This is a genomic window from Marinomonas transparens (assembly GCF_016463975.1).
GTDB lineage: Bacteria > Pseudomonadota > Gammaproteobacteria > Pseudomonadales > Marinomonadaceae > Marinomonas > Marinomonas transparens.
The window spans coordinates 1-57,671 of the sequence record NZ_JAEMNX010000023.1 but is presented as its reverse complement, the minus strand read 5'-3'; the positions used below and the strand labels follow the sequence as shown (position 1 = coordinate 57,671).

The window sequence follows — 57,671 nt, the reverse complement described above, 5'->3', positions numbered from 1 at the left end:
TCATCTGAAATACAGTTTCAGATTGATGATTTGGCGTTCGGATTTGTAGAAAATCTTTTTGCTGTATCTCTCCATTAAGCAGATAGCCATTAGACAAATTAATGCCAGACATGTACATCTTGCCAACTTCACCCACATCACATGGTTGATAATTCTCGTCCAGAATAAAATATTCATTATTAGCCAATGATTTACCATAAGGGATTATCTCTTGATCATCATGATGAATCTCATGCCAGATACTCCAAATAGTGGTTTCTGTTGGCCCACCTAGAGAAAATAGTCGAGTGTTAGGCAATTGTTTTTTTAACAGGGCAATTAATGAAGGCTTAATATAGTCTCCACCTTGCGCAATTAGGCGTAATGACTTCAATTGCTCAGTTCGCCCTACCGTAAACAACATATCGACAATAGCAGGCACACTACTCCAAATAGTGACATGATTTGTGGCAACAAGCTTAGCCCATTCAAGAGCATTTTTATGCTGCTCAAAAGTAGGAATTACTAAAGTGGCGCCTATAGACATAGCGGCAAAAATATCAAACACCGACATATCATGATGAAAAGGGGTAACCGCCATAAAAACATCATCATTGGAAATATTCCAACGCGCTATTGTTTGCTGCAATACATTTGCTGTCGCTTGATTATTTAATACCACACATTTTGGCGTGCCCGTGCTACCAGAAGTATAAAGGTAGTAGGCTGGCGAGCGATCTAAAGGATATCCAAAGTGACGGCCATCAAGCGCTACCTCAATATTGTCTTCCAGTGCTTGCTGAATATGGATGGTAGGTATTTGCGGCAGCACATCTTCACTAACGACAGCATCTGCATGGCTATTTGATAATAAGTATTCCAGCCTTGCCGCTGGCGATTCCACATCTATGGGCAACCAAACTATCCCAGTCAGTGCACACGCTAATGTAGTATAGATATGCTCAGGACTCTTACGCAGACAAATGGCCACTACTGACCCAGCACGTAAACCTTGCTGCTTAAAGGCAGAAATGATTTTAGCAACATTGACACCAACATGGTGATAGCTAATATTTTTCCCATCAAAAACAAGTGCAATTTTATGAAGACTATTTTCAAATAAATTGTTTTTTATCTGCTCCAGATAATCATCCAAGACAACCTCTTGAAGCCTTACCCCTAACTGTTGACTACTGCTTGAATCTTTCTGACCTTCTTGAGTAAGATCATATTTTATTAATCGATGATCGATTCCCTTCATACCCCTGCCTACCCTTAATCTAAAACATATTCAACATGTCATCTACGCACTATCATCCGATTACGGCGTCAGGCTCATTGACCGAAGTCGATGTAGCCTGTTGACGTTCTTGTATCAAGGCCCACCAGTTTGATAATGTCGGATTACGAGCAACTTCCTCAAAGCTCACCTTGATACCATAAGTTTTAAGTTCGGAGGAAAGTTGCATGATACTGAGGGAATCCAAGCCATATACAATTAAATTTTCAGTTGGATCTAACTCTTCATCTTCTTCAATAAGCTGCTGTACTCGCGTATACAACCATTGTTGAGTAATGCTTTTCACCTCGGTTTCAACTAAAGAGTCTGTGTCAATGACTTTACCGCAGCGAGAAGACACATAAGTTAGCGCCAATTGGTGTTCTGCCGCTGAAAAGTCAGCAACAGCATCACCAACTAGAAAGGGCTGTATGTCCCCCATAAACGCGTCTACAGCCGTGACCATACAACCTATGTGTGCATACACACCGCCAACAATAAGCTGATCTCGATTCCAATCTTGCATACGCTCTCGCAGATCTGAACGAGCAAAAGCACTGTAGCGCCATTTGGTCAATACGATATCTTTATCATCTGGGGTAAGCGGATCAATAATAAGCTGCTGATCTGAAGTTGAGGCTGGCAAACCAGGCCCCCACATCGCATTAAGTAAGGCACGATCTTCATCTGATTGCTCATAGGGTTGAGCAGTATAAACAACTGGGACATTATGCTCATGCGCCCACTGACGTAATCGAACTAAGTTTTGTATGAGAGTAGGAATTAGCTCACCACTGGCATCATAAAAATTAATAAAATAGCGCTGCATGTCATGTATTAATAGCACCGCCCTTTTAGGATCTGGTTGCCAATCTACTTTGTTTGCAGGATAGCTAGAAGATTTAGGCATCGGGTAGTCTGAAATCGTTGCAATAGTCACATGTACTCACTTTTAATTTTCAGTTTATTCAAAATATTTAGAGGTTACGCAGTACTTTTTTATCAATTTTTCCAACGGCCGTTAGGGGCATGGATTCAATAAATTGAACACGATCAGGAATTTTATATTGAGCAATACCCAAACCTAATAAGTAGCGCCTAAGTGTTGATGATTTAAGATTAGAACCCCGAGAAACTATGAATGCGCAGCTCTTCTCACCAAGGCGAGGATCTACCACGGCGACTAGCGCCACATGAAGGACATCTGGATGTGAGAGAATAAGATTTTCAACCTCTTCAGAAGCAATTTTTTCTCCGCCACGATTAATTTGATCTTTCACTCGCCCCACCACCCGAATATTGCCATCAGATGTGCGCTGCACTAAATCCCCTGAATAGTAATACCCCTCTTTATCAAATGCTTGAGCGTTATGCTCAGGGCTTTGATAATAACCACAAAAAGTATAAGGGCCGCGAGTAATGAGCATTCCCGTTTCCCCCTCCAGAACCGGACTACCTTGCTCATCTATAATCATTAGCTCGTCGTCCACACTTATTGGACGTCCTTGGCTGGTAAAAACCTGCTCTTCAGAGTCATCTAAGCGCGTATAATTTACCAAGCCTTCGGCCATGCCAAATACTTGCTGCAATCGACAGCCAAATGTTTTTGGTACTTGACGTGCTAAGGATTCAGTGAAGTTTGCTCCACCTACCTGAATGAGTTGCAAAGTTTTCAGCTCCTCAACTTTAGGCGCCTGCTCTAGCCATGCAATAACAGCACTTGGCACTAATGCCGCCATGGTGACATTATGCTGCTTTATTATCGAAAAGCAGTTTAGCGGCTCAGGATCAGACGCCATAACGACACAACCCCCGACATAAAAAACACCAAGAGCACCAGGCGAACTCAGCATAAAATTATGGGCAGAAGGCAGTGCGCAAAGCAAACGAGTATCAGCCTGCAAATGACAAATGTCAGAACTCGCTCTCACACTGTAATAGTAGTCATTGTGAGTCCGTGGAATCAGTTTTGGTGTACCAGTACTGCCACCTGATAACTGGAAAAAAGCAACTTCATCAGCCGGCGCAGGTGAAAAACCCACCTCCTTAGAAGCTGCTGTTTCTATCCATTTAGATAATCCAAATTGGCTCGAATCATCACCAAGCTTCAATATAACTTGCGGACATATACCTGTAGATTGAAGGGTTTCAACGAAGCCATCATCACTAAATACATCATGCTCATTTGAAACAATTAAAAGCTTAGGTGTAATTTGACTACAAAAACTACGTAGTTCATGTTGCCGATGAGAATAAAGTGCATTGAGCGGGACAACACCAACTTTTAACAAAGCGAAGAAAACAATATAAAACTCTGCGGTGTTGGGAAGTTGAACTAATGCCGTATCGCCTTTGCCAATACCTTGCGCAGCGATGCGAGAAGCAAGGTTTGAAGACAAACCATCTAGTTCTGCGTAACTAAACTGACGCCCCCCACAAATAATCGCCGTTGCATTAGGACTGGTGTCACAAGATGCAGATAAAATTTGCGTTAAGGGCCGATCAATCCAATAGCCTTTTTCGCGATATTGCTGGGCCCTATCACTGGGCCAACGGCAAAACTCAATGAATTTTTCAGTCATTTTTAATATCCTTATAATGCTTCCGCTAGGCAATAAACAATATATGAGCACATAGCACTCTTAGGTGCTTTATAAAGCTCATAACAACACTCAATCTCATTAATGGTAATAATTATCCCTTAGATACTAGGAATCATTCTCATTTGATTGTAAGATGACGCATCTTCATTATTTTGTCAACTGAGTAAGCGCACAATGAGTGAATTGACATCGATGCAAGCAGCCTGTTGGTTTGGCCGTATAAGCGACGCTGATTTTTTAGGCGGTGTGGCAGCTCACCTTTATGCCGAATTTGATGGTTCATCTATTGATTTAAACAGGTTGGAATCAGCACTTCAGCGCGCTTATTCAGAGCACGCCATACTTAGACTGAATTTAAGCGTAGAAGGCGTTCCCCATATAGCACCATCAGTGCAAGCCCCCCTTCTAGAAATTGATGATTTGACCTTATTAAGTAATAAAGAACAGCAACAACACTTACTTGATAAGCGAGAGCAATGGACTCATCAACAACTCGATTTAGCCAATGGACAAACAGCAAGGTTTTCAGTAAGCCAGCTTAACAATGGTCATTTTCGACTACATGTTGATGCAGATATGATCGCTGTTGATCCTTCTAGTTTCTGCCTATTGATGGAGGACCTTGCTGTATTTTATGGGGACTCTGAAGCGATATTTGACCCAGCCCCCGCCTTTTTTGATTGGCACAATATCGCAAGATCAGATGCTGATTTAAAAAAACTGCGCAATAGAGATCGAATGTGGTGGAAGTCTCGACTACCTGATATTGCACCCGCGCCATCGCTCCCACTTAGTAACGTGACCTCAAAACACGCACAAAGCCATCGTCTAAGTGAAACACTCACCTCTAAGGAATGGCATGAATTACAAAGATTAGCCCGCAGCCAAAAGGTTACGTTTTCGAACTTAGTCTTAAGTCTATTTGCATTCACCCTTAGCCAGGCGACCCAAGATAAACGCTTTAGACTCAACGTGCCTGTGTTTTGGCGAGAACCGCTTGTAGTAGATACCAATAGATGCATTGGTGATTTTGCTAATTTTGTCATACTCAATGTAAATATCGAGGCGGCGAACAATCTGACCTCGCTATGTCATGACATAGCCAGTCAAATGATTGATTTACTTGAGCACTCTCATTATGCAGGTGTAAATATAATGAGAGACCTCTCACGCCATCATGGTGCTGCACAGATTGCCCCTGTGGTTTTCACTGCAGCCTTAGATTTGCCTAAAAATGAGCTGTTTTCTGAACATGTGCGACAAGCTTTTGGAAGCATGAATTGGACCGTCTCCCAAGGCCCTCAAGTTGCACTAGATGCTCAGGCCGTTCGTATGAATGATGGCATATTGATTAACTGGGACATTCGTTTGGATTCATTACCTCTAGATTGGATGAGTGAACTGTTTAATCGTTTTATGTCCAGACTAAAAGAAGTGAGTAAGAAGCCCGAGCTATTAGATGTGGATTTTGACAAAATACAATCATCTTCCTTTAACAAAAAGCCGACTAAAAAAGCCGTGCTTGAGAACACCTTATCGCCGATGCAACAAGCGTATTTATTAGGCCGTACTGCACAATTACCACTCGGCGGTGTCGCAATGCAGGAGTTCCGAGAATATCGTGGCAAGATGGACCCTATCGTGCTGCGAGAACGGTTAACCGCAATGGTCAAGCGTCATGAGAGTCTGCGCACCTATATTGATTCAAATAAACTACTTCAATTTGTCTCTGACGATATTGCGATTAATCTAAAAGACATTGATCTGAAGAACTTAACGACTCAGGCCGCATCAGCCTACATTGAGTCCTATCGAGATACTTATACCCATGCTCTATTTGATCTCGATTTTTCACCTTGGAATATCACCATATTTCATTTAGAAAACGATCGATTGTGTGTATTTGCGCGTTTTGATGCTTTGATTCTTGATGGGCGATCTATAGCAAGCTTAATGATTGAACTATTTGACATGGAACATGCTGGGCAGCAGTCAACCATGCCTAACCAACCATCGTCAGTGTCAGACCAACCTACCGAAAGCGAAGTTGAGACACGCAAAGCAGACATGGATTACTGGCAAAAAAAGTTGTCTGCTATCACCAAAGAACCTCAACTCCCTTGGAGTAAACCTTTACATCAACTGGGTATATCAAGGTATGAGCGTAAAAGCCTGACAGTCTCATCAACCAGTTTTCGCCAATGCTGTAAAGCCGGTGCCAAGCAAGGCCTTTTCAAAAACTCCGTCATCATGACGTTGATATTAGAGTTACTGGCCTATTGGTCTAATGACAAACACATATATGTTGCTGTGCCCGTGTTACCAATATATTCAGGCTCATTCTCTAACAACTCAACCTTCATCCCTGTAGAATGGCACGCAAATGTAGAAAATTTAAGTCAGCAGGCAAATAGTCTACAAGTCGATATTCTAGAAGGACTGCAACACCTTTGCTTTTCTGGTGTGGATTTGGCGCGAATGTTATTTGAAAAATGCGGTTCAGGGCCAGCATTACCTATCGTCGTAACCAACGGCCTATCTTGGCCTACCCTATCTGATGCCAGCCCAATGACACTGGAGAATGGACTGACGCAAACACCCCAAGTGGCTATTGATATTCGCTTTTCTACTCAGCAAAATGGCGTGCTTGTTTTTGATGTTGATTATGCCTGTGATGCAATAGATGCAAGTGCAATACATACTTTTCTTACTGCTATCGAAGCGGCTATTGATCAGATTACGAGATCAAACCTATTCTCTTTTGACGCAGCAGAATGCTTTTCAATTGATTCAAACCAAAATCAACCAGGCCTTAACCTTCAAGATTACAGCAATAGTCCTTTGTTTTGTGGTGAGCAATTACTAAACATTTATTTGGAAACAATTAATCCCTCTGAAGATAAACCCACAAGTAAGGACATGGATTTTATTAGTATGGGGCTTCGCCCACATCATGTGAAAACGGTTTTGGATCGTTTATATGACACTTATTCAATTAGATTATCACCCGCCAAAATTTTTCAATGTCGCAATATAGCTGATGTAGAAAAGCTTTTAAAAACAGAGCAGCTAGTGAGGCAATCATCAGCTTAATAGACAACATAGAGATATCGCTTCGAACAAGCATTAACGCAATGAAATACACACAACCATAATACATTTTTCAAAGAGAGCTACTACGTAATTAGTTTATCGCGCATCAATTTTTTTGAAGAACAATGACTATATTGGAGACTTATTTAAGTATGGATACACAAACAACGGACATTACAGCTATTGGTATCGGCCCATTTAACTTAGGGCTAGCGGCATTACTGTCTAACAAAACAGATATAAAATCAGCCTTTTTAGAGCGCAAACCTGAGTTTCATTGGCATAAAGGGCTGTTGTTATCTGGAACTACATTACAAGTTCCATTTTTTGCTGACTTAGTCACTATGGCCGATCCTTGCCATCCGTTAAGCTACTTAAATTATTTACATCAACATGATCGATTACATCAGTTTTATTATTATGAAAATTTCTTAATACCCCGAATTGAGTATAACCACTACTGTCGCTGGGCCGTCGAGCAATTACCAAGCTGCCATTTTGGCGAGAATGTCATGCACGTCTCCTATGACAAAAATCATGATAATTTCATCATTGATAGCGAACTGGACACGGGACAGAAAAAACAATATATCAGTCAAAACCTTGCTATTGGTGTTGGCACTAGACCTAATTACCCTAAATGGCTAAAAGATTGTAATCATCCTTTAGTTAAGCACGCAGCTGAATTTTCTCATCTACAAGAGAAGTTACAGCAATGTCAAAAAGTCACCGTCGTTGGCTCAGGACAGAGTGCTGCTGAATGCGTGTTAGCTCTCTTTAGGTCTCTTACTGCCGAACAAGTTGAAAGCGGTGCTTCAATTCGTTGGATTACTCAATCTGCGGGCTATCACCCCATGGAGTATTCGAAGCTTGGTCAAGAATGCTTCACACCCTCTTATATGGATTACTTTCAAAGCATCCCAAGAGATAAGCGACGTGAAATTGCTGCCGATCAGGGCTTATTATTCAAAGGCATCAGCTTTTCAACTATTGCTGATATCTACGACCTTCTATATGAGCGCTCAATTGGTGGTCAAAAACCAGGGCTGTTATTAAACCCCAATTGCAAAGTTGTCTCTATTGAAGAGAACGACCAATCGGGTTGGCTACAGATAAAATGCTTACACACACAATTAGATCAAACCTTCATTTTAGAAACGGATGCCGTTATTGCTGCAGTAGGTTATGTTCACGATTGGCCACAATGGTTAGAGCAATTTAAAGGCTCTATTTTAGCAACCGATGACAATAATGACTTTATTGTACAACAAGATTTTACCGCACAAAGGTGTGATCAAGGTTCAGGAAAGATTTTTATACAAAATGCAGAAATCTTTCAACAAGGTGTCGGCTCCCCAGACTTAGGCATTGGTGCTACTCGAAACTCGGTCATTATTAACCAATTAGCTAAACGAGAAATATATCGAACGCCAAAATCCTCCTCATTTCAACAATATGGCATTCCTGAGGGAGCAATCCTAGATAAGCAAAGTGGTTAAGGACAGCGTAATCAAATTGGAAAAAGAGACCGATTTAACTTTTTCTGGTTAGTACATTAGTAAAATATATGGGATGGATTCTTTCTTCAGGTTACTCAGTTAAACCCTCCCAAGTCGATATTGGCAAAATTGAAACTTTAGTCATCCCGCATTAACCCGCAGTCTGGCTAAAGTCATGATTGTTAGAAGTTTTAACGTTGTACATAACACGACTAGCCGCTCTTTTATAACAAGAGTTCTGATTGTTATGTTTAAAATTTTACCTTCAAGTGAAGCATATTTCTCATGATGTTACGGTTATCTGGTTTATTTGCCATGCTATGCATCGCCTCTCTTATGATTGGCGCTCAGCAACTAGTCTGGTCTGATGTATTCGATTCTTCTAAAAGTGCATGGTTAACCTTAACGGCAAGCCGCATACCACGCTTAGTTGCATTAGTACTAACAGGAGTAGGCCTATCTGTTAGTGGTGTCATCCTACAGCACATTGTCCGTAACAAATTTGTTGAACCCGCTACCTCTGGTGGTTTAGATGCGGCAAAACTTGGGGTTTTGGTTGCGTTGACCATGCTCCCGGGGGCCAGCACGAGTAGTAAAATGCTATTCGCTATGGCTTTCTGTTTTGCTGCAAGCCTGCTTTTTATTGCCATCATTAGCCGTATTCAATTTAAAAATACGGTACTGATCCCTGTTCTAGGATTGATGTATGGCAGCGTACTGAGTGCAATAGCAGAGTTCTATGCCTATAAAAATAACATTCTGCAAAGTATGCAAGGTTGGTTGTTAGGCGACTTTTCAAGAGTCGTTCAGGGTCATTACGAGCTTATTTATATTATCTTGCCCATCATCATACTAGCCTACCTTTATGCCCACCGCTTTACAGTACTTGGTATGGGCGAGGAGATGTCTACCAGTTTGGGGCTAGGTTATGCTTCAACAGCCGCATTAGGGCTCATACTGGTTGCCGTAACCGTGGCAGCATCGGTAATCACTATCGGAGCCATCCCCTTTGTGGGCCTCGTGATACCCAATTTAGTCGCGCTAAAATACGGTGAAAACTTATCACGAACCTTACCTATCGTTGCCTTAGGTGGCGCTTGCCTATTGCTGCTTTGTGATATTTTTGGACGCTTAATCCTTTACCCCTTCGAAGTCCCTATTGGCCTTACCGCAGGTGGCGTAGGCGGCGTAATGTTCCTTATATTGATCATGAGGGGCGCTAGATGAACACTACTGTAAAAATTTGGATCACCTCAATACTCATCCTAGTATTAGCGCTTACCTTCTTATTGATAGGGTCAGGGTTAGATTTTGACTATTTAATTCCCAAGCGTTTACTGCGCCTAACCACGATTGTACTAGGGAGTATTTGCTTAGCCTTTTCAGCCATTTTATTCCAAACCATTGTGGGAAATCGTATTTTAGCCCCTTCTGTGATGGGCTATGAGGCTGTCTATTTATTATGGCAAGTACTCTTGCTCTCCATTCTAGGTGCCCATGGGCTAGCTATGCTGAGCGTCAATGGCAACTTCCTAATATCCATCGCCCTAATGCTTGTGTATTCATGGGCACTTCATTACTGGCTTTTACCCCGCTGTAAAAATGACGTCTATATGCTGCTGCTGTTTGGCTTAGTGTTGACCATGGTGCTCGGCACAGCCACACAATATATCCAACTTAGTATTAGCCCTGGTGAGTTCTCAATCTTTCAAGGACTGAGTTATACCTCATTCAACAGATCTAACCCTGAAACACTACTCTATGGTGTCCTAACCGTCGCCGTCGTGCTGTGGATTGGGCGCAAGACATTGCCAGTGTTAGATGTGCTGTCACTCGGTCGCGAACAGTCCATGTCTCTTGGGGTAAACCATCCACAATACGTCCGCTTATACCTCGCTTTAATTGCCATACTCGTTGCTGTTTCCACCAGTTTAATCGGCCCTACCGCCTTTATGGGAGTGTTCATTGCCAACATAGCGTACGCACTTGCGGGCAGTAATAAGCACAAAGTCATATTACCTATAGGGTGTGCCGTTTCTATCATCATATTTTTAGTGGCCCAGCTCTTTGTCGAGCATGTATTCAACTATAAAACCAGCGTTAGCATTCTTGTTAATCTTGTGTGTGGTATCTACTTCCTCACACTGATTGCTCGTACTAGAGGGACCTCATGATTACCGTTCATAACCTCCATAAAGACTATGGAAAAAAGTCTGTACTTACCAATGTCAGCCTAGCGTTTCCAAAGGGCTGCATAACCTCATTAATTGGGCCTAATGGCGCCGGAAAATCCACGCTATTAATGATGATGGCAAAATTGTTGGAACCCAGTAGTGGCCATGTATCCTTTGATGGTCAAAACATAAGTGATATCCGTACTGCCGAATACGCTCATCATGTTGCCACACTGCGTCAATCGCCAGGTTTTAATCTTCGCCTGACGGTAGAAGAGCTGATCTCCTTTGGACGCTTCCCCTATAGCCGTGGCTCCTTAACGAAACAGGATAGCCAAATCATTGATGAGGCCATTGATTTTTTGGCCTTAGAAGATTTGCGTCATGCTTATTTAGATGAATTAAGTGGCGGCCAACGACAAATGGCCTTCTTGGCCATGACCATTGCTCAACAAACCGATGTTTTGCTACTAGACGAACCCCTAAATAATCTTGATATGAAACATGCCGTGCAAATAATGCAAGCCTTACGTCGTCTATGTGATGAACAGAAACGAACCGTCATTTTAGTTATTCACGATATTAATTTTGCAGCCAATTATTCTGATCATATCGTCGCCCTAAAAAATGGCGCTCTTAGCTTTAGTGGGCCAGCAGAACAAGTCGTGACAGAAACAAACTTAGGAAACCTATACGAACTTAATTTTGAAATTATTCGTAGCAAACGTGGTTGTTTATGCAACTACTTCAATTAAAAGGAGAAATATATGAGCTTAAATAAAGTAGGCTGGGCTTGTGCTCTCGCCATTTTAGTGGCTACCACATTGCAAGGCTGTGAAGAAAAAACGCTTGAAAACCAGCAAGTTTCACAAACTCTTGAAACGCCGATCACCATTAAACATGAGCTTGGAACGACAGTCATTGATAAACGACCACAGAGGGTTGCCGCACTTGATATGAACGAGGTGGATTTTTTAGATCAGCTAGGTATTCCAATTGCTGGCATGGTGAAAGACTATGTTCCACATTACCTTACCCAGTATAAAAATGATCCAAACGTACAGGATTTAGGCGCTATCGTTCAGCCCAATATGGAACGTGTGCATACACTAAAACCGGACCTCATTCTAATGACACCACTTCATAATGCTATTTATAAAGAACTAGCAGAAATAGCACCGACCCTACACTTTGATGTGAATTTCAGAAATAGTCAGAGCCAACATGTCGTTACCGTAGAAAATCACCTATTAACGCTAGGAAAAATTTTTGATAAAGAAGAATTAGCTCAAAAAAAAGTGGCGCAGTTAGAGAGTAAAATTAACGAAGTGCGAAATATTACAAAAGACCGCTCTGAAAAGGCGCTTATCGTTCTGCATAACAACGGGGCTTTTAGAAATTTCGGGCAGCAATCACGCTATGGCTTTATCTTTAATGATTTTGGCGTGAAACCTGCCAATACAATGACAGAAACCACGCTACATGGTCAGCCTATTTCCAGTGAATTTATCCAACAAGCGGACCCCGATATTATTTATATTGTAGACCGTACAGCCGTTATGGAACGTCGTTCTGTTATAAATTCTGATGACGTTAGCAACCCACTGCTTCGCCAGACAAAAGCATGGAAAAATGGCCGTGTCATTTTTGTTGATGCGGATGCTTGGTACATTGCAGCGGCAAGTCCAACGTCAATAAAAATCATGCTTGACGATGTTAGGAAAGGCTATCAAAGCAATTTTTAGTCACCATTTAATACCAGAAACACAAGTAAATAATAACTTAATTAAAAACCAACAAGGGTGTTTTTAATCCATAAATACTAACGATTATTGTTAGTGCTTATGCTTTTACTACTACCTTTAAATGTAATCTTTAATCAAAACAATAGGATGTTTATTATGTACCCACTTCAATACCCAAATGATAAAAGTAATAGCGAACAGGAGAACATACAAAAAAGTCTACCTTTTGCACGTAACACTCTAATGTCAGCAAAAAATACACTCTCTTTAGGTATGACTATTGGAGCAGTATTTGTATACAGCTCCTCTACTTATGCACAGGAAGCGAGTGACGAAAAGACGGCTGCTCTTCCAGAAATTACGGTAGAGGGCGCGCGTGAAGAAAATCCAATTTATTCCGCTACTGATGGACAAATTCTGGAAACAAATCACGCTGGATTTTTGGGTAATAAAGATGCTTTAGACACCCCGTTTAGCGCTATTAGCTATACAGATAAATTTATCGAAGACCAACAAGCCACAGATATTACTGACATCATAAGCGCCACTGACGCTTCTATTCATAGCAACAATATCAGTGGAGAAAGTCGTGAAAGCTATTCTATCCGAGGTTTTACCTCAGACAGTAACGATGTCACTGTCAATGGCTTAACCGGTATGGCGCCTCATTTCCGCAGTGCCACGGAAATGTATGAGCGTGTTGAAGTATTAAAAGGCCCATCCGCCATGCTCAATGGTATGGCACCCAATGGCTCTTTGGGTGGTTCCATTAATCTAACAACCAAACGAGCAGGTAATGACCCACTAACACGATTAACGACCCAATATGTATCAGACTCACAGCTGGGCGGACATTTAGATGTGGGCCGTCGCTATGGTGAAAATGAACAATTTGGCGTCCGAATTAACGGCGCTTACCTTAGTGGTGACGGCACCATAGACTCTCAAGAAAAAGAGTCAGAATTAGGTTCAATAGCACTAGATTGGCGCGGAGAGCGAGTTCGACTATCTGCTGACTTTTATCGTACTGAAGAACAGGTCAATGCTCCAACTCGGGGGGTAAATATTGCTACAGGTATTGATATTCCAAGCCCGCCAAATACAAATACTTTATTGAACCCAAGCTGGGCTTACTATAATTCAGAAACGAAAGGGATAATAACCCGCGGGGAATTTGATATAAATGAGCAACTGACCGCTTATGCTTCTATAGGAATGACTAAATGGGATTATGCAGGGCTCAGTGCGGATCGAGCAACAATATCTAATTCAAATGGAGACATAAATAACCCCCTTGGGTATGTGGACGATGATAGGAAAAAAGTTTCTATGGAAATGGGACTCAACGGCCATTTCCAAACAGGAAATGTAAACCATCAAATAGCGGCAAATCTAACCCGCTATGAAGAAGAAGCCAATCAATACGGTACGAGGTTTGCTAGCACATTTTCTACTAATATTTATAATCCAGTATGGGGCGCAGCGCCTGATTTAGACTTAAATGCCCCCTTACTCACGACAACAGAAACCACACTGTCAAGCTATGGACTAGCGGATACATTATCTTTCATGGATGATAAATATCAACTGACTTTAGGGGCACGCTATCAAGAGGTCAAAACTGAACAAACGGGGGGACTATTATCAACAGGTGCATTATACGATGAAAATGCTATAACACCATCTGCGGCACTACTGGTTAAATTGACCGATAGCGTGTCTGCCTATGCTAATTACATAGAAGGGCTAAGTAAAGGGGCGACAGCACCAACAAGTGCAGACAATGCCGGTGAAATATTCTCCCCTTACAAGACTAAGCAAAAGGAAATTGGTCTAAAGCTAGATAATGGTGACTTTGTTCATACTGTTAGTCTTTATGAAATTGAAAAACCTGATAGCTATACTGACACCGACACTAATATCTTTGGATATTATGGAGAGCAACGTAACAGAGGTGCTGAATGGAGCTTTTTTGGCTCACCCGTTGAAAATGTGCGCCTAATGGGTGGTGTGACCCATATTAACGCTGAAATAACAGCGGCGAGCGATAGCAATACTGAAGGCAATCAGGCTGCTGGTGTTCCAAAATGGCAGGCTAAGCTCGGAGCAGAATGGGATATGCCTCATATTCAGAATCTGACGGTAATCGCTAAGGCCAATGCTGTCTCTAAACAATATCTACAGAATGACAATGTGCGATCCTTACCGGGCTACACCATATACGGGTTAGGAGCGCGCTACTCGACGACTGTTAATACAATGCCTTTAACCATTCGAGCCAATATCGATAACTTAATGGACAAAGCGACTTGGTCAGCAGCAAGTTATAATGATCTAGGCCTTGTTGAAGGCCGTACGCTAACGCTTTCAGCAGCGATGGAATTTTAACGACAGAAAAACGCCTAGGTTCTAAAATGAAATAGGCGTTTTGCATTTTCCAGTAACCAGTCATTTCAATAAGACACCTACACTAGGTAAAAAAAGGCGAATCCGTGAGGATTCGCCTTTTCTAGTAATGCATGATTGTCAGGTCGCAAAAAAAGAACAGTGTCTCTACCAATAAGCCCAAGTCAGTAAATTTCCGTTTTGCTCTATAAAACCAGCTTTTATTAAAAACCCGCTTTGCACTTGATCACTTAAATCTCGTTTTATTTGCAAGCTGAATTGGTTTTGGCTGTCGCTTTCAGCACCAATGAGCTCTGCATCGAGGAAATCAAAGAACTCTCCAACAATGGGATAAAGTGCTTTGTAGAGACTTTCCTTTAATGAAAATAAGAGCAAGGTCGCTAAAGGCTTTTCTATAGACCCCCCTTCATTAAGGTCACTCAACAGCTGAAATTCCGACGCTATTCCTATCATGTCAGAAGCATCTAACTGGTTGGCGCTGGCGATTAACTCTATGTCTATGCCAATACCTTTGACAATGCTTTGTGACTTAGAAAGTAACACGGCAACAGCTTGGCTATCAGTATGAGAAAGGCTGCCAGTATAGTCGCTCGGCCAAACAGGTGAGCCACCTGCAGCTTTGACAATAGGGACAGTTGGCACCTTCAAACACACCTGTGCATCACGTACCGCCAGTCGCCCTGCTAAGAAGGTCTCTTTGCGTTTACTTCGCCACTTTTCGTAACCCGTGGGCTTGACGATACTCGCTTCGCTTTCGGAGCCTATCAAGCTCCCCGCTTTAAAAATAAAGTGACTGACATTTAAAAATCCAAGCCCAGTAAGGTGTATTTGAGTTCGATGATAACTATTCATTGAATCCATATCCCTATAAAAAAGCTCGGTATGATGGTCATACCGAGCTTTTTTTATACTTTAAAGTGTTTTGTTGTGCTAGCAATTAGGCATTTAAGGTTGCCCCGCCGTCTGCCACCACATCCTGCATGGTAATATGGTTCGACATAGAAGACGCAAAGAACAATACCGTTTGCGCAATATCGCTCGGTTGCGCAATTTTACCAAGGGGAATACCCAGTTTATATTGCTCAGGAAAACCCTTTATGGTGTTTTGCTCTGCTTCGTCACTGGTCCATAACAAGCGTTGCATTGGCGTGTCTGTAGAACCAGGGCAAACCACATTACAACGCACGCCATAGGACGCCAGTTCTAACGCAGCAGTATGGCTTAACGCTGACAAAGCGGCTTTCGATGCACAATACGCAGCCATGTTTTGTCGCGGCACCTTGGCGGCATTCGAGCTAATAGTCACTATCGCACCATGCTGCTGGCTTTTGAAGCTCGGCATGGTGTGTTTGATCATCAAAAACGCCCCACCCGCATTCACATTAAAACAATGTTTAAAATCTTCAAGGCTGGTTTCTTCAACGCTGCCTAAACGCAATATGCCCGCACCATTTACCAGCACATCCAATACCGGAAAATTAGTAAACGTTTGCTGTACCGCTTGCTTCACCGATTTTTCGTTGCTGATATCTAAAACAACACAATCAAAACCATAGGCACTTTCATCAAACATCAGATCAAAGCCGATGACTTTTGCACCCAATTCGGTGAACTGATTCGCCACCTCTAAACCAATACCTCTACCAGCACCAGTTACCCAAACGGTTTTACCTGAAAAATCGAGAGGATTAATCATGCTGCTGTCACTTTTTGATATTGAATACGTGCATTCGTAAGAAGTACATTGTCGATCAGGTCCTCCAATGGGCGATCCGTCCAGTAACCTTTTTCACGATAAGTTTTCGCAAAGGCTTCTGGCCACGGTGTATAGGCAATACTCATATCACGCCTTCCTTTATTCCAAATGCATTAATCATAGTGCGCATTTTTGCGCTGGTTTCTAACCATTCACTTTCCGGCGTTGAATCGGGAACCACACCGGCGCCAGCAAACAGTTTTACCTTATTAGCAGACACTTCCGCACAGCGTATGGCAATCGCCCACTCTCCATTACCTTGGGCATCACACCAGCCAACAAGACCACTAAAAAAGCCTCGTTGATGAGGCTCTAGCGTCTCAATATGATCTTTAGCAAGTAAGGTTGGCGTACCACACATAGCAGGAGTTGGATGCATACTCTTGATGAAATCAAAAATAGAGAATTCATTATCAGCCGCCAGCGTCGCCTCAATGTGGGTGGATAAATGCCACATGGTTGGCGTCGAGATAAGACTTGGCTCGGCCTCTATCTTCATACTTTCTACTAATGGCATCAATGAAGATCGAATGGACTCAACCACCAAGCGATGTTCATACTGATCTTTTACTGACTGAGCAAGCGTCTCCGCGGCTTGTCGATCAGCCTCGGCATTTTGTAGTCGCTTGGCTGATCCGGCTAGTGGATTAGAAAATATTTTGTTTGCTTGTTTTCTAATAAGTAATTCTGGGCTGGCGCCAATCAAGACGCTGTTTTCAAGCGGCATACTAAAATGATAAGCCTTAGGGTTCTGCCCCATAATATTGGCGAGTAAACGAGGAATATCGACTGTTTTATCCAGAGTGAGGTCCAATATTTTAGACAATACTACTTTTTTTAGACTCTCATTTTTAAAAGTAGCAAGCGCCTGTTCAATCATTCCTAAGAAGGGCTTATAGCTTGGCGTGAAACTTTGCTCTGCCACCTGATGGGAGAAATCCTTATCAACAAATGGAGACAAGCTAGAAGCAAATGGTGTCACCCGTTCCGACAATTCTGGTGCAATGAGCGCTACGGGTTGATTCATATCAAACGGAATCGCGCCAACCAGAATAGGATTAGGGTTTCCTTTGCTTGTCTCTTGTTTAAAGAGGTTCTGTACTTCTTGATTGAAATTTGGAGAAAGAATCGGCAACGAAAGACGCTGACTAAGACCACGCGCACGCACAAGGTTAACATTCGAATTAAACAAAAACATGTCCGTTTTAGACTGACCAGATGCCGAAGAAGCAGCATAGTCTGGAAAGGTAATATCCATACACACCTCACTTAACGATAATGATTATCAATACCATATTTTAATAGATGATAATCAATTGCATTAACGTTGGCTAGTGGATTGTTATAATTTCCTTAGAATAGTAAATAACATACGGCCATAAAAGCACACTCCTTTAATTATGGTTATCAACTGCATCTTTCATATCAATAAATCTCTTGCTAATTTTTTCCCCGTCAGTATGATGCCAAACAAAAATCATTCTTAATTGAAAAAGGTTGTTTAAATGAACTTTCGTACTCTTCTTACCCTAGTAGGCTTAACTATTTTCACTGGGGCCACACAAGCAAAAGTGGAAGTTATTAATGACGTGTTAGGAAGACAAGTCGACGTTGATGTACCAGCTAAACGCGTTATTTTGGGCTTCTATGCCGAAGACTATATGGCCATTGGCACTGAAAAAGCCTTCGATAATGTCGTTGGTTTATCGCTAGATACTTGGAAGGGCTGGCGTCCTGCAAGCTGGGATCTTTATACAAACTACCGCCCTTCTCTAAAAAACATTCCTGATGTGGGTGAAGTAGAAGCGCAAACTTTCTCTATCGAAAAAGTCTTAAGCCTAAAACCAAGTGTGATTCTATTAGCCGATTGGCAGTTTAAAGGCCTTGGTATGGATGTCGACCGTTTAGAAGACGCAGGCATTCCTATTATAGTGGTTGACTACAATGCGCAAACACTAGAACGCCATATAAAAAGCACTCACATTATTGGCCAGCTAACAGGGCAAGAAAAACGTGCTGAGCAAATCGCCTCTGAATACCAGCAAACCATTGAATCGACTCGACAACGTATAAAAGAAGCTAACTTGCCTAAGCCACGTACCTATATAGAGTTTGGTAATAAAGGCCCAAGCCAATACAGCTTCACCTATGGCAAAAACATGTGGGGCGCTATGGTAACCGCCATGGGCGGCGACAACATTGCCGCCCCTTTCGTTGAATGGTGGGGGCCGATGAACCCTGAACAAGTATTGGCCTCTAAGCCTGAAGTGGTTTTCCTATCCGGTACGGAATCTGGCGTAAAAGGCGAAGCACTTCCTATGGGCCAAGGCATTGACCGAAAACTCGCGCTGTCTCGCTTACGTGGTTTCGAAACTCGTGCTGGATGGCAACAAATGCCAGCCGTAGAAAATGGCCGAGTACATGGTATTTACCAAGGCGCATCCCGTTCCATTTTGGACGCGCCTATGGCTCAGTTCCTAGCGAAGGCCATGTACCCAAGCTTGTTCAAAGACGTTAATCCAGAGCAAGAGTATTTAAACTTCTATAAAAAATACCTACCCGTTACACCAACAGGTACTTTTACCGTCAACATCACTGAGTAATATATTACTCAACGGATCCACTACCCATGCAATCAGACTTAATGGCTGATGCGATTTCAACCCAACGGCGCAGTGAAAAGCGCCGTTGGTCTGTTATCAGCATTCTACTTGTTGTTCTTGCTTCCTCCTTTGTGCTGGACATTGCCACCGGCCCTTCTTTGCTCAATGTAAAAGAAGTCACTAATGCCCTACTTAACCTACTCGGTTTCCCTGTCGAGGTTGACCCCACGACCAAAGTCATCGTGACTAGTCTGCGTTTGCCCATCGCCATTATGGCCGTTGTCGTAGGGGGAGTACTAGGGGTAGGCGGTGCAGAAATGCAAACCTTGTTGAATAATTCCATGGCGAGTCCTTATACCTTAGGCATGGCGGCGGCGGCAGGGTTTGGTGCCGCACTCATGTTGTATTTCGGCTCCTTGGGAATCGATACAAATATTGCCGTGCCATTAGGCGCTTTTGTTTGCTGTATGTTGGCAGCCACATTTTTGTTTGCCCTTGCTACCATGCGACACATCAGTTCTGGCCAACTTATTCTGGCAGGTATCGCGCTATTGTTTCTGTTCCAGTCACTTTTGTCATTAGTACAATTTGTCTCTTCACCTGAATTAAGTCAGCAAATTCTCTTCTGGTTATTTGGCAGTTTATCAAAGGCCTCTTGGTCAAACCTGTCGATCATCATCGGCGTCACAGCAATCTGCATGTTTTTCTTAATTCGAGACGCTTGGAAACTGACCGCGTTACGACTCGGTGAAGAAAGAGCAAAAAGCTTGGGGGTGAATGTCTCTCAGCTACGTTTAAGAACCTTGTTTATCGTTGCTATCATGACAGCCACCGTCACCAGTTTCGTTGGCATTATTGGTTTTGTCGGTATCGTCGCGCCCAATATCGCTAAAATGTTAGTGGGAGAAGACCAGCGCTTTTTCTTGCCTTTGTCTTTTATCATCGGCGCCTTTCTGCTCTCTAGTGCGTCGGTATTATCCAAAGTCATCGTACCCGGTGCGCTCTTCCCTATCGGCATTGTCACCGCAATCATTGGCGTACCTTTCTTTTTCTGGCTGATTTTAGGAAAGAGGCGCTAAAGCATGTTACAAGTTAATAAACTCAATGTTGCGTTAGATAGCCTAGTACTTGCCAAAGACATGTCTTTTTCCCTAGAAGCAGGCAAAGTAAACGTCATCATTGGCCCCAATGGCACAGGTAAAAGCACCCTACTGAAAACCTTATTTGGTGATATTCAAGCCAAGTCTGGTGATATTTTATTTGCTGGTGACGCGTTACAGCGCAAGCAACTTTCTCACTGGCGAAAGCAATTTGGTTATATGCCACAAGACATTCGTTTGGATGTTGAGTTAAGCGTCTTAGAGGTGGTGTTATTAGGACAATTGAATTCCCTCGGTTTACGCTTAGACGATTCCTTGATCAAAGAAGCACTAAGCGCCCTCGATAAAATCGGCTTACTGCACCTTGCTAACCGTGACGTTAACAAGCTCAGTGGTGGTCAATGTCAGATGATTTTGTTTGCTCAAGCCCTGATGAGAAAGCCTAAAATCCTCATGTTAGATGAGCCAGTGAGCGCTTTGGATTTGCATTTCCAGCATGTGTTACTGGACCACCTAGACACTCAAACTAAACAGCAAGGTTGGGTAACCCTCATGGTCTTACACGACCTCAATTTAGCCGCCCAATACGCTGATAACTTGTTGGTCTTAAAAGATGGCGATGTGGTCGCCAGTGGCCACCCAAACAACATTCTCACCTCGTCACTGGTAAAAGAAGTTTACAAGGTGGATGCTCAAATCACCAAAGATAGCTCAGGCATTCCATTCATTCGCACAGTCCGAAAAAACAACAGTGCTCCATTATCACCAACACCTAAGCATTCAAGCAAAGAGGTAGAAAGCCTTGTTTAAAGGAATGGCATCCATTGCATTGCTCTTAGCCTGTACATCAAGTTTCGCCAAAGACTGGCAGGTGCAAATGCTCAACTATGGAAATGAAGGCAGCATGACGTTCGAACCTTCGTTTATACAAGCTCAAATAGGCGATAGTGTGACCTTTGTGCCGACTCACAGCGGCCACAATGCTCAATCTTATGTGGTGCCAAAAGGCGATCAGCAATGGAAATCGCCTATCGATAAAGCCTACACTGTGCTACTCAATAATGAAGGTGTGCATTTTTATTACTGCCCACCTCATCTTATGATGGGCATGATAGGGATGATCCAAGTTGGCAATGCACTCAACATGGAAACCCTTAACAAAAAATCGAAACGACTGCGTTCAAAAGTGGCATTAAAGCCCGAACGTGTTGATGCTCTTCTTCAACAAGTCACGCTTCCATAAAGGCATTCTTTACTAGACCATGTTTTCTCATCGCTTAATGAAAAATTGGCTGTTCTTGTCTCCGGCTGGCCGAGTATTAGTGATTAATGGCTTTACCTTTAATCTCGGCTTCTACATGTTGCTACCCTATCTTGCCGACCACCTTCAGCATGATTTGGGCATAAGCGGGTGGTATGTTGGCTTGATCATAGGCCTGCGCGTATTAAGTCAACAGGGGCTTTTTTTAGTCGGCGGCACCCTTGGGGATAGGCTCGGTTATAAACAGCTCATATTACTTGGTTGTGCCGTTCGCATTGCTGGCTTTGCCTTGCTAGGCATAGGAGAAAGCATTCCTGCTCTCATTCTCGGAGCGTTTTTATCTGGCTTTGCGGGGGCGCTTTTTACCCCCAGTAGCCAAGCCTATTTAGCCTCTGAATACCCAGAACAAAGATCCCGAGACAAGGTCTTTGCCTTGCAAAGCCTCACCTCAGAAGCGGGTATGTTACTCGGCCCTCTCGTTGGATTAGCACTCATTTATGTGGATTTTCTCTGGGTCGGTGTCTTTTCCTCAGGTATTTTTGCCGCGCTTCTGCTTATCCAATGGCGTTACTTGCCTGAACTCGCCTCACAGCAAACCGACTTATCAGCCGCTTCTGCAACTAACATTGTCATCCCCTTTTGGCGACAATGGGCAAGGATGCTGACCCATAAAGCCTTTATGTATTTTGTGCTTTGCTCTTCGGTTTATCATCTCTTGTTCCACCAGCTGTATATTGCCATTCCTCACGAAGTAAGAAACGTCACTCAGGATGTAAGCATCATCACTTGGGTGTTTGCCACTTCTTCTATTATGGGCGTCTTAATGCAAATGCCGATTAGCCGTTTTGTCGAAGCACGGCTAGGCACGGCACTGGGTATGGGTCTGGGAATGAGCATCATGGGCATGGGTTATCTATGGCTGACGTTATCCTTTTCCTCCCTTCCCGCGTTGCCTTTTATGCTTTGTGCAGCTTTTTTTAGTATTGGATCTATGTTGGTTTTTCCACTTCTGGGAGCCTATGTCCCTAAATTTTGCTCTGCTAAGGAACTAGGCAGCCATTATGGTTTGTACTCTTGCATCGGCGGCTTGTATGCGTTTCTCGGTAACATAAGCACAGGCTGGTTGTTGTCATCGACTAACGTGTCACACGTTTGGATATGGGCGGGGCTAGCATGTTGTGGTTTACTTGCTGGAATATTCTTGTTTCAGCAAGTAAACAATCATAAATCAGTAACGAACCTTCACTCGAGTAACTAAATAAATACCGCTACAGACTAATATTAGAGCGATTAAATATTTCCATTCCAAAATGGTTTCGCCTAAAAACAAGGCCGATAGCATGGTGCCAAAAACAGGAATTAAAAAATTAAAAATAGTGATCATGCCGACTGGATTGTATTTCAGCAATAAACTCCATAGGGCAAACGCAATAGACGACAACAGCGCCAAATACATCAACAATAATACAGAGCTAGTATCAAAATGCCCCGGCTGACCACCAAAAGCAAAACCTGCAACCAGTAGTGCTACACCACCAATACTCAACTGCCAAGCCGTCATCTGCATGGCATCCATATGTTGCGACACCTTCTTACCGTAAATGGAGCCTGCTGCCAAAATAAAGGCCGCCATCACAATCGCGCCTTCGCCTTTTAGAGCAAAATCGATGGTCAGTAATGAGTCACTAAAATTGACAATGAACACACCCGCAAAACCAACGATACAACCCAGTATTTTACGCTGGTTCAATTTGTCGTTCTGATAAATACAGTGCGCCAAAATAACGCTAAAGAAAGTCCCAGTGGCATTCATAATCGATGCTTTTACACCTGTAGCGAACGCGATTCCAATATAGAAAAATACATATTGTAGACTGGTCTGGGTGATGCCTAATATTGTCAATTGACGCACATTTTTCCAACTCATCGCTATATTGGGTCGACCGATCAAACGCATCAATACCAGCAAGAAAATACCCGCCAACAGGAAACGCATGCCAGCAAACACCATCATCGAAGGCACATCATCAGAAGGAATTTCTAATAAACGATAACCTGTCTTAATCGCAGGATAAGAGCTTCCCCACAGTAGGGTACATAAAATAGCGAGGCTAAAAACCGTAGAACGACGGGTAAACCACTCTGAAGAGACATTAGACACAACAAATCCTTAGAAAAATAACGACCAACTAAAAGCGAAGCGATTATATCTACTTTTCTCAATCATTTGTCCATTACCTAAAAGAACCTCATAGTTTAACTACCGAATGCCTTAAAAATACCCCCTTTCCTACTTTTATAAGGATAAACAATAAGTTTACCCTCTCGATTCACACACTAAACTTGACGAATAAAAAAAGCCCTACAAATGTAGAGCTTTCTTTTCTAGCCTAAAGACTGAGTAGCGTCGTCGCCTTAATATTGCGCCTTTTTCATGGTAAAAAAGCCATAACCTGCCACCACCAAAAAGCATATCGCAGGCACCACATAAGAAACCACTTCACCATAAACGTCAATAACGGCCCCCTGTACTAAGGGCATAATCGCGCCACCAAGAATTGCCATCACCAAGCCCGCGGAGCCAAATTTGGTGTCTTGACCTAAACCATTCAAAGCAATGCCGTATATAGTTGGGAACATCAATGACAAACAAGCCGACACAGCAACAATAGCCCAAATACCGGAAAGACCTGGTACAAGAGCCGCGTATAAACACAGTAAGCTGCCCATCAAGGCCAATATGGCTAACAACACAGCGGGACGAAAAAAGCCCATCAACCACGTCATCACAAAGCGCGATACCAAAAAGATAATCAAGCTATATTGCAGGTAATCGGAAGCATTTACCTCGCTCCCACCCAAGGTTTTCTGCACATATTGAATGGTGAAAGTCCAAGTACAAGTTTGTGCAGCCACATTAAAAAACTGCGCGACAACCCCCCAACGATACTGACCTTTTGCTATTAAGCGTCGAAAAATAGCCACAAAGTCAATCTCCGGAACCGGTTTAACACCTGTCACCCCAGCATCCACCTGTGACTTAGGCAAACGCATTAAAAAGATCAGCAACCAAATAATCACCAGAACAAAAGCCATGCCCACATAGGGCGTCATTACAGCTTTCAATTCCATGGTTTGAATACTTCTTAACATGTCTGGCGCCATGCTTGCTCTTTGCTCCGCTGTTGCGGGATTCAAATTAGGCAAAATCAAGGTCGCGGCTAAAAATACACCAAGATTAGTCCCCACAGGGTTAAAAGCTTGCGCCAGATTCAAACGACGTGTGCCACTGCTTTCTGGCCCCATGGTCATGACAAAAGGGTTGGCAGAGGTTTCTAAAATAGACAAGCCCGCGGCTAGAATAAATAAGGCGACTAAGAAAAAGCCATAGGTCATGGAAACACTCGCAGGGTAAAAGGTAAACGCCCCTAAAATGGCCAAGCCAAGTCCGGTTAATACTCCTGCCTTATAAGAGTATCGAGCATTAATAAATGCCGCTGGTAACGCCAAGCAAAAATACGCACCATAATAGGCAAACTGTACTAGGGCCGACTCTAAGGTGCTCATAGTAAAAATTTTACTGAATACTTTTACAAGCGGGTCCGTCATATTAGCGGCAACGCCCCAGGCCGCAAAACAGGTAATGAGCAGCACAAAAGCCAATCTCATATTTGGGTAGACGAACGAAGAGGACATAGTTTTTTGGGAGGCTGTATTTTGATTTTTCATAAAGCAGACAACATCTTTCTTACAATGGGCCAACTCGGATGCTGAATTTAGCAACACCCTATCGTCAGCCAGTTAAAACAGATCAAATACGCCCCACATTATTCGTCCAATAGAACACAAATAACCGAGCGTCATGGGATCAACACTAGATACGAAGCGCGCAATGCTACCACCATTTTTACAAAAAATGGTCGCGAATTACCCTCCAAAAGCGCGTTTCTGTATAAAGATTAACCACACATTGACGAATTAACTTTTCTTGCCTATTTCATTAACCAAATTGAAATATTTAAGATATTCCCGCCCTTCCCCAGCCAAAACAAAGCTTACCTAAAAAGTGATACCATCCGCATAAAAAAACCCGCCGTAGCGGGTATGAATATCGCCATCAAGGTGTTAGATAAGGTGCAAATAAGTCCTTTTGCTCCAGCAGCAACGACGACTCAGTAATCATTTCCACGTTGCGGTTCTTTCACAACGATCCATCTCATAACCATCTCCAACGCTTTAGACCAAAAAGCAAATCAACCTAACAAAGCAACACCTTCCACTTCCAATAGGCTTTTGGCATCGGTACGTTCCATTATTTTTACCAAAGCCGATTGAATCACTTCATCTTCACGTACATCATTTTCCCCAGAGAAGCGTTGCTCTTGGGGCTCGGCGTCTTCATCTAAGGTGAAGGTCACCACCACTTCGGTCGCCTTATCTGCCGTTTCACCATAGTAAGCGAAGGATAACTGCGGAAAACCTTTAAAACCCATTTTAACTTTCTTAGCGATACGCTTTTTCGCTTTATCTAAATTCATGTTTTTTCCTAAAATAAATGAAGTGTCAGTACTCAATACTTTTAAAAATTAAGAAATTCTTGGTAGGGTAAGCAAATCAAGTTGCCAACCACCAGCGCCAAAATAACAGCCAGTGTCGTTTGCATACCCAATCGGCGATATTTTATGGTCTGAGACAAAATACCTTTACTATGAAGCAAGCGAGCGACGACAAAAACAACGCCAAATAGATTCACTAACCAAAAGTTGCCGCCATTAAATTCAAAGCTAAAAAGTAAAATCATGACAAGAGGAGTGGTTTCCACTGCATTAGCATGCGCAGACCTTGCTATTAGCAACTCATCGACACCACCATCACCTAATATCACTTTATGTTTATAGCGCGCTTTCACCACTTGAATCACCAACCAACAGATCCAAATCGCTAATATTGAGGCATATAAAGCTGTAATCATTTTTCCTTCCTATTTATCGTTATCATATTTGTTCAATGGTCTCAGAAAGGTCACCCCTTAGACACCGAAATAAGGCCCGACACTGTGAATTTGTTAGCAAATGCAAATTATATAACTTGAGAAATCCCCCCATGGCCCTAAAACCCCTTTATATTGTAATGAAATACGATAAAAATTAGATCTTTCAGGATAAACAATGCAAGTGTCGTTTCATACATTGCCCAACCCAAGATAGACAAGTTATGCTTGGTCTTTCGCTGATAGACCAATATAGATTCGGATTAATTTAATGCTTATTAAACAATGTAGTTTGTTGCTACTAGCCACTGCTGCACTTCAAACCCAAGCCGCCTCAGTCTGGAAGGTGAGCTCAGATCAGCATACACTTTATATCGGTGGCACCATCCATACTCTCAGTCCAGAAGATTATCCGCTGCCAACACAATATGAAGAAGCTTACCAAGCTGCTGATAAAGTCGTTTTCGAAACCGATATTATTACCCTTCACTCTCGAGCCTTTCGGCAAAAGATGATGATGAAACTCTCTTACTCAGACGGCACGACAGTCAAGCAAGTACTTAATCCAAATACCTACTCCGCACTTGAGCAATATTTACGAGAACGCAATATCCCTGCGGTTGCCATACAACATTTAAAACCCAGCTCTATTGCCCTTTCTTTAGGATTAATAGAGCTCAAACGCTTAGGTTTTACCAGTGAAGGAGTCGATGAGTTTTATTCCAATAAAGCCCTTCAGGATAACAAAGAGCAAACTTGGCTAGAAGAGCCTGACGCACAAATACAAATGCTCGCAGACCTGAATTCCCAAGATGAAAGCGCCATGATTGACTATGCGTTACAAGATATTAGAGAACTACCAGAAACCATGGTCTCACTACGTAAGAACTGGCGCGAAGGAAACATAGAAGCCATGGCAGAAGTCGGCATAAAAGATTTTAGCGTCGATTACCCTGAAATTTATCAAGCACTTTTAGTTGACCGAAATAACAACTGGATGCCTCATATTAAAAGCATGTTAGATGATAAAACGGTTGAATTCATTATGGTTGGTACTATGCACCTAGCAGGCCCAGACAGCATTTTGACTCAACTCACCGCAAGTGGCTACAAAATCGAAAAACTTTAACCCTCCTGCTCTATAAGATTTGTTAATAAACGTAAGCGAGAGAAGATACTATTATTAACAAATCTTATCGCTCGATAATTTGATGTTACCTAGCGACTAGTCTATCCATTATGAAGACTTCTTTTTAATGGAATAGATTAATGGATCATTCTCAGCCCACTGAGAGTACAAATCTTTTTGATAACCAGCACCCGGTCGATAGAGTGTTTTTTTTACACCAATTAATCGATTACTTACCCATGGGGGCCATGGTCGTCGATACTCACGCCAATATTATCTTAGTCAATGATGAACTCGCCCACATACTAGGTTATTCAGCCGCAGAATTAAGCGGTATGGAAATAGAGTCATTACTTCCGACTGAATTCCAAGCGAATCACAAAAACCTCATGTACCAATTCTTTAAGAACCCCAGAAAACGTCAAATGGGCGTGGGAAAAGAGCTTTACGCCAAGCGTAAAGATGGTTCACAAATTCCGATAGAAATTGGCTTAAACCCTGTGCAAGGGCAGGAGCAACCTCTTGTGTTAGCAACACTCATAGACCTAACACCAAGATTGCGTGCAAACAAAATGTTTCAGCATTCTATCCAATCGGCTCCAAATGGCGTTTTGGCCATTGATTCAAAAGGCATAATCCGTCTAGCGAACCACTCACTTTGCGTCTGCTTTGGCTATAGTGAAGACGAATTATTAGACCAACCAATGGAAGTATTACTGCCAGAACGCTACCGACACAAGCATCACAGTTTACGTCATTCTTTTCATCAAGACCCCAGTGTGCGCATGATGGGAGTAGGCCGAGATCTGACAGCACTGCATAAGGATGGGCGAGAGTTTCCCGTGGAAATTGGCCTAAGCCCCTTTGAAGATGAAAATAACCAAGACATGGTGCTGGTCTCTCTATTGGACATTACTGAACGTAAGCGCATGGAAATAGAGTTACGTGAAAACAACACCAGACTAGAGGAATTCACCTATGTGGCTTCCCATGATCTGCGCTCGCCATTGCGAGGTATTGCTGACTTACTAGAATGGATTAAAGAAGACCTAGGCGATGAAACCTTACCTGATGTATTAAACAATATTAATCGTATCGATATTCGCATTCAGCGTATGGAACAGTTGATTGAAAACCTATTAGCCTATGCAAAAGCAGGTCAAGCAACGACAAATACGCAAGTTGTGGATATAAACCACCTGCTGGATAACGTTGTAGAATTGTTATCTATTCCAGACGGCATCACCCTGCAAAGAGACATCCAATTAAAAACGCTTGTCTCTTCATGGACACCACTTGAAACTGTCATTCGTAACCTAATCAGCAATGCCATCAAACACCACGACAGCGACCAAGGAACAATATTAATCCGCTGTTGTGCCGAGAATAACCTCTGCCACTTTTCCATTTGCGATGATGGCCCAGGTATTCCAGAAGCTGCCTATGAGCGTATCTTTCGACTATTTCAAACCGCCACGTCCAATGAACGAGGCAGCACTGGGACTGGCATTGGCCTTTCCATTAGTCGACGCTTAGCAGAAAGCCATGGAGGTCGCATCAGTGTTGAATCTAATCATCATCAAAGAGGAGTCACCTTTCATGTTTGGTGGCCGCGTTTTTTAAGAAAGGATACTCATGATTAAAAATTTAACCGTATTACTAGTAGAAGATGATGACGTCGCTGCTGAATCCGTCATGCGTAGCCTTAAGAAAGCCGCACCAGATATTGGTCTTATCTGGGCTGAAAATGGTCAAATCGCCATTGATATTCTGAATCATCAACACCCAGATAAAGTACTACGCGCTCCCTACTTGGTGTTATTAGATTTAAACATGCCAGTAATGAATGGTTTCGAGTTCCTAGAAGCCGTTCGCAATGATAACAAGCTAAAAAACACCGTCATTTTTATTTTAAGTACCTCCAATGAAGACAATGACCGCTCCCGCGCTTATCACAACAACGTCGCTGGCTACATGGTCAAATCTGCAGTTGGGCCGCAGTTTGCAAAATTAGCCAGTTTATTAAATACCTATAGAAATGCCGTTGAGCTAACTAACTAGCTTAGGAGAAGTAATGGTTATCAAGGAAGTTCTACAAGACACCCCATTAAAATTACTCATTGTTGACGATGACGATGTTGATCGTGAGCGTATACGGCGCATGCTACGTAAAGCGAAGATTAACGCCAGTATTTCTGAAGCCTCTTCAATCGAAGACTCAATGACCTACCTCAACAAAGATGAGTATGACTGCGTCATCATAGATTATCGTCTAGGAGCAATTTCAGGGCTCTCCTTACTCAATATGATACGCACAAAACTTGGCAGCCATTGCGCCGTTATCATGATAACTGGCCTAGGAAGCGAAAACGTAGCAGCGGAAGCAATGCGACTAGGAGCGAGTGACTATTTACAAAAGAACCAATTAAATGATGTGCAACTAGTACGTGCTATTTTAAGCTCCGTTCACCGCGCAGAGCTCGAGAAAAAACTCCATGATATGGCCCATTATGACAACTTAACAGGGCTAGCAAGTCGCCCCCTTTTACTGAAAAAATTACAACAAAGCATTACCCATTCTGAAGTCGCTGCGGTTGCTTTTCTTGATCTAGATAACTTCAAACCCATCAATGATAATTATGGTCATGATACTGGGGATTTAGTGCTAGTCACCATTGCTAACAGGCTAAAAAAAATCATTCGTAGAGGTGATACTCTAGCTCGCCTTGGTGGTGATGAGTTTGTGCTTTTGCTGAAAAACATGTCAAACACAGACGAATGTAATTATTTTCTTAACCGTATTATTCGACAGATCAATGCCCCTATCGAACTCACAGAATATGATAGCTTAGTGCAGGTCTCAGCCAGTGTCGGTGTTGCTATGGTGGGTAACACCAGCTTAGATGCCGACACCATACTACGTCGTGCCGACCAAACCATGTATCAAGCAAAAGGCCTAGGCAGTAATAATGTACTCTTTTTTGATCCAGAAGAAGAACAGCGCCAACATCAGCGCAGAGCCTTATTACAGGAAGCAGAAAGAGGTATCTTCCATAATGAATTTGTGCTCCATTACCAACCTCAAGTAGACATGATAAACCACCAGTTGATCGGCGTTGAAGCCCTCATACGCTGGAATCACCCAACTCTGGGGTTACTCTATCCTGCGGAGTTTTCTTCTGCATTAGAACACGCAAACATCGGTATATTAATCGGGGAATGGGTATTACAAGAAGCTCTTAAACAAAACTGCCTATGGCAAGATATGAACCTAACCGTTAGTGTCAACATTGCCCCAGCTCACTTACTTAGCAAAGGCTTTGTAGAGCGCCTCGATCTATTGCTACAACATACTCCCAACATAGACCCCAAACGACTCGAGTTAGAAGTCCTAGAAACGGTTTCGATTCACGATATTAATAATGCTGTCGAGATATTAAAAGGTTGTCGTGAATTGGGCGTGAGCGTGGCTCTAGATGACTTTGGTACCGGTTACGCATCACTCAGCTATTTAAAAAAACTGCCATTGAACACCTTAAAAATAGATCGTAGTTTTGTCAAAAATATTCTATCTAATCAGGAAGATCGCTCTATTGTTACCTGTGTTGTCGCCCTAAGTCAGGCCTTTAGCTACAATTTAATCGCAGAAGGGATCGAGTCCATGGATCACGAGCAAGCTTTAATCGATATGGGTTGTCATATTGGGCAAGGCTATTTCATTGCAAAACCGATGAGTGCAGAGCAAATGACCCAGTGGGCCAATGAATATAACCAACAAGTTTATGCCTACTAAAGGCCTATAAATAACTTAAAAAGTCTCATTTTCAGAACGGACATTAACAACAGGTGCGCCATCAAAGCCAACAGAAATGCTGAAAACAATAGGTCGACAACAAACCTGACAGTCTTCAATGTACTCTTGGCTTTCTTCCAACACCTCAACCATCACCTTAATAGATTCACCACAGTAAGGGCAATCAATATCAGCTTCGATTAAATTATCCATGGCTTTCCACTCCCTTTATACCCATCCATGTTTGCAATATGGCTGTTAAAACATTCACTGAGATCTTAATAAGCACCTAAAAAAGGTATTTGGCTAAGCTGCATTAATTTATATAAAGCAGTAAAGAGAAAATGGTTTATGTATTATTTATCTAAAGCACGATACTGCAATATGAGACTGATAATCTCGTGATCACTGGTAGTAGAGGCAAGGGACTCATCCATTGAACGTCTTTGCGGCAAACGTATGTCGAATCGACGTTGCAATACACTGGCCACTTCTGAGTCTGAATTAGGATCAAGATCTTGACCTACGAAAATGCATATTCTATTAAGGATAAACTCCTTTTTACTATTGCTTATCATGTACTTCCTATCTTGTTTTGCTTTATCTAAGAAAATGATTCAATCACCCGATGTTGCGGATTACCTTTGGCAAAGGTCACCACATTCTCAAAAGCGATTTTGAAATACAGCTCATAGCTGTCTTTTTCGACGTAGCCAAGATGGGGAGTACAGAGTACATTGGCCAAAGAGAGTAATGCTTCATTCTCCTCAGTTATGGGCTCAAACGCAAATACATCTATCGCGGCCCGTTTGCTTGGGTTTTCTGCCATTTCAAGTGCCAAAGCCCCCGTCTCTATCAGTTCTGCACGGCTGGTATTCACCAACAAGGAATCGGCTTTCATTAGCGATAAATCCGCTTTAGTGACACAGCCCTTTGTCGCCTCGTTCAAGCGTAAATGAAGAGAGATAATATCAGCATCACGAAAGAAAGCCGCCTTAGATGGAGCCGCGTCAAAGCCATCTTGCTGAGCTTTTAACCTTGATGACTCACTCCCCCAAACAACCACCTTCATATCAAATACCTTAGCGTATTGAGCGATCCGCTGGCCAATTTTGCCATACCCCCAAATACCTAACGTCAAACCATTCAATACACGCCCTAATCCTAATTCACCAGATTGTTGCCATTGGCCTTGGCCGAGGTGAGAAACATACTCTGGAATGTGTCGCGAAGCCGCCATAATAAGCCCCCAGCAAAGCTCGGACGGTGCTATAGGTGAACCAATACCTTCGGCCACGGCTACCCCATATCGATGACATAAAGCAGGATCAAGATGATTACTCACTTTGCCCGTTTGGCTAATCAACTTTAGATTCGGAAGTTTAGCCAACAGCGGTTCGGTTATTTGGGTACGTTCGCGGATCAATACCAAGACATCAAAGTCAACCAAGTGAGCGGCCAACTCATCAACATTATTATAGGTTTCATTAAAAATATGGACATCATGACCATGCAAAATAGAAAAACTTGCCAAGCTTTTCACAACATCTTGATAATCATCTAATATGGCGACTTTCATTATTCATTTCCCTAATGCTAATAACGGCTCAGTAATATAAATCACTTACGCTTCCAGATCCTTGCAACCGCTCTATCCGACCCCAATAAGCCGACAATTTCACAAACCAGACCCGTTAAAAAAAATACCAGAATAGGGATAATACCTGCGGGTTCAGCCATTTTAATGGCTGAAAATAACGATACTGAAGCCACGACCAAACACAAAACACCGAGCACAATCAGAATCTTACGGTGGGAGGGTCTATAAGCATATTCGTCTTCATCCGATTCGAACACATTGAGCACAGGGGAACAGAGCTTTCTTAAAAACGCTTTCATAAAAACCTTGTTGTTATTAAACAATATATAAATAGTATCTATAAAAATAGATAAGTATTAATTGAACCCTATAAAGCAACAAGGGGCAAATGGATTTCCACCAACAAACCGCCTAACGGGCTGCGAACAGCATGGATACGACCATTATGTTGACGAATGGCGTTTTCCGTAATCGCTAGCCCAAGTCCGGTACCTCCGCTGTTTCTATCCCGTGCAGTAGAGACCCGATAGAAGGGCCGGAATATAGACGTCAATTCTTCTTCCGCAACCCCTTCACCGTTATCCTCAACTTGAATATGCAGCTGATCCGCTTCTGCTGTCATAGTGACACAAGCCTTATCTTTACCATAATAAATGGCATTGCGAATAATATTTTCTAGCGCACTGATTAGCAGCTGAGGATGACAAGCGATATGCCGTTCTGGAATCGAGGTGAAAACCAAAGATTTCCCCATTTGCTCTGCTTCAAATTGAGTATCTTCTAATAAGGTCTCCCATAAACTCGTTAAAGATTGAATCTCTCTCTTCTGATGACTGTCCACCTGCATACGAGAGAGTTCTAATAAATGCGCAATCATCAGCTCCAAGCGTTGGGCTTCCGTATCAATACGGGCTAATTCCTGACTTTCTCCTTGTTTTCGAGTCGCTAATGCCTGCGCCATTCTCAGTCGAGTAAGTGGAGAACGTAATTCATGAGAAATATCCGATAGTAAACGTTGTTGCCTAGACATCATTTGATTCACTGCCTCAACCATCTGATTAAAGCTCGCCCCTGCTTGGCGAAACTCAGACGTGCCTCTTTCAAGCATAGGGTCAATTTCAAACTCCCCTCTTGCAACACGCTGAGCGGCTTTTTCTAAAAGGCGAGCCGGTTGGCTCAATACCCAAGAAAGTCGTAGTAATAACGGTGTACTCACCAACATAACTAGCAATAAAAGCTGAATAGGATGATCAAGTAATTGCAAGAAAAAAGGCGGTAATTCATTCGATTTCATACCAACATAGAGTAAATAATCCGCGTTTGCTAAGTGAATGGGAAATGGCCCTGCGAGAATAAAACGACCATATAATCTCTGTAAAGGCTGATGTGGGTCTTCTACGTTGCTAACAAAATTACGCACGGCTTTGTGGGCATAATCTCTACCGGTAGAAGGGGTAAGAATATTGCCATCAAGATCGGTAATGAAAAAGCGCGGTTTATTGCTACTTGGCTCACTGAGTCTATCACCATGTGGCATGGCTCTGGAGGGACGTACAAGTCGCTTTAGAATTTTATCTAAATCCTTTTGCGTGGCAAAACGACGTTCAATCTGCTGCTTCATTACCATGATTTTCTGGTAATGTTCCGTTGAAACCTCTCGAGTATTTCGCGGATCTAAATGCGGTAAGGCCATAACAGCTAATAGCACTAAAAGCATGGTCAACCAGAAAACCGCAAAAATCCGACCATATAAGTTAGTAATTTTAGGTAATTTTATCATTCCCCGACCACCAACATATAACCACGACCCCGTAAGGTTTTAATGCGCGCTTTACCATTCGGCCAATCTGGTAACTTCTTGCGCAGATTCGACACATGCATATCAACCGCCCGATCAAAAGCAGCAAGACGTTTACCTAATACATCAAGACTCAATACTTCCTTCGTCAGCACCTGACCTGGATGCACAACAAAATGCTGTAACAGAGCAAACTCGGTACTGGTCAAATCCAGTATTTGTCCACCACAATAGGCTTCTAACTTACCGGGATAAAGTTGGATATCGAGGTATTCAATGCCATTATTACTCACTGGTTCCTGGCTCTCTTTATTGTTTTGCGCCGAGGTTTGCGAGCGTCGTAGAATGGCCCGAATTCTCGCTAATAGTTCACGCTCACTAAAGGGTTTGGGCAAATAATCATCCGCCCCTAATTCCAACCCAACCACCCTGTCTATTTCTTCACCTTTTGCTGTCAACATGAGTACCGGAATGGCCCACTGCTCACGTAACTGCTTTAAGGTCTCAAAGCCATTTAACTTTGGCATCATGACATCAAGTAAAATCAAATCCACACCATCATCGACTACGGTCAAACCAGCCTCACCATCATGAGCAACAGACACAGTGAAATTCTCAAAGGCGAGCACCTCTTTGAGTAAATCGGTCAATTCCATATCGTCGTCAATAATCAATATATGTGGCATCTGTCATTCCTAATACAAGTTGTTCGTTATGGCTCATTAAAAGCATTTTACTGTGGAATTGACAAAGCGGTGAGGCCTTTACCTTACTTTACTTTGAGCATACGCCAATTTACTCATCAACCTATATTCTACATCCATGCCCTGTGAGAGCAGAGCGTTTCATTAAAAAGAAATATGAGCGCCCAATAATTAAACACGAATAAGGAATAACCCATGAAAATGATCAAAAAAGTTGTTTTAGCTGTTGTTGTATTACCTATCGCCATTGGTACAGCCAGTGCCTTTGCTTTTGGAGGAAACGGTCATCATAAAGGCCCACAAGATGAATTCAGAATGGGCTTTGACCGCAGTATCATGCACGACCTTGATCTAACCCGTGAGCAAAAAGATCAACTTAAATCGCTTCGTAAAGCAAGCAAAAGCGACAGGAAAACCAGCTTCAAAGGTAACTTTCAAGCAAACCAAGCTAAGCGTCAATCTCTTCGCCAAAAAATGAACGAACTATTACTTGCTGATGACTTTGACTCGGCAAAAGCGACGGAACTGACAAAAGAAATGACAGAAATAAAAATGACGCGACAAGTGGCCATGTTAGAAAAACAACATGAAATGCTTAGCATTTTAACTCCCGAGCAAAAAGTAAAATTTACTGAGCTACAAAAAGAACGTACTGACAAGTGGGCAGAAAAAATGCAGCGTCGTATGGACAAGCACAACGACTAATAACGAGTGACAAAGTTCGCTTGTGAATCAATACAAAAAAGGCGCTTTCTAATCATAGAAAGCGCCTTATTCGTGATAAAAATAAAGAAAGTCTACCTGTCTCTCCCTGAAAAAGCTGAGAAAACTATTTCGTTAATTTGAGAATCTCCTTAAATTCTGCTGCCTGACTATCACCAAGTAATTCATACAAGCACATTTCTAAACTGGTCGTTGTAACGCCTTTTCCAGCTAACTTAGTTATCGCCAAATCTTTATTAAGAAGCGTGCGAGAAGAAACACAATCCTCAACCAATTCAACCTGATAACCCAAACTTAGAAGATCTAACGCCGTTTGATAGACACAAATATGCGTTTCAATACCGCAAAGCAACCAAGCCTCTACAGACGAAGCCTTTACCGCCTGAACAAACTCCGCTGAGCCACCAGCACTAAAAGTATGCTTCGTTATGGGTTGATGTTGGTCTAGAACCTCTTTTAACTGCGACACTGTGCTGCCTATTTTATCGGGAGTCTGCTCCAGCCATAAAATGGGTAAATTAAGCGCTTTCGCACCGTTAACTAACTTGACGGAATTCGCGATCACCAGCTCACTCTCATAAACAATGTCTGCCAATCGACCTTGAATATCAATAACAATTAAACCTGTTTTTTGTTTATCTAACATAATTCGTCCTACTCTTATAACTGCTCATATACTTACCATAATCCCGCAACAAAAAGCTTATAGAACATGAGATGAATGCATTCAAATATAGATCAAAAGCCCTGAAAGCAGTAACATTTAGGCAACTCGACACATAGGGAATGGAATGAAGTACTTCACCTCGGTAAAATTCGCAACATTATTGGCACTCTCTACAAGCACCCATGCTTCTGATTACACCTATATTGACTATGCCCTTGGCGCCACAGACCCAGAGTCCACATCAGCAAGCGGTGAATACTCTTCCCTATCTGGTTCCTTTGAGATGCAAAACCGCGCCTTCATTGCCTTTCAATCTAACAATTACGAAGACGACAGAAGATACGATATCGATATAACTGCATTAGGCATTGGTGCTTACGTAGACTCTGGCATCAGAACAGACCTATACGGCCTAGTACAACTCGTCAAAACAGACTTAGGGAATCATGAAGACACAGGCTTTCGCATCACCATTGGCCTACGTTCTAGCATATCAAGCAATATCGAACTAGCGGTTAAAATCAAACACGAAGATGTCTATAGAGACACCAGCAAAAGTTATGCTGCGGAATTGAGATACTACCTAACACCCGATTTCTCGGCTGGGGCAAGTTACGAAACAGCGGATATTAATGGCTCAGAAATGAATACCTTGTACGGATCTTTGCGTCTTAACTTCTAGAGGCCTTTCTTCAATTAGCCCCAACCATTGAGAAAAAAAATCAGCGATACGAGTGTTACATTCACCAGCAAAGTTAACCAGAATACCACTCGGAATCGCACCTTCTTGGTTTTATGACGAAACACCCTTTGCCCTAAAAGTGCACCGGGCCAGCCACCAACCAAAGACAATAAATGTAACCTCGACTCCCTCACCCTACTTTTCTGTCGTTTCGCAGCCCACTTGTCCATACCATAAACACAGAAAGTAATGAAACTTAGCAAGCCATAAGCCACGAGTAAAAAAAGGTGATCAATAGACATAACCATGCTTTCGTTTTCAAAAACGGTATTTTCTCTTTTCTATAAAGGAAAGACTAGGAGAGAATCATTGATTCCCCATAACGATGCTCCTTTGCCTTCTTTAAGGAAGGTCTGAATAAGTCTACTAAGACTCAGTCTTTCCGAGAAATCGTCAAATAAGGCGCGACTCTGATGTAATGTAGGTACCTTTCAAAGAGTCGCAACGCAGTGTGGCCTGTCCCTCAATGAAAAGCTCTGAAAGACCCGAATGCCTACACGGATGTAGGTAATTAGGGCAATGCAGGAGCAATTGCCGCGACAAGAGGACTTGTTCAGACCTTCCTTAATTAAGCTCCTGTTTAATATCGAAGTTCGATACAATGCTGCAACACAAACAAAACAGGGTGAATCACTTGTCATTCAAACAAAAACTCGAAACAGCACACGCTGAGCTTGAAGCAAAGAAGGTCTGGCGCTCTAATTACCATCCCCCCATGTTCAGCCTACTCAGGGTACTCGGTATAAAAGTGCCACCTCCACATTATGTAGGCTTTCACATTAATGCCCTCATCGCCTTCGCTTACCTCATGCCTATCATGCTAGCAGTATTAACCTTCAGCGCATCGGGTAATGCAGACGGGCCAACATTCAAAGAGTCTTTTGATAAAGCGCTACTATGGGGCTTTGTCTACGCTATTTTCATGGCGTGTTTCTATAAAATCCGCACTGCAAAACTGCAACTTACCCCATGGAAAGACCTGAAATAAAAACATAAAAAATGGGCTGAAACGGCAAAATTTCAGCCCATCTTTATTTAACTCAACCAAGCATCCATTAAACGATTTTTGTTAACCAATTATGCTTGTCTTCCGCTTTACCCCATTGAATATCATTCAATGCTTGGCGCAACTTGTCAGCGATTGGCCCCGGCTTACCCGTGCCAACCTTGTACTCTTTGTCCTTATGGATAAAGGTACCAACCGAGGTTAATACCGCCGCCGTACCAGACAATACCGCTTCTACTTCTGGTTTAGCGGCACGCTCGATCAACTCAGCAACGGTTAAATCACGTTCCGTGACCGTCATTCCCATATCAGCGGCTAGAGTCAAAATAGAAGACCGAGTAACGCCGTGCAAGAAACTGGAATCCAACCCTTTAGTAAGAATCTCGTTACCATCAATCAACAAAAAATTCGCCGCGCCTGTTTCTTGAACGTCACCATTTGGACAGAACAAGACTTGATCGGCTTGAACCTCTGCTTTCGCTTTCGTAATCGGCCCCAATGCACTCGCATAGTTGCCACCACTTTTGATCATCCCCATATGAGGCGCACAACGCATCCCCGTTTCATCTAACAGAAGGCGTAATGCTTTTGCACCACCTGTAAAGTAATCACCTACAGGCGACAACAAGACAAACAACATAGAAGTGTCTGATGGTGCAGCGGCTTTGCCAACAGCCGCCTCAGTACCAATATGCGTCGGACGAAGGTACATAGAACCCGGTGGCACTGGTACTTCTGTTGCAAACTGTGCAACCGAATCGACAATCATCTTAGCCACTTGAACTTCATCGATTTCAGGCAAATACAAAAAGCGGCTACTCTGTGCCAAGCGCTTAATATTCTGATCCATGCGAAATACATGTACGCTACCGTCTTCATGACGAAACGCTTTCAAACCTTCAAAACAAGTACTGGAATAATGCAATACATGAGCCGCAGGATGCATTGAAATACTGTCAGATGACACCAACTCTGCATCACTCCATTTGTTATTCTCGAATCTTGCCAACGCCATTTTAGGCATAAACTCAGTACCAAAAGCCGCCATTACTGTTTCCTATATAATTTAAGTGATTACGATTAATACCAGAGATGAAAGCTGGTACATCAGGGCTTTTCTCTTTAGTCACAGCCCAATCGCATGATATTAAAGCAGAAAGCGGCTGCAAGAAAGTAAATCGTCAAGATCAACAAGATAGAAAGGCTATTTGCCATATTTTGTTGCTTTCAGAAAAGAGTCAAATGTTAAAACAAAGAAAGAGGCCGAAGCCCCTTTCTATGGCACCTAAACCATGTGGCAAAACTACACTTTAAAAAAACTCACCAGTTGGCCCATGGACTGAGTTTGAATAGACAAGGTGTCAATTTGGCTTTTTATCGCACCAAGGTTTTCACTGTTTCCATCTGATAGACCTTTAATTTTGATAATATTCCTATCGACTTCTTCAGCCACTAAGGATTGTTCTTCCGCCCCAACCGCCACTTGGTTGTTGGTATCAACAATCACTTTAATTGAATTCACAATTTGATTTAGCGAATCGCTCGATTCAGCGGTCAAAGAAACAACCAGTTCACCTTTCTCATTGGAAGACATCATCTCATGCACAACACTCTTCGCGCCTTGTTGAATGGATTCAATAATCGAATTAATCTCAGTAATCGAATCTTGTGTTTTCTGCGCCAATGTACGAACTTCATCCGCCACTACCGCAAAACCACGTCCTTGCTCTCCCGCTCGTGCCGCCTCAATAGCCGCATTCAAGGCCAAAAGATTCGTTTGATCCGCGATACCACGAATAACCACCAAAATACCTTCTATATTTGCACTATTGGCACTCAGGTCATCCACAACAGACGTCGCATGCCTAAGCGTATCAGACAGTTCTGACATGGCTTTTTCTGTTTGAGAAACAACCTTTTGCGATACAGACACACCTGTTTCGGCGTCATGACTGGTTGCCGAAGCACCTTGTGCACTTTGTGTAATTTGCAATGCCGCAGCCGCTAATTCATTCACCGCAGTAGCGACCATTTCCGTTTCACTTTGTTGCTGCTGTACAGAATCCGAGGTCTTGTCTACCGATAAAGAAATCTGGCTACTGGATTGTTCTAGCTCTCTCGTGGTCATTATGACCTGATTAATCACATTACGCAGCGACACGACAATCTCACTCAATGCTTTATTCAATTGGCTAAATTCATCATGTCCCAACGACTCTAACCTAGTCGCTAAATCTCCTTTCGCAATGCCTTCCGCAAAGTCGATAGAAGTATTAAGAGATCGCATAATACTTTTCGTTAACCAGCGACCTAACAGCAAACAAATAACGAAGGCTGTAAAAATTAGCCCCATGGTCACCTTATTCACAAACTCCGTATGTTGTTTGGCCACCAATACCTCCGCATCGACCAGTGCAGAAGTATCATCAGAAGCCCTATGCGCCGCTTTGATCATTTCAAGTTTAGTCGTTTCCAATAGCGCATTCTTTTCTACCACATGTTCAAAAAGGTCATGGTAAATTAAAATCTCACTATCCATTTTATTAAATAAAGTACTGTCCCTAGTCTTATATAGAGCTTCTAGCTTTTCTTTTTCTTTATAAACCTCAGAAATAGAGTCAACAATTAATTCTCTCAACTCTACCGTTTTATCTTTATTATATTGCCAAAAATATACATCAACGCTATTAAAAGCATTATTTAAATCATCAAGATTAAGAAGCAGCTGATAATCATTATTAGAATAAGCTCCCCCTTTAAATAAATCTTTTTTTTCATCTCTTATACTATTTCGAATATCATCAGAAACCCTCACAAAAGATTTTATTTCTTCAGAGATATCTTCATTGATGGATACGTATTTTTTAAAATAATCTAAGAATATACCTACATTATCCTTGATGACATCGATATATTTAAGACTACTAGGCAAAGACATTGAAGCCTTTGCCTCATCTAAATATTGAAAAACCAACTGTATATTATCTGAAACTTGGCCAATCGTTTTTGGATTTTCTAAAATAATATAATTCGCTTCTGCAAGCCTCGCTTTATACAAAGCCTCATCAGCAAAAATAACACTCAGTAATATTTCACTTTGATCAGATTGAGACCGTATTGGGTAGAACCCTAATATAAGGGTAATACACAGTACCGAACCAAAAATCACATAAAGCTTTTTCTTAACGCTCAATTTCATCTTCACAAAACGCCCTCAAAAAAAACATCCTGTAATTAAAAAAATGACAATGGAATATACATATTTCCATTGCATATAATAAATACAGTAAACTTATGACACTTTTATGATGAAAAATCATTGCCGCACTAAAAATAGACATCAAAAATCTAGCAAGAAAAACAAAACGCGATTTCTAAAAAAACAAGAAAGAACGATATACAACGTACTATTTTTTAAGAAATAAGTGACTTGATATAACTAGCTTTGAGGCGGGAGCAGTCTATTCATTTTCTTCGATATTACAAGACAAAAGGTAAAAGGAAGCCTAGGGCAATGGAATGGACTCCCCCACCATCGGTATCTATGTACCAAGGTTAGTTATTGAGACCACTAATCTAAAGGAAGTCCTTCCCATTTCCCTAGTGTTGGGTTCTATTTTTCATCTGATCCCAAACACCTAGGTTTCTTCTCCTTTTGTCTTTCAAGGGGAAGAACCAAGCCCTAAAGCTCGATGACTCTCGCCATCTCACCCAGTGGACTCTCCACATGGCTAACCAACACTAAGATCTTCGGTTTATAGGCATTCTGCAAGGCATCACAAATATGCGCTATGGTGGCTTTGTCTAGGCCGTCAAAGGGTTCGTCTAATAATAAGACGGATGATCTTCTCAATAACAAACGCGCCAAGGCTAGGCGTTTGCGTTGACCACCAGAAAGGTCTCGGCCCTGTGCCCCTAATAAGGTATGCAGGCCATCTGCTAAGCCGCTTACCCAATCCCCTAAAGCAACGGCATCTAGTACGGCCCAGAGTTCGTCGTCTGTGGCGTTTTCCTTGCCCAATAGTAAGTTTGCAGCGATGCTTTGCTGGAATACATAGGGAGTCTGGGGCAGGTAGTTCAGTTGCGCTTGGTAGGCTTCATTGGCGTATAAACTTTGCGGTTGAGCATTCACATGAGCCACGCCTGAAGCTAAGCAATCTCCTGCTAGAGAAGCCAATAAGGTCGATTTCCCAGAGCCGCTCGCGCCCCGTAACCAGACAATATCTCCAGCTTCAAGGGTAAAAGAAACTTGCGTATTGCCCATACCACTTGAAGCATGAAAACCACGCCAATCGATGAGTTCAATAGATTCAATAAAGTCTACTGTCGATACGGACTGTTCTGCGGCCTGCTGATGCAATTGGTTTAAGCGACGCAAACCCACTTGCGATTGCCCTTGTGCCACAAAGGATTGGGACAATGGTAAGACCAGCTCATTGATCGCCAACAAAGATAGAACCAAAGCGACGACCCAAGTCCCCTGCACGCCGTCCGCTAACACCCCATAACCAGCGCTGGCTTGTGCATCTCCCTCAACCATGAGTAGATAAAAACAACAGATTAATAAGCCAATGGTGACGAGGTAAGCCAGTAAACGCCCTAGGCTGATGGCTTGCTGAATACGCACTTCCATCCGATATTGGCGTTCATCCAGTTGCTTCAAACGCTGCGCGTAATCCTGCCAATGACCACGAATGGTGAGTGTGATTAGGGCGGAGAATACGCTGACAAAACGACCACGTCGATGGACGCCTAAAATCTGTCCAACATGTACCGCACGGCTGGCAAAACACCCACATACATAAGGCACAACGACGAGATGGAATAAGCCCGCAATCAGCATAGGCATCAGCAATGTTGGGGAAATACAATAGGCTAAAATGATCACTGCCCCATAGCCAAACAGAGCATATACCCAAGGCAAGAAGACCACTAAAGGCCAGCGAATGATTTGATCAAGGTCGCTGACGAGGCGTTGCAGTAAATCCCCTCGGCTTTGTTTGTGCAGGTTGGCTGGGTCTTGGGCCACGCGCTGATCCCATACCCAAAGACGTAAAATTCGTAATAGACCAAGTAGATGATGATGGGAACTTACTTGCTCACCATAGCGACCCGCAGTGCGCAAAATCGCCATAAAACGCACAATGGCGCCGGGGGTTAAATAGTTAAACACCAGCCCAAGCCCCATGGCGGTTGCTAATCCCGCAGCCGAAATAAACCAACCGGAAATCCCCAACAAGGCCACCCCAGCCAAACTGGCGGCAATCCCTAAAATGACCGGAATCACAAAGCCCCATGGGTTCGCCAGCAATAGGCTTTTTAAAGAGAGTTTGGCTTTAGAAATCTTGCTCATGCAAACCTCCTTGGCTCAATTGCCAATGTTTATCGGCCCATTTAATCGGGTGCGTATCATGGCTCACCACCAGCAAGGTTTTGCCCTGAGAGGCTTGATTGAGTGTTGCTAACACCGCCTGCGCTGTTTCTTCATCCAGACCAGAACAAGGCTCGTCCAATAACCAAATGTCGGCTTTCGATAATAGAGCGCGGGCGATGGACAAACGCTGCATTTGTCCACCTGACAAGCCAACGCCCATCTCGGTCACTTTCGTTTCCAAGCCATTGGGCAAGGCACGTACAAAGTCATCACATTGGCTTTTTGCCAAAGCATCTTGTAACTCGTCTTCATTCGGCGCTTCTGTGCCTTCAAGGCCCAAGAGCAAATTACGACGAATGCTGCCATTTACCCATTCTGGTGTTTGCGGTAACCACGCTAGGCGCTTACGCCAAGAGGCTAAATTGGTGCTAGAAAAAACCTGTCCATTGATAAGACACCGGCCTTGGTAATGGCCTTCAAAACCTAATAGCAGATGCAATAAACTGGATTTCCCCACACCGGATTGACCACTTAGCCAAACGCGTTCGCCTTCTGCCAAGGCTGCGGTAATGGGGGCTAACCTAGAACGGCCTGATTCCTGCCAACTTAATTGATCAAAGCGCAATAATGCCGCCTGATGAGAGAAAGCCGTTAAGTCCGATGTGTTGGTTTGACTTGATGTATTCGTTTGACTCGATGCGTTCGTTTGAAAGGTAGAAGCATCCTCAACCTGCGTATTCAATATTTGTAATAAATCGGTCGCCGCCGCTTCGGCTTTTTGCTTGGCGTGATAATCGTTACCCAATTGACGTAATGGTAAATAGAATTCTGGCGCGAGCAGTAAGAGGTACATGGCTTGCGTCAAGGTAACGGGCGCTTCCCCTTTTTGCCAAGGTAAGGCTTCCAATAAACCAAGGCCGAGGTACAAAGCAATCATGGCAATAGAAAGGGAGGCAAACAGCTCAAGGGTTGCCGTGGACAAAAAAGCCAACCGCAACACGCCCATAGTGGTCTTTTGATACGCACTGGCGGTATCAGATAGCCGCATCTTGGCCTGTTTGGTTCGACCAAGGCGCTTTAATTCGGCCAAACCCTGACTCAAATCCATAAACTGATTAGACAGCATGGCCAACACATTAAACTGTCGGCGATTCGCCTGAGCCGCTTTATGACCCACGAAAATCATAAAAACAATCACCAGAGGCGCGGTCATCATAAAAACAAAAAAGGCGACCCAAGATACCGGAGCCACTGACAGCAAGATAACAAGAGGGATAAGGGTCACCATAAACACCTGAGGTTTATAGCGACTAAAGAAATCATCCAGCGCGTCTACTTGTTCGTAAACACGGGTAGAAAGCGCCGCATCTTCTTCAATTCTCAAGCGTGATGGCCCAAGCTGAGTAAGGTGCGACACCAGTTTATTGCGCAAGCCATAACGAATATTACGGCTAGCTTGGGCACTGACTCGCTCTCGACCAAAACTCGCCAAGGCGCGAACCAGTAATGCGAATAACCCTATCAATAACACAGGCAAGGAAAAAGTCTGCTGCAATACCATGTCTGAAAAGACATGGGCCAACGCCCAAGCTTGAGCCACTAATGATATTGCAAACAGTACCCCAAAACCCTGTACGAGACGATATTGTGGCGATTGTTGTTTTGCTAACCCATCCAGAAAGATAACTTCTGGCGTTTTAACGCGCCCTTTACGACGTGTCTTCTCCACTTTCTCATGTCTCGACATCAGGCTTATTATTCCTCTTCACCTTCGTAGCCGTTAAAGTCCAGCCAAACCGCGTTAATAATACCAAAAGAGCAAGCGAGCAAAATGCCCAAAATCCAAGCGAAATACCACATATCTGATCCTCCAAGATGAGACTCAACAAGCCTCATCTCTCTATTAAGAAATGACTAATAAAGTGAATGTTTATTGCTTTCTATGTGCTCTTTGCTCAAGCGACCATACATCACAAAGTAACTCCATAATGTGTAGCCCAAAACAATCGGCACAAAGATACAGGCCACCACAAACATGATCATCATGGTGTTTTCACTGGATGTCGCGTCCCACATGGTCAAACTCATGCCCGGAAAGCTAGAGGAAGGCATCAAGAATGGGAACATAGATCCCCCCGCTGTGGCGATAATCCCCGCAATACCAAGAGAAGAACTCAAGAAAGCCAAAGCCCCTTTCTTCATCACTCCGGCTAACGCCGCACACAGCATGCCCGCAATGCCCACTAGAGGCGCCAACATTAATGCCGGCACCTTGTCGTAGTTCGCTAACCAAGCACCAGGTTGAACTTCCACTGTTTTCATTAACGGTGTGATGGCTTTATTACCTTCAATCGCACTGGTAATCACATAGCCATCAATACCATAAACCAGCCATACGCCTGCCATAATAAAGAACACCGCTGCTAAGGTTCCGGTTACTGTGGTCGCCACGCAGGCTTTACGGTGCAAGTTACCCTCGGTTTTCATTTGCAACCAAGCGCCGCCTTGAGTCATCAGCATCATCAAGCTCACTAAACCACAAAGAATCGCAAAGGGATTAAGCAAGGCAAAGAAAGACCCTGTGTAAGTGACACGCATGTAATGATCAAATTCGAACGGAACACCTTGCAACAGGTTGCCAAAGGCCACACCGAAAATAATAGGTGGTACGGCAGAACCAAATACAATGCCCCAGTCCCAGCTGGTGCGCCAAGTTGAGTTTTCTAATTTAGAACGGTAATCGAAGCCAATTGGACGGAAAAACAAGGCCGCCAATACCAGCATCATCGCAAAGTAAAAGCCAGAAAAAGACGTTGCGTACACCACAGGCCAAGCGGCAAATAACGCACCACCGGCGGTAATAAACCAAACCTGGTTGCCGTCCCAATGGGGCGCAATGGAGTTAATCATCACACGGCGCTCTGAATCGTCCCCACCGATCACTTTTAGCAAGCTACCAACGCCCATATCAAAACCGTCGGTGACGGCAAAGCCAATCAGCAATACGCCGACCAATACCCACCAAATGACTTTTAATAATTCATAATCCATCTTAAACCTCCTGCGCTTTTAGCTGGTCAGTTTCTTTTTCTAACGCGTAGCGACCTGTATGTAGGCTAGAAGGCCCCTGCTTCGCAAAGCGAATCATCAAGTACATTTCCGCAATTAAGAAAGTGGTATACAGCAAAGTGAAACCGATAATCGTGGTCCAAATTTCCCCTGCGGTTAGACTAGAAACCGCCACATGAATCGGTAGAATTTCACCTATGGCCCAAGGTTGACGACCATATTCGGCAACAAACCAACCTGTCTCACAGGCGATCCAAGGCAAAGGCAAACACAGAACGATGAATTTCAGAAACAGAGGGTTATTACCAATGCGACGGCGCGCATTCTGATAGAAGGCCACAGCGAAGATAAACAGCATGATAAAGCCACAAGCCACCATGATGCGGAAGGAGAAGAATAAAGGCGCAACACGAGGGATGGAATACTCGACTGCCATATCTATATCTTCTGGCGTCACGCGATTAATATCATCATTAAACGCCGTGACCAACAAACCATAACCAAGATCGCCTTTCACCTTCTCAAAGTTCTCTTTCACTAACGGATCAGCAGAACCGTCCCGCAGTTGTTCAAGCAATTGGTTCGCATAAATGCCGTTAATAATGCGCTGGCGGTTATGCTCTTTCAGCTCTTTGATGCCAGTCACTTCTTCGCTTAATGAACGTGTGGCAATAATCCCCATCAATCCTGGAATTTTCAGCGCAAACTCGGTTTCTTCAAGCTCTTGGTTCGGGAAGCCAATTAAAGTAAAGTCCGCTGGTGCCTCTTGGGTTTCCCATTCCGCTTCTACGGCGGCGAGTTTTACTTTTTGCACTTCGCCTAGTTCGTAACCGGATTCATCCCCCAAGATGATGACGCTTAAAACAGACGCCAAACCAAAGGCCGACGCTATAGCGAAGGAACGACGAGCAAAGGCAAGATCACGGCCTTTTATAAGGTAGTAACTCGATACCGCCAAGACAAACATGGCACCTGTCACATAACCCGCTGAAACAGTATGTACAAATTTCACCTGAGCCACAGGGTTAAGCAATAAAGCACCAAAATCGACCAATTCCATGCGCATGGTTTCGTAGTTGAAGTCGGAACCGACTGGGTTTTGCATCCAACCGTTAGCGATCAAAATCCACAAGGCGGATAAGTTAGAGCCCAGTGCAACTCCCCAAGTCACCATCAGATGCTTCACTTTACTGAGCCTTTCCCAACCAAAGAAAAACAAACCCACTAGGGTCGATTCAAGGAAGAAAGCCATCAAACCTTCGATCGCCAAAGGCGCACCAAAAATATCGCCGACATAATGTGAATAGTAAGACCAGTTGGTTCCGAATTGGAACTCCATAGTCAGACCGGTTGTCACGCCTAGCGCAAAGTTAATACCAAACAATTTACCCCAGAACTTCACCATGTCTTTGTAAACTTGCTTACCCGTGATCACATAAACCGATTCCATGATCGCCAGTAAAAAAGCCATCCCCAATGTTAAAGGGACAAACAAAAAGTGGTATAGAGCAGTTAGAGCAAACTGAAACCGCGATAGTTCCACTACAGCTTCGTTAATCATATGACTTCAACCCATTAATTTGATTGAGAAAAAAGACGTTCCCAGTCACTTCCGCATATGGAGTGCTCTTATTGTGTAACGTCCACCGCAGCCTCAGACATCTAAGGCTTACTATAAGAAGAGATTATGGGTGAGGTTGAAATCTGAAACATTGCGTTAGATCAAGATAAAGAGAGTGAAGGAAATAACGGCACGAGTTTTATTCCTTAAGAAAAATGTTGATAGAAACTCCGCCAAAAACGTCGCAAAAAAACCAGCCGCTACCGTATCGAGTAGGACTGGTTTTATGAGTAGAACTGACTTTTATTGCGTTGCGACTCTTTGAAAGGTACCTACATTCCTGCAGAGTCACGCCTTATTTGACGATTTCTCTGAAAGACTGAGACGTTATGGACTTAGTCGTACCTTCCTTGGACTGCCTCCCTATCAACATTTTATGCAGTGTTCGATCTTGCTGAACGAAATGATGGTAAAATGCAGCTCCAGCATGCCCTAAAATAAGCAGCCAAACCAACCACTTCCCAAGTATCTCTTTATGAATAAAGTCGATAGGCTTTTCAAACTCTTTAAAGGTCATGCCCAAATAGTCCCCAACAAGGTAACTAAATAGCTTGGTATCAGCGAACTTAGGAAGATCGAATAGAAAAAAATACTCCGTGCCAACCCCCGTTCCTAAATAGCCTGTAAAAGTCATTACCACTATCATCACATACAGGGTGTAGTGACCTAGGTGAGAAACAAGATGCATGAATTTTGAACCTGGTTCCGGGTCTGGCACTCGGTTCATGATGCGCCAGATAATTCTGAGAATCACCAAGACAGCAATTGTCACCCCTATAGAAAGGTGAAGCTGAAGAGCGATCCAGTTTTCTGGCGTTTTACTCTAGGTAAACCAATGTCGATAATAGACAGTAACATAAGCACCTAAAAATAAAATCGCGGTGCCCCAATGAAACCATTTCGCGATCAAGCCGTAATTGTCCTTAGTATTTCTTAATTCCATTTAATCCTCCTGATTAACTTGGCTTTTACACGCCATTCAGAAGACTCCTCCAAAGCAATCTGTGCTCAGTCTTCCTCTTCCTTGAATGGTGCGATCAAACCACTTCCATTTAACACACCAATACAATGGATACAGCCTAAAACACACTGCCACCCAAACCATTAGATTCATATATTGTGCCAAGTTCCCAGACTGGTGAATAAAATCAAACATTGTTTTAGATCAAAGCTTACTGACAAGGCCCTTCCATCAATCGGTTACGAACATTACATTAGAAATACCTAATATTTTTAAAGAAGGCCAAACGATGAAGAACTATAAAGAAATCAACAAAGAGCAAAATACCTTTGCCCGTGAATATCGAAAGTCGTCCCCCGCCATACTTGACGGCTTTATGGCGATGCACAAAGCAGCCATACAGGATGGTGCACTTACGATTAAATCCAAAGAAATGATGGCGCTGAGTATTGGCATCGCATTGCGCTGCGATGGCTGTATTGCTTCTCACGCAAAAGCCGCTCTTCGGGCTGGTGCCACAAGAGAAGAACTGATCGAAACCATTGATGTTGCCATCATGATGGGCGGCGGTCCCTCGGTCGTTTACGGCACACAGGCCCTAAGTGCTGTGGATGAGTTCTTAGGGGCATAGTTTTAGGCCTATTAAGAAGTAGGGATAGTTTGATAAGCTACTCCTACTTCTGACAATCGTAGAAATAGGCTCAAAAATGGAGTTAGATCATCTATTTATCGCGGTTCAACACCCAAAACAAGCCGATGTTTTTGAACAATTAGGCTTTACCGAAGCCTCAGCCAATCAGCATCTCGGTCAGGGCACAGCGAACCGCCGCTTCTTTTTCAACAATGCCTTCATCGAATTCCTATATTTAACGAACAAAGACGAAGCCTGCAGTGAACTAACCACTCCAACCTTGTTATTTGAACGCTTAACCTCTGACGCCACTAATGTCTCGCCATTTGGTATTTGTTTTCGCCCTAGTCAAGCGCAAGAAAAGCTTAGCTTTACAGCATGGGATTATCACCCTAGCTACTTGCCAGCCAATTATTCGGTGCAAATATCTTATGCACCAATCAGCGAACCTATGTGGTTTTATCTCGCCTTTTCTAAACGGCCAGACCAAACACCTGAGGAACGGGCTCAACCTTTGCTACATAGTTGTGGCGTAAAAAACCTAACCCACACCAAACTCATTTGCTCATCCATAACATCCGACGCTGCACAGCAAGCTAACGCCCTGCAAGAATTATCATTAAAGCAGGGAGACACGCCATTACTTGAATTAACTTTTGACCATAATCAACAGAATAAAACATTAGATTGCCGCCCAACTCTTCCTCTCATCATAAAATGCTAAAATAGCATGCTACTTTTGCAGTGAGTGATAAGAATCACCTACTGCTTTTCGCAACAAAAACTGGGCACATGCAAACACAGCATAAAATTACGCGAACTCTTTAGCGTAATTTTCCTCTTTCAGCACCTCGTCTTCCTAAACGTCCTTTCAAAACTCTCAAAACTCTCAAAACTCTCAAAGCTCTCAAAAAAACCAACAAACCTCTCATTAATCTCAATCTATCTTACTGTATTTTATGAATTTTATAGCTAAATACACATTTATAATGAAAGGTAAGGATTTGGTAGGTTTTATAAGCTAGCATGAAAAAAAGCCAATAAGTTAACTAGGAGTTAATGATGAAAACCACCTCTTCCACTACCATAAGGCGATGCATCATCACCACGTTTGCAATAGCATTATCAACAGCTTCTCTGGCATCTGATTTCGTCAGCTTACAACAAGCGCTCCCCACACAAGTTGATGCACTTTCCATTGCTCCCGTATTCGATTTTGATTCGGACTCTTGCCTGCCCGCTGCAGGGATTAGCCAAACGGGAGATAGAAACGGCGGACAAAAACCGACAGGCTCACTCACTGGCGCTTGTCGTTCACCAAACTTTTTAGAACAGTCTAATACCCTGCATCGATATGCCTGTAAACATGCCAATGGCATAAACTACTGCGGGCACTTTTACGCCCTGTACTTCGAAAAGGACCAGCTGCTAGCTGGAATAGAAAGTGGCCATCGCCATGACTGGGAATATGTCGCTGTGTGGACTGAAGATGGCACCGTCACCCATGGTAGCTACAGTGCCCATGGCGACCTAACAACTCAACCCGCTGCGGAGCTAAGTTTTGAAGAGGGTCACCTGCAAATCGTTTACCATAAAGAAGGCGTCGGTAGCCATGCCCTACGCTTTGCAAAAACGGCAGAGCAAGCAGAAAACCCTTATGGACGGTTTGTTACACCAACCATCATAAGCTGGTATGAATTTGCGGGAGAGGGATGGAACAACCTGGTCATGCGTACTTTACTAGACGGTTATGATTATGGATCTGCTAACCTGCCCACCCGTGAAAGCTCTTTCTTAGGTAACCTAAATGAATTCAAACCCGCCACCTACCCAGACTTCAGCGCAGCCGACGTACTGACATCTAATACGGGTGTAAACGAATCCTTCACCCAATACGTCAACCGATCTTCTGGTCTATGCATGGACATCACGGATATAAAAATGCAAAACGGCACCAACGTCATGCAATGGGACTGTAATGGTGGCAAGTGGCAACGCTGGTATTTAGAGGCAAGTAGCGGACTTATCCATAGCCAGCAAGACCCGAGATTCTGCCTAGATAACAGCAGCGTCTATGGAAACGGTGCCAATATCATGATTTGGCAGTGTCATGGTGGAGACTCGCAGCGCTTTGTGACAAACAACGATGGTTCAATCGGTATCGAGGTCGATAGCAATCAAGTAATAGATGGTGCCGGCCCAAGCCCGAGCGATAATATCGCTACGTGGTGGAACTGGGGCGGAGCGAATCAATATTGGAATTTAATCCCGTAACAACCACTAAATGATAGGAATACAGCGCATATAAAGCCGCTGTATTCCTTACTCTAAAGGTTTTCGACCTCACCCTTTTCATCGCTCTGCGGCAAAGTAGCCTCCTATCAAGACAACCAAACCAACCCTTCATAGGGTTTCTCTTTTAATGACACTAACCGAGTCGATAGCGAACCCGCATGAAGTTCTAATTTATGGCCATCTGGGTCGTTCAAATAAAGGGAGTCTCCTTCGCTGGTATTTTCCTGCCATACGGTCACGGTTTTAAAAGCCTCTTTCTGACGAACAGACTGAATCGTCTCAAGATCATAACTAAAAGCATAGTGAGTGTAATCTTGGTTTAGCCTCGCTTCCCCTAGGCTCTTTCCTTCAACCACAGGCACCTTTACAAGAGACAAGCAAAGCCAACAATCGCGATAGGATAAATAAGCACCACTATTCCAGCGCACTTCCCCTTGAAAGCCTAATAAATCACAGTAAAAAGACAGGGATCTATCTAGGTCTGCCACGCTCAAGGTGAGGTGATTAAAACCATGCTCAAACACACTGTGATGGAAGTAATTGTCTGGTAAGGCTTTTACCATGGCGTGAATTTTTGTGGCTTTTTCAAAGTGGTTTAGTTGATGTTCCACAATCCACCAGCGCGCAACATCAGCTAATAAAGCAGGGTCATTGTTTTTATTAGCAAAAAAGGCGTAAAAGGACACTTGAACGCCCTCACCTTTTTGTTTGATTTTTTCGCTACATACTCGAAGAATCTTTTCTTTAATCGACACTTTCATTCTGAAATTTCTCTTTTTCTCTTTATTAGCGCTCAAATCATGTATTAGTCAACTTTCATTGACTAAGCCTCTATTCGACTAAAGTCTGACTTCTTATTGAGGAAGCGCCTGTTAAATTAGCAAGGCGTATAACAATAATTATAAGGAGATCTACCGTGTCAGATCATAGCATTAATGCAGAGAAATACTGGCAAGCTAACCTTAGACTAATCTTAGGTAGCTTAGTGGTATGGGCATTAGCCTCTTACGGCTGTGCCATCCTACTCAGACCATTACTTTCGGGTATCCATGTCGGGGGAACAGATCTTGGATTTTGGTTCGCTCAGCAGGGTTCTATTCTCGTTTTCATCGCTTTGACTTTCCACTACGCGTGGAGAATGAACAAGCTTGATGAAGAATTTGGCCTGCAGGAGTAAATCGTATGGATCAGTTTACTATTAACCTACTTTTCGTTGGCGGTTCGTTCGCGCTCTATTTCGGTATTGCGTTTTGGGCACGAGCTGGATCAACGAAAGAATTCTATGTCGCTGGCGGCGGCGTTCACCCAGTATTAAACGGCATGGCAACAGCGGCCGACTGGATGTCTGCGGCTTCCTTTATTTCTATGGCAGGCTTAATTGCCGCGGGTGGTTACGCCAACTCAACCTTCTTAATGGGTTGGACAGGTGGCTATGTACTGCTCGCCATGCTACTTGCTCCTTACTTACGTAAGTTCGGCAAGTTCACTGTGCCAGACTTCATTGGTGATCGATTCTACAGCCGTACTGCACGCTTAGTGGCAGTGGCCTGTTTGATTACCGCGTCGGTAACCTACGTTATCGGTCAAATGACGGGCGCTGGTGTCGCTTTCTCTCGCTTCCTGGAAGTAGATAAGAATACTGGCCTGATGATTGCCGCGATTGTGGTGTTCTTCTACGCAGTATTGGGCGGCATGAAAGGCATCACCTATACTCAGGTTGCACAATACGTGGTATTGATTATCGCTTATACCATTCCAGCGGTATTCATCTCCCTACAATTAACCGACACCTTCCTTCCTGCTATTGGTCTTTTCTCTACCCATACTGAATCTGGCTTGCCATTGCTGCAAAAACTAGACGAAGTGGTGCGAGAACTTGGTTTCCGGGATTACACGGCAGATGTTGATAACAAGCTAAACATGGTTCTCTTTACCTTATCTCTCATGATAGGTACGGCGGGTCTGCCACACGTTATCATCCGTTTCTTCACGGTTCCTAAAGTTGCTGATGCACGTTGGTCTGCTGGTTGGGCACTCGTCTTCATTGCATTGCTATATCTAACAGCGCCTGCTGTTGCCTCTATGGCTCGCTTGAACCTAGTATCTACCATCTACCCATCAGGTCCTACTGAACAACCAATCGAATACGCTGAGCGTCCTGATTGGATTCAAACTTGGGAAACCACAGGCCTGATCAAGTTCGAAGACAAAAATGGCGATGGCCGTGTGCAGTTCTACAACGACACACCAGCGTTTAAAGACGAAGCAACCACACGTGGTTGGAATGGTAACGAGCTAGTGGTTAACCGAGACATTCTTGTATTGGCTAACCCTGAAATTGCTAACCTACCAGGTTGGGTAATTGGTCTCATTGCTGCGGGTGGCTTAGCGGCTGCACTCTCCACGGCAGCAGGACTATTACTGGCTATTTCGTCCGCGATAAGTCATGACTTAATAAAGGGTTCAATAAAACCCGATATTACCGACAAGGGCGAACTGGTAGCAGCGCGGGTATCCATGTTCTTGGCCATTATCGTCGCGACCTATCTAGGCATGAACCCACCGGGCTTCGCGGCTCAGGTAGTGGCTCTGGCCTTCGGTATTGCAGCGGCGTCTATCTTCCCAGCTCTTATGATGGGTATTTTCTCGAAACGCGTAAACAGTAAAGGTGCCATCGCAGGTATGTTAGCAGGTTTGCTTTCTACCTTGGTTTACATCTTTATCTTCCTTGGATGGTTCTTTATCCCAGGTACCGCGAATTTGGCGAACACGCCTGATAACTGGTTATTTGGAATCTCTCCACTGTCTTTCGGTGCGATTGGTGCAGTCATTAACTTTGCTGTTGCCTTCACTGTCTCTACCATGACAGAAGAGCCACCAAAAGAAATCCAAGACCTAGTAGAAAGCGTTCGTTATCCTCAAGGTGCTGGCGGTGCAGTAGACCATTAAGGTTTAAAGCGCACTGCTACTCGCAGAATGATCGAGCCTCTCTACTTTAGAAAGGCTCGATTTTTTTATAAGACCTTTGCGCGACATCGTTCAAAGGTCTCTTTATAATAAAGCACGATAAAAACCAATAAGAGAGTACTTATGCTTTGGGAACTTATTGCCACCATCTTTGCTGGTATGGGCGGTGCGGGTATCGCCTTGTTTTTCAGAAAAATTTCCAAACAGAAAGCCCCTAAATGGCTGGTTCCTGTATTTGCAGGCATCGCCATGCTTGGCTTTCAAATCCAAGGTGAATACGACTGGTTCGATCATCAAACCAGCCTACTACCTGATGGCGTAGTGGTAGTAAAAACGATTCAAGAAGAAGCCCCATGGCGTCCTTGGAGCTATATCTATCCGCAAACCTTGCGCTTCATGGCAGCCGATGTTGCTAACGCCGCTAAGAACGAAGTTGACCCTAACCTGGTTCTCGTCGACCTCTACTTTTTTGAACGCCGCCAAACAGCTAAACGCGTTCCGCAAATCGTCGATTGCCTGCAAGGCGCAAGAACCGACTTCACCAAATCCTTTAGCACCGATGTCAAAACAAACAACTCACAATGGCGTCAACTGGACGCTAACGATCCTTTATTAAACGCCGTGTGTGCAGGCTAAAGCAATCAGCTTCAAGCAAACAGACACCATAGAGAAAAGAGCGTAAAGATGAACCACCTTCATCTAATATCGCCTTTTCTCCATTGGCATCTTATTACCTCTCTCATCATAATAGCGATTGTTCTTACCCTCTCTTCCATATAGCAATGCAGGCAAACATGCACATCACTTCCGAAGAACGCGACGCCGTCTATAAAACCATTTTTTCCCGTCGTGACGTACGCAGCGAGTTCAAGCCCGAGTCAGTACCTGATGACGTATTAAATCGTATCTTGCTCGCCGCCCATCACGCTCCTAGTGTGGGTTTTATGCAGCCTTGGGACTTTATCGTAGTAAAAAATTCAACCACGAAATCCGCTATTAAAGCAGGCTTTTTACAAGCCCATGCCGAAGCCGCCGAACTATTCGAAGGGGAACGTAAAGCCAAATACCAAAGTCTAAAACTCGAAGGCATTGAAGAAGCACCATTGGGAATTTGTGTAACCTGTGACCGCACCCGCACCGGTTCTGTGGTACTAGGGCGAACGGCAAAGCCAGAAATGGACTTATTCAGCTCCGTCTGCGCCGTACAAAACCTATGGCTCGCCGCAAGAGCAGAAAACCTCGGCATGGGCTGGGTCAGCATTGTCCACGATAACGTGATACGGGATGCCTTAAGAATCCCCGAACACATCGATATCATCGCCTATTTATGCCTTGGTTATGTGGAAAAGTTTCATCACACACCTGACCTAGAAAGAGCCGGATGGTTACCACGGAAAGAAGCAAAAACCGCCATTCATTATGAATATTGGTCGGAACCGGACTAGAAGTTAATTCTTAAGTGTAATAACTTGCTGATCCTGAATATTGTAAACAGAAAACACTAAGACCGTGAATAACATGGATGTGATAACAGTATCGTTAGCAGACTCGTGAAGCGCGGCGGAAGAGATTCAACGTCGCCTAAAAATTAATTAAGGCCCCCTTCTTAAAATACCCTCAAGAAAATCATTACGAGCGAAGTTCGACTATATACCTTAGTAATCAGAAAAAATGGCCTTCCAATTGAAGAAGACCATTTTTTATTGTTTAACCATCCATAAACTGGTGGTTGATGTAAGCATGAAGGTTAGTAATGTGCTGCTCCATCCAGACAGACAAACCATGTAATTCGATCGCCTTGTCTCGGTAAAGGGCTAAGGTTTCAATGGTTTTGCTGACTTCATGAATGGGCAAGACCAGCAAGTCTTCGTCGGGTGCCATGGACTGGGTGGCTTTACCCAATGCTTGATATTGATCTAGATCGTCTTGCTTGACTTGGGCCCCTATTGGTAAGGGGATGGTGGTCGTTGCTTTCATAACTTGGCCCACCGCCCGCCGAACAAAAGGTCTGTCTTGAATCGCAATGTAAGCATGTTGCGGAGTATCGCAATCTCTTAGGTAATCACTGGCTTGTTGGGCTAGGTCGCCCTCTTCTTCCATCGC

General features: G+C 43.3%; 56 protein-coding genes and 1 pseudogene (1 of these 57 running past the window's edge). 27 read left to right on the top strand and 30 right to left on the bottom strand.

The features are described from left to right. The 3 genes in view from I8J31_RS16825 to I8J31_RS16815 are tightly spaced (at most 52 nt apart) and all read right to left on the bottom strand, a layout consistent with a single transcriptional unit that may run on beyond the window. On the bottom strand, positions 1-1,240 hold the 5' portion of the coding sequence (locus tag I8J31_RS16825) for an AMP-binding protein (protein ID WP_199469748.1). The gene continues 677 nt to the left of window position 1, outside the view; only the first 1,240 of its 1,917 coding nucleotides appear in the window; its start codon is at positions 1,238-1,240; the stop codon falls past the left edge of the window. A 52-nt stretch (positions 1,241-1,292) separates the two neighbouring features. After that, entirely contained in the window at positions 1,293-2,198 is a 906-nt protein-coding gene (locus I8J31_RS16820; protein WP_199469747.1) for an isochorismatase, read from the bottom strand. Positions 2,199-2,235: 37 nt separating this feature from the next. Then, the gene (locus I8J31_RS16815) at positions 2,236-3,840 is read right to left on the bottom strand and encodes a (2,3-dihydroxybenzoyl)adenylate synthase (protein WP_199469746.1); all 1,605 of its coding nucleotides are present in this window, start codon (positions 3,838-3,840) and stop codon (positions 2,236-2,238) included. Between the two features lie 195 nt (positions 3,841-4,035). Here I8J31_RS16815 and I8J31_RS16810 point away from each other — a divergent pair, with 195 nt between their 5' ends. The 7 genes from I8J31_RS16810 (at position 4,036) to I8J31_RS16780 (ending at position 14,760) form a co-directional block, all read left to right on the top strand. Continuing rightward, a complete protein-coding gene (locus tag I8J31_RS16810) occupies positions 4,036-6,954 on the top strand; it encodes a condensation domain-containing protein (protein WP_199469745.1) in 2,919 nt (972 codons plus the stop codon). Positions 6,955-7,106: 152 nt separating this feature from the next. Then, positions 7,107-8,453: a putative histamine N-monooxygenase gene (gene basC, locus I8J31_RS16805; protein ID WP_199469744.1), complete on the top strand. Its 1,347-nt coding sequence runs from the start codon at positions 7,107-7,109 to the stop codon at positions 8,451-8,453. A 285-nt stretch (positions 8,454-8,738) separates the two neighbouring features. Beyond that, positions 8,739-9,680 (top strand): ABC transporter permease, encoded by a 942-nt coding sequence (locus tag I8J31_RS16800; RefSeq protein ID WP_199469743.1) that lies wholly within the window; start codon positions 8,739-8,741, stop codon positions 9,678-9,680. Beyond that, positions 9,677-10,627, top strand: coding sequence for an iron chelate uptake ABC transporter family permease subunit (locus I8J31_RS16795; protein WP_199469742.1), 951 nt, complete (start codon positions 9,677-9,679; stop codon positions 10,625-10,627). Before I8J31_RS16800 ends, I8J31_RS16795 begins: the two co-directional genes overlap by 4 nt. Further along, positions 10,624-11,382 (top strand): iron ABC transporter ATP-binding protein, encoded by a 759-nt coding sequence (locus tag I8J31_RS16790; protein ID WP_199469741.1) that lies wholly within the window; start codon positions 10,624-10,626, stop codon positions 11,380-11,382. The genes I8J31_RS16795 and I8J31_RS16790 overlap by 4 nt, the downstream gene beginning before the upstream one ends. Before the next feature lie 12 nt (positions 11,383-11,394). Next, positions 11,395-12,372, top strand: coding sequence for a siderophore ABC transporter substrate-binding protein (locus I8J31_RS16785; RefSeq protein ID WP_199469740.1), 978 nt, complete (start codon positions 11,395-11,397; stop codon positions 12,370-12,372). A 156-nt stretch (positions 12,373-12,528) separates the two neighbouring features. Further along, positions 12,529-14,760, top strand: coding sequence for a TonB-dependent receptor (locus I8J31_RS16780; RefSeq protein WP_199469739.1), 2,232 nt, complete (start codon positions 12,529-12,531; stop codon positions 14,758-14,760). Between the two features lie 165 nt (positions 14,761-14,925). Here I8J31_RS16780 and I8J31_RS16775 read toward each other — a convergent pair whose 3' ends face one another. The 4 genes from I8J31_RS16775 to I8J31_RS16760 all read right to left on the bottom strand — a co-directional run bounded on the left by I8J31_RS16775 (position 14,926) and on the right by I8J31_RS16760 (position 17,792). Then, complete coding sequence (locus I8J31_RS16775) at positions 14,926-15,630, bottom strand: 4'-phosphopantetheinyl transferase family protein (protein ID WP_199469738.1); 705 nt, start codon at positions 15,628-15,630, stop codon at positions 14,926-14,928. 85 nt (positions 15,631-15,715) lie between these two features. Continuing rightward, on the bottom strand, positions 15,716-16,474 hold the full coding sequence (gene dhbA / locus I8J31_RS16770; RefSeq protein ID WP_233402862.1) for a 2,3-dihydro-2,3-dihydroxybenzoate dehydrogenase: 759 nt from the start codon (positions 16,472-16,474) through the stop codon (positions 15,716-15,718). After that, positions 16,471-16,620: a hypothetical protein gene (locus I8J31_RS16765; RefSeq protein WP_199469737.1), complete on the bottom strand. Its 150-nt coding sequence runs from the start codon at positions 16,618-16,620 to the stop codon at positions 16,471-16,473. The genes dhbA and I8J31_RS16765 overlap by 4 nt, the downstream gene beginning before the upstream one ends. After that, positions 16,617-17,792, bottom strand: coding sequence for an isochorismate synthase (locus I8J31_RS16760; protein ID WP_199469736.1), 1,176 nt, complete (start codon positions 17,790-17,792; stop codon positions 16,617-16,619). Before I8J31_RS16760 ends, I8J31_RS16765 begins: the two co-directional genes overlap by 4 nt. A 247-nt stretch (positions 17,793-18,039) precedes the next feature. Here I8J31_RS16760 and I8J31_RS16755 point away from each other — a divergent pair, with 247 nt between their 5' ends. The 5 genes from I8J31_RS16755 to I8J31_RS16735 are packed head-to-tail and all read left to right on the top strand — an operon-like array spanning position 18,040 to position 22,756. Next, positions 18,040-19,137 (top strand): ABC transporter substrate-binding protein, encoded by a 1,098-nt coding sequence (locus tag I8J31_RS16755; RefSeq protein WP_199469735.1) that lies wholly within the window; start codon positions 18,040-18,042, stop codon positions 19,135-19,137. Between the two features lie 26 nt (positions 19,138-19,163). Next, positions 19,164-20,216, top strand: coding sequence for a FecCD family ABC transporter permease (locus I8J31_RS16750; protein ID WP_199469734.1), 1,053 nt, complete (start codon positions 19,164-19,166; stop codon positions 20,214-20,216). 3 nt (positions 20,217-20,219) lie between these two features. Next, positions 20,220-21,047: an ABC transporter ATP-binding protein gene (locus I8J31_RS16745; RefSeq protein WP_199469733.1), complete on the top strand. Its 828-nt coding sequence runs from the start codon at positions 20,220-20,222 to the stop codon at positions 21,045-21,047. Then, entirely contained in the window at positions 21,040-21,480 is a 441-nt protein-coding gene (locus I8J31_RS16740; RefSeq protein ID WP_233402861.1) for a pseudoazurin, read from the top strand. The genes I8J31_RS16745 and I8J31_RS16740 overlap by 8 nt, the downstream gene beginning before the upstream one ends. Before the next feature lie 19 nt (positions 21,481-21,499). After that, entirely contained in the window at positions 21,500-22,756 is a 1,257-nt protein-coding gene (locus tag I8J31_RS16735) for an MDR family MFS transporter (RefSeq protein WP_199469732.1), read from the top strand. Here the strand turns inward: I8J31_RS16735 and I8J31_RS21140 are convergent. From I8J31_RS21140 to I8J31_RS16715, 4 genes are all read right to left on the bottom strand, one after another. Next, positions 22,727-23,659: a DMT family transporter gene (locus I8J31_RS21140; RefSeq protein ID WP_199469731.1), complete on the bottom strand. Its 933-nt coding sequence runs from the start codon at positions 23,657-23,659 to the stop codon at positions 22,727-22,729. The two genes, I8J31_RS16735 and I8J31_RS21140, sit on opposite strands and share 30 nt — an antisense overlap. A 254-nt stretch (positions 23,660-23,913) precedes the next feature. Further along, positions 23,914-25,227: an L-fucose:H+ symporter permease gene (gene fucP, locus I8J31_RS16725; protein WP_199469730.1), complete on the bottom strand. Its 1,314-nt coding sequence runs from the start codon at positions 25,225-25,227 to the stop codon at positions 23,914-23,916. A 524-nt stretch (positions 25,228-25,751) separates the two neighbouring features. After that, complete coding sequence (locus I8J31_RS16720) at positions 25,752-26,036, bottom strand: hypothetical protein (protein ID WP_199469729.1); 285 nt, start codon at positions 26,034-26,036, stop codon at positions 25,752-25,754. A 41-nt stretch (positions 26,037-26,077) separates the two neighbouring features. Next, positions 26,078-26,470 (bottom strand): MAPEG family protein, encoded by a 393-nt coding sequence (locus I8J31_RS16715; RefSeq protein ID WP_199469728.1) that lies wholly within the window; start codon positions 26,468-26,470, stop codon positions 26,078-26,080. A 289-nt stretch (positions 26,471-26,759) separates the two neighbouring features. On the opposite strand from I8J31_RS16715, the gene I8J31_RS16710 reads away from it, so the two are divergent. From I8J31_RS16710 to I8J31_RS16695, 4 genes are all read left to right on the top strand, one after another. Next, positions 26,760-27,617, top strand: coding sequence for a TraB/GumN family protein (locus I8J31_RS16710; RefSeq protein WP_199469727.1), 858 nt, complete (start codon positions 26,760-26,762; stop codon positions 27,615-27,617). Between the two features lie 140 nt (positions 27,618-27,757). Then, positions 27,758-29,260: a sensor histidine kinase gene (locus I8J31_RS16705; protein ID WP_199469726.1), complete on the top strand. Its 1,503-nt coding sequence runs from the start codon at positions 27,758-27,760 to the stop codon at positions 29,258-29,260. Beyond that, positions 29,253-29,678 (top strand): response regulator, encoded by a 426-nt coding sequence (locus tag I8J31_RS16700; RefSeq protein ID WP_199469725.1) that lies wholly within the window; start codon positions 29,253-29,255, stop codon positions 29,676-29,678. Before I8J31_RS16705 ends, I8J31_RS16700 begins: the two co-directional genes overlap by 8 nt. A gap of 13 nt (positions 29,679-29,691) precedes the next feature. Continuing rightward, positions 29,692-31,410 (top strand): GGDEF domain-containing response regulator, encoded by a 1,719-nt coding sequence (locus I8J31_RS16695; RefSeq protein ID WP_199469724.1) that lies wholly within the window; start codon positions 29,692-29,694, stop codon positions 31,408-31,410. A 15-nt stretch (positions 31,411-31,425) separates the two neighbouring features. On the opposite strand, the gene I8J31_RS16690 is transcribed toward I8J31_RS16695, so the two are convergent. The 6 genes from I8J31_RS16690 to I8J31_RS16665 all read right to left on the bottom strand — a co-directional run bounded on the left by I8J31_RS16690 (position 31,426) and on the right by I8J31_RS16665 (position 35,494). Continuing rightward, the gene (locus tag I8J31_RS16690; protein WP_199469723.1) at positions 31,426-31,623 is read right to left on the bottom strand and encodes a CPXCG motif-containing cysteine-rich protein; all 198 of its coding nucleotides are present in this window, start codon (positions 31,621-31,623) and stop codon (positions 31,426-31,428) included. A 143-nt stretch (positions 31,624-31,766) separates the two neighbouring features. After that, positions 31,767-31,988, bottom strand: a complete 222-nt coding sequence (locus I8J31_RS16685) for a hypothetical protein (protein WP_199469722.1) — start codon at positions 31,986-31,988, stop codon at positions 31,767-31,769. Between the two features lie 26 nt (positions 31,989-32,014). Continuing rightward, positions 32,015-32,989: a D-2-hydroxyacid dehydrogenase family protein gene (locus tag I8J31_RS16680; RefSeq protein WP_199469721.1), complete on the bottom strand. Its 975-nt coding sequence runs from the start codon at positions 32,987-32,989 to the stop codon at positions 32,015-32,017. A 41-nt stretch (positions 32,990-33,030) separates the two neighbouring features. Continuing rightward, positions 33,031-33,309 (bottom strand): hypothetical protein, encoded by a 279-nt coding sequence (locus I8J31_RS16675; protein WP_199469720.1) that lies wholly within the window; start codon positions 33,307-33,309, stop codon positions 33,031-33,033. Between the two features lie 68 nt (positions 33,310-33,377). Beyond that, on the bottom strand, positions 33,378-34,790 hold the full coding sequence (gene cpxA / locus I8J31_RS16670; RefSeq protein ID WP_233402860.1) for an envelope stress sensor histidine kinase CpxA: 1,413 nt from the start codon (positions 34,788-34,790) through the stop codon (positions 33,378-33,380). Further along, positions 34,787-35,494, bottom strand: coding sequence for a response regulator (locus I8J31_RS16665; protein WP_199469719.1), 708 nt, complete (start codon positions 35,492-35,494; stop codon positions 34,787-34,789). Before I8J31_RS16665 ends, cpxA begins: the two co-directional genes overlap by 4 nt. A gap of 213 nt (positions 35,495-35,707) precedes the next feature. Between I8J31_RS16665 and I8J31_RS16660 the strand changes: the two genes are divergently transcribed. Then, the gene (locus I8J31_RS16660; RefSeq protein ID WP_199469718.1) at positions 35,708-36,217 is read left to right on the top strand and encodes a CpxP family protein; all 510 of its coding nucleotides are present in this window, start codon (positions 35,708-35,710) and stop codon (positions 36,215-36,217) included. Positions 36,218-36,341: 124 nt separating this feature from the next. On the opposite strand, the gene I8J31_RS16655 is transcribed toward I8J31_RS16660, so the two are convergent. Further along, on the bottom strand, positions 36,342-36,881 hold the full coding sequence (locus I8J31_RS16655; protein ID WP_199469717.1) for an isochorismatase family protein: 540 nt from the start codon (positions 36,879-36,881) through the stop codon (positions 36,342-36,344). Between the two features lie 145 nt (positions 36,882-37,026). On the opposite strand from I8J31_RS16655, the gene I8J31_RS16650 reads away from it, so the two are divergent. Then, positions 37,027-37,584: a hypothetical protein gene (locus I8J31_RS16650; RefSeq protein WP_199469716.1), complete on the top strand. Its 558-nt coding sequence runs from the start codon at positions 37,027-37,029 to the stop codon at positions 37,582-37,584. Positions 37,585-37,598: 14 nt separating this feature from the next. Here I8J31_RS16650 and I8J31_RS16645 read toward each other — a convergent pair whose 3' ends face one another. Next, complete coding sequence (locus tag I8J31_RS16645) at positions 37,599-37,886, bottom strand: DUF1294 domain-containing protein (RefSeq protein ID WP_199469715.1); 288 nt, start codon at positions 37,884-37,886, stop codon at positions 37,599-37,601. Between the two features lie 392 nt (positions 37,887-38,278). Here I8J31_RS16645 and I8J31_RS16640 point away from each other — a divergent pair, with 392 nt between their 5' ends. Next, on the top strand, positions 38,279-38,632 hold the full coding sequence (locus tag I8J31_RS16640) for a DUF6404 family protein (protein ID WP_199469714.1): 354 nt from the start codon (positions 38,279-38,281) through the stop codon (positions 38,630-38,632). Between the two features lie 67 nt (positions 38,633-38,699). On the opposite strand, the gene I8J31_RS16635 is transcribed toward I8J31_RS16640, so the two are convergent. After that, positions 38,700-39,698, bottom strand: coding sequence for a branched-chain amino acid aminotransferase (locus I8J31_RS16635; RefSeq protein ID WP_199469713.1), 999 nt, complete (start codon positions 39,696-39,698; stop codon positions 38,700-38,702). A gap of 44 nt (positions 39,699-39,742) precedes the next feature. Between I8J31_RS16635 and I8J31_RS16630 the strand changes: the two genes are divergently transcribed. Then, positions 39,743-39,964, top strand: coding sequence for a hypothetical protein (locus I8J31_RS16630; RefSeq protein WP_199469712.1), 222 nt, complete (start codon positions 39,743-39,745; stop codon positions 39,962-39,964). Here I8J31_RS16630 and I8J31_RS16625 read toward each other — a convergent pair. From I8J31_RS16625 to I8J31_RS16595, 7 genes are all read right to left on the bottom strand, one after another. Further along, complete coding sequence (locus I8J31_RS16625) at positions 39,954-41,849, bottom strand: methyl-accepting chemotaxis protein (RefSeq protein WP_233402865.1); 1,896 nt, start codon at positions 41,847-41,849, stop codon at positions 39,954-39,956. The two genes, I8J31_RS16630 and I8J31_RS16625, sit on opposite strands and share 11 nt — an antisense overlap. Before the next feature lie 483 nt (positions 41,850-42,332). Further along, the gene (locus tag I8J31_RS16620) at positions 42,333-44,003 is read right to left on the bottom strand and encodes an amino acid ABC transporter ATP-binding/permease protein (protein WP_199469710.1); all 1,671 of its coding nucleotides are present in this window, start codon (positions 44,001-44,003) and stop codon (positions 42,333-42,335) included. Further along, complete coding sequence (gene cydD / locus I8J31_RS16615; RefSeq protein ID WP_199469709.1) at positions 43,987-45,771, bottom strand: thiol reductant ABC exporter subunit CydD; 1,785 nt, start codon at positions 45,769-45,771, stop codon at positions 43,987-43,989. Before cydD ends, I8J31_RS16620 begins: the two co-directional genes overlap by 17 nt. 8 nt (positions 45,772-45,779) lie before the next feature. Further along, on the bottom strand, positions 45,780-45,884 hold the full coding sequence (gene cydX, locus I8J31_RS16610) for a cytochrome bd-I oxidase subunit CydX (RefSeq protein WP_199469708.1): 105 nt from the start codon (positions 45,882-45,884) through the stop codon (positions 45,780-45,782). A 54-nt stretch (positions 45,885-45,938) separates the two neighbouring features. Further along, positions 45,939-47,075, bottom strand: coding sequence for a cytochrome d ubiquinol oxidase subunit II (gene cydB, locus I8J31_RS16605; RefSeq protein ID WP_199469707.1), 1,137 nt, complete (start codon positions 47,073-47,075; stop codon positions 45,939-45,941). Between the two features lies 1 nt (position 47,076). Further along, positions 47,077-48,654 carry a cytochrome ubiquinol oxidase subunit I gene (locus I8J31_RS16600; RefSeq protein WP_199469706.1) on the bottom strand — a complete coding sequence of 526 codons (1,578 nt, stop codon included), beginning with the start codon at positions 48,652-48,654 and terminating at the stop codon, positions 47,077-47,079. Between the two features lie 355 nt (positions 48,655-49,009). Beyond that, the gene (locus I8J31_RS16595; RefSeq protein WP_325101220.1) at positions 49,010-49,516 is read right to left on the bottom strand and encodes a cytochrome b; all 507 of its coding nucleotides are present in this window, start codon (positions 49,514-49,516) and stop codon (positions 49,010-49,012) included. Positions 49,517-49,964: 448 nt separating this feature from the next. Between I8J31_RS16595 and I8J31_RS16590 the strand changes: the two genes are divergently transcribed. The 3 genes from I8J31_RS16590 (at position 49,965) to I8J31_RS16580 (ending at position 52,580) form a co-directional block, all read left to right on the top strand. Continuing rightward, positions 49,965-50,306: a carboxymuconolactone decarboxylase family protein gene (locus tag I8J31_RS16590; protein ID WP_199469704.1), complete on the top strand. Its 342-nt coding sequence runs from the start codon at positions 49,965-49,967 to the stop codon at positions 50,304-50,306. Positions 50,307-50,382: 76 nt separating this feature from the next. Beyond that, positions 50,383-51,030: a VOC family protein gene (locus tag I8J31_RS16585; RefSeq protein ID WP_199469703.1), complete on the top strand. Its 648-nt coding sequence runs from the start codon at positions 50,383-50,385 to the stop codon at positions 51,028-51,030. Positions 51,031-51,368: 338 nt separating this feature from the next. After that, positions 51,369-52,580 carry an NPP1 family protein gene (locus tag I8J31_RS16580; protein ID WP_233402858.1) on the top strand — a complete coding sequence of 404 codons (1,212 nt, stop codon included), beginning with the start codon at positions 51,369-51,371 and terminating at the stop codon, positions 52,578-52,580. A 107-nt stretch (positions 52,581-52,687) separates the two neighbouring features. Here the strand turns inward: I8J31_RS16580 and I8J31_RS16575 are convergent, their stop codons facing one another. Together I8J31_RS16575 and I8J31_RS16570 are read right to left on the bottom strand one after the other, a co-directional pair. Next, positions 52,688-53,164, bottom strand: a complete 477-nt coding sequence (locus tag I8J31_RS16575; RefSeq protein WP_199469761.1) for a VOC family protein — start codon at positions 53,162-53,164, stop codon at positions 52,688-52,690. A gap of 6 nt (positions 53,165-53,170) precedes the next feature. Beyond that, positions 53,171-53,362: pseudogene (locus I8J31_RS16570) on the bottom strand (DUF6500 family protein); the annotation flags it as partial. Positions 53,363-53,517: 155 nt separating this feature from the next. Between I8J31_RS16570 and I8J31_RS16565 the strand changes: the two are divergent. From I8J31_RS16565 to bluB, 4 genes are all read left to right on the top strand, one after another. Next, on the top strand, positions 53,518-53,778 hold the full coding sequence (locus tag I8J31_RS16565; RefSeq protein ID WP_199469701.1) for a DUF4212 domain-containing protein: 261 nt from the start codon (positions 53,518-53,520) through the stop codon (positions 53,776-53,778). 5 nt (positions 53,779-53,783) lie between these two features. Further along, positions 53,784-55,550 carry a sodium:solute symporter family protein gene (locus tag I8J31_RS16560; RefSeq protein ID WP_199469700.1) on the top strand — a complete coding sequence of 589 codons (1,767 nt, stop codon included), beginning with the start codon at positions 53,784-53,786 and terminating at the stop codon, positions 55,548-55,550. Positions 55,551-55,691: 141 nt separating this feature from the next. Then, complete coding sequence (locus tag I8J31_RS16555; RefSeq protein ID WP_199469699.1) at positions 55,692-56,204, top strand: hypothetical protein; 513 nt, start codon at positions 55,692-55,694, stop codon at positions 56,202-56,204. A 158-nt stretch (positions 56,205-56,362) separates the two neighbouring features. Continuing rightward, entirely contained in the window at positions 56,363-57,013 is a 651-nt protein-coding gene (gene bluB / locus I8J31_RS16550; RefSeq protein ID WP_199469698.1) for a 5,6-dimethylbenzimidazole synthase, read from the top strand. A gap of 262 nt (positions 57,014-57,275) precedes the next feature. On the opposite strand, the gene I8J31_RS16545 is transcribed toward bluB, so the two are convergent. Further along, a partial coding sequence (locus I8J31_RS16545; RefSeq protein WP_199469697.1) for a hypothetical protein occupies positions 57,276-57,671 on the bottom strand: 396 nt, incomplete at its 5' end.

What these genes read in the sequence shown, in the direction of transcription:
- I8J31_RS16815 (WP_199469746.1), bottom strand. Translation starts at nt 3,840, where the DNA reads ATGACTGAAAAATTCATTGAGTTTTGCCGTTGGCCCAGTGATAGGGCC.
- I8J31_RS16810 (WP_199469745.1), top strand. Translation starts at nt 4,036, where the DNA reads ATGAGTGAATTGACATCGATGCAAGCAGCCTGTTGGTTTGGCCGTATA.
- basC (WP_199469744.1), top strand. Translation starts at nt 7,107, where the DNA reads ATGGATACACAAACAACGGACATTACAGCTATTGGTATCGGCCCATTT.
- I8J31_RS16800 (WP_199469743.1), top strand. Translation starts at nt 8,739, where the DNA reads ATGATGTTACGGTTATCTGGTTTATTTGCCATGCTATGCATCGCCTCT.
- I8J31_RS16795 (WP_199469742.1), top strand. Translation starts at nt 9,677, where the DNA reads ATGAACACTACTGTAAAAATTTGGATCACCTCAATACTCATCCTAGTA.
- I8J31_RS16790 (WP_199469741.1), top strand. Translation starts at nt 10,624, where the DNA reads ATGATTACCGTTCATAACCTCCATAAAGACTATGGAAAAAAGTCTGTA.
- I8J31_RS16785 (WP_199469740.1), top strand. Translation starts at nt 11,395, where the DNA reads ATGAGCTTAAATAAAGTAGGCTGGGCTTGTGCTCTCGCCATTTTAGTG.
- I8J31_RS16780 (WP_199469739.1), top strand. Translation starts at nt 12,529, where the DNA reads ATGTACCCACTTCAATACCCAAATGATAAAAGTAATAGCGAACAGGAG.
- I8J31_RS16775 (WP_199469738.1), bottom strand. Translation starts at nt 15,630, where the DNA reads ATGAATAGTTATCATCGAACTCAAATACACCTTACTGGGCTTGGATTT.
- dhbA (WP_233402862.1), bottom strand. Translation starts at nt 16,474, where the DNA reads ATGATTAATCCTCTCGATTTTTCAGGTAAAACCGTTTGGGTAACTGGT.
- I8J31_RS16765 (WP_199469737.1), bottom strand. Translation starts at nt 16,620, where the DNA reads ATGAGTATTGCCTATACACCGTGGCCAGAAGCCTTTGCGAAAACTTAT.
- I8J31_RS16760 (WP_199469736.1), bottom strand. Translation starts at nt 17,792, where the DNA reads ATGGATATTACCTTTCCAGACTATGCTGCTTCTTCGGCATCTGGTCAG.
- I8J31_RS16755 (WP_199469735.1), top strand. Translation starts at nt 18,040, where the DNA reads ATGAACTTTCGTACTCTTCTTACCCTAGTAGGCTTAACTATTTTCACT.
- I8J31_RS16750 (WP_199469734.1), top strand. Translation starts at nt 19,164, where the DNA reads ATGCAATCAGACTTAATGGCTGATGCGATTTCAACCCAACGGCGCAGT.
- I8J31_RS16745 (WP_199469733.1), top strand. Translation starts at nt 20,220, where the DNA reads ATGTTACAAGTTAATAAACTCAATGTTGCGTTAGATAGCCTAGTACTT.
- I8J31_RS16735 (WP_199469732.1), top strand. Translation starts at nt 21,500, where the DNA reads ATGTTTTCTCATCGCTTAATGAAAAATTGGCTGTTCTTGTCTCCGGCT.
- fucP (WP_199469730.1), bottom strand. Translation starts at nt 25,227, where the DNA reads ATGAAAAATCAAAATACAGCCTCCCAAAAAACTATGTCCTCTTCGTTC.
- I8J31_RS16720 (WP_199469729.1), bottom strand. Translation starts at nt 26,036, where the DNA reads ATGAATTTAGATAAAGCGAAAAAGCGTATCGCTAAGAAAGTTAAAATG.
- I8J31_RS16715 (WP_199469728.1), bottom strand. Translation starts at nt 26,470, where the DNA reads ATGATTACAGCTTTATATGCCTCAATATTAGCGATTTGGATCTGTTGG.
- I8J31_RS16710 (WP_199469727.1), top strand. Translation starts at nt 26,760, where the DNA reads ATGCTTATTAAACAATGTAGTTTGTTGCTACTAGCCACTGCTGCACTT.
- I8J31_RS16705 (WP_199469726.1), top strand. Translation starts at nt 27,758, where the DNA reads ATGGATCATTCTCAGCCCACTGAGAGTACAAATCTTTTTGATAACCAG.
- I8J31_RS16700 (WP_199469725.1), top strand. Translation starts at nt 29,253, where the DNA reads ATGATTAAAAATTTAACCGTATTACTAGTAGAAGATGATGACGTCGCT.
- I8J31_RS16695 (WP_199469724.1), top strand. Translation starts at nt 29,692, where the DNA reads ATGGTTATCAAGGAAGTTCTACAAGACACCCCATTAAAATTACTCATT.
- I8J31_RS16690 (WP_199469723.1), bottom strand. Translation starts at nt 31,623, where the DNA reads ATGGATAATTTAATCGAAGCTGATATTGATTGCCCTTACTGTGGTGAA.
- I8J31_RS16685 (WP_199469722.1), bottom strand. Translation starts at nt 31,988, where the DNA reads ATGATAAGCAATAGTAAAAAGGAGTTTATCCTTAATAGAATATGCATT.
- I8J31_RS16680 (WP_199469721.1), bottom strand. Translation starts at nt 32,989, where the DNA reads ATGAAAGTCGCCATATTAGATGATTATCAAGATGTTGTGAAAAGCTTG.
- I8J31_RS16675 (WP_199469720.1), bottom strand. Translation starts at nt 33,309, where the DNA reads ATGAAAGCGTTTTTAAGAAAGCTCTGTTCCCCTGTGCTCAATGTGTTC.
- cpxA (WP_233402860.1), bottom strand. Translation starts at nt 34,790, where the DNA reads ATGATAAAATTACCTAAAATTACTAACTTATATGGTCGGATTTTTGCG.
- I8J31_RS16665 (WP_199469719.1), bottom strand. Translation starts at nt 35,494, where the DNA reads ATGCCACATATATTGATTATTGACGACGATATGGAATTGACCGATTTA.
- I8J31_RS16660 (WP_199469718.1), top strand. Translation starts at nt 35,708, where the DNA reads ATGAAAATGATCAAAAAAGTTGTTTTAGCTGTTGTTGTATTACCTATC.
- I8J31_RS16655 (WP_199469717.1), bottom strand. Translation starts at nt 36,881, where the DNA reads ATGTTAGATAAACAAAAAACAGGTTTAATTGTTATTGATATTCAAGGT.
- I8J31_RS16650 (WP_199469716.1), top strand. Translation starts at nt 37,027, where the DNA reads ATGAAGTACTTCACCTCGGTAAAATTCGCAACATTATTGGCACTCTCT.
- I8J31_RS16645 (WP_199469715.1), bottom strand. Translation starts at nt 37,886, where the DNA reads ATGTCTATTGATCACCTTTTTTTACTCGTGGCTTATGGCTTGCTAAGT.
- I8J31_RS16635 (WP_199469713.1), bottom strand. Translation starts at nt 39,698, where the DNA reads ATGGCGGCTTTTGGTACTGAGTTTATGCCTAAAATGGCGTTGGCAAGA.
- I8J31_RS16630 (WP_199469712.1), top strand. Translation starts at nt 39,743, where the DNA reads ATGAAAGCTGGTACATCAGGGCTTTTCTCTTTAGTCACAGCCCAATCG.
- I8J31_RS16625 (WP_233402865.1), bottom strand. Translation starts at nt 41,849, where the DNA reads ATGAAATTGAGCGTTAAGAAAAAGCTTTATGTGATTTTTGGTTCGGTA.
- I8J31_RS16620 (WP_199469710.1), bottom strand. Translation starts at nt 44,003, where the DNA reads ATGAGCAAGATTTCTAAAGCCAAACTCTCTTTAAAAAGCCTATTGCTG.
- cydD (WP_199469709.1), bottom strand. Translation starts at nt 45,771, where the DNA reads ATGTCGAGACATGAGAAAGTGGAGAAGACACGTCGTAAAGGGCGCGTT.
- cydX (WP_199469708.1), bottom strand. Translation starts at nt 45,884, where the DNA reads ATGTGGTATTTCGCTTGGATTTTGGGCATTTTGCTCGCTTGCTCTTTT.
- cydB (WP_199469707.1), bottom strand. Translation starts at nt 47,075, where the DNA reads ATGGATTATGAATTATTAAAAGTCATTTGGTGGGTATTGGTCGGCGTA.
- I8J31_RS16600 (WP_199469706.1), bottom strand. Translation starts at nt 48,654, where the DNA reads ATGATTAACGAAGCTGTAGTGGAACTATCGCGGTTTCAGTTTGCTCTA.
- I8J31_RS16590 (WP_199469704.1), top strand. Translation starts at nt 49,965, where the DNA reads ATGAAGAACTATAAAGAAATCAACAAAGAGCAAAATACCTTTGCCCGT.
- I8J31_RS16585 (WP_199469703.1), top strand. Translation starts at nt 50,383, where the DNA reads ATGGAGTTAGATCATCTATTTATCGCGGTTCAACACCCAAAACAAGCC.
- I8J31_RS16580 (WP_233402858.1), top strand. Translation starts at nt 51,369, where the DNA reads ATGAAAACCACCTCTTCCACTACCATAAGGCGATGCATCATCACCACG.
- I8J31_RS16575 (WP_199469761.1), bottom strand. Translation starts at nt 53,164, where the DNA reads ATGGTAAAAGCCTTACCAGACAATTACTTCCATCACAGTGTGTTTGAG.
- I8J31_RS16560 (WP_199469700.1), top strand. Translation starts at nt 53,784, where the DNA reads ATGGATCAGTTTACTATTAACCTACTTTTCGTTGGCGGTTCGTTCGCG.
- I8J31_RS16555 (WP_199469699.1), top strand. Translation starts at nt 55,692, where the DNA reads ATGCTTTGGGAACTTATTGCCACCATCTTTGCTGGTATGGGCGGTGCG.
- bluB (WP_199469698.1), top strand. Translation starts at nt 56,363, where the DNA reads ATGCACATCACTTCCGAAGAACGCGACGCCGTCTATAAAACCATTTTT.